The following is a 54,958-nucleotide window of genomic DNA, read 5'->3' on the forward strand; positions in this document are numbered from 1 at the left end:
GTGTCGAACCGGACGCGGTGGTCGGTCATTCGCAGGGGGAGATCGCCGCGGCCTGTGTGGCGGGGGCGCTGTCCCTGCGCGACGCCGCGAAGGTGGTCTGCGTGCGCAGCGGGCTGATCGCCGAGGAACTGGCCGGACACGGCGGGATGGCGTCCGTGGCACTGCCCGCCGACGAGGTCACCGCCCTGCTGCCCGCCGGCGGCGAGGTGACCGTCGCCGCGGTCAACGGCTCCGCCTCCACGGTCGTCTCCGGCGACCCCACGGCACTGGACCGGCTGCTGGCCGACTGCGAGGGGCGCGGGATACGGGCCCGCCGGATCGCGGTGGACTACGCCTCGCACTCCCCGCACGTGGAGCGCATCGAGACGCGCCTGGCCGAGGCCCTCACCGGGATACGGCCGCAGGCCGGGAACGTACCGATGTTCTCCACCGTCACCGCCGACTGGGCCTCCCCGGCCGCACTGGACCCCGGCTACTGGTACCGCAACCTGCGCCGGACCGTCCGCTTCGAGGACGCCGTGCGGGCGCTGGCCGAGCGGGGCCACCGGTGGTTCGTCGAGGTGAGCCCGCACCCCGTGCTGGTGCCCGGGATCGACGAGACGCTGGAGGAGGCGACCGTCGTAGGGTCGCTGCGCCGCGACGAGGGCGGCCTCGACCGGTTCCTGCTCTCCGTCGCCGAGGCACAGGTGGCCGGGCTGCCGGTGCGGCCCGCCGCCGCCTTCGAAGGTCTGCGCCCCGCCCCCGTGGACCTGCCCACCTACGCCTTCCAACGCCGGCGCTACTGGCTGGCCGCCCCCGAACACACCGGCGCCGAGGCGGCGGACGGCGCGTTCTGGGCGGCCGTCGACGGCGCCGACCCGGGTGACCCGAAGGCGCTCGCCGACCTGCTCGGCGTCCCGACCGAACCGCTCGCCGAGGTGCTGCCCGGACTGGCGGCCTGGCGCGCCGCCCGGGAGGCGTCCGCCGCCGGAGACGGCCGGCGCTACACCGTGGGCTGGCGACCGGCCGAGGCTCCGGAGGCGGCACTGACCGGCACCTGGCTGGTCGTCAGCCCGGGCGGACTGGCGCTGGCCGAGGACTGCGCCGCCGCGCTCACCCGCGCCGGGGCCGAGGTCCGCGTGCTGGGCCCGGACGCCGTGGCGGCCGAGGCGGACACGGCGTCCGGGGTGGTCTCCCTGCTCGGCCTGGCCGACGGACCGCACCCGGAGCAGCCCGCCGTACCCGCCGGACTGGCCGCCACCCTGGACCTGGTGCGCGCCCTGGCCGGCACCGGCACCACGCTGTGGCTGGTGACCACCGGGGCCGTCGCCGCCACCCCGGCCGACCGGGTGCCGCACCCCGAACAGGCCATGCTCTGGGGCCTGGGCCGCACCCTCGCGCTGGAACACCCGAAACTGTTCGGCGGCATCGTCGACCTGCCCGACCACCCGGGCCGGGGACTCGACCGGCTGGCCGCGCTGCTGGCCGGCACCGAGGACCAGGCCGCCGTGCGCGACACCGGGCTGCTGGTGCCGCGCCTCGCGCGCGCGCCGCTGGGCGGGCGCACCCCGGCCCGGCCGTGGCAGCCCACCGGCACCGTGCTGGTCACCGACGGTCTCGGCCCGATGGGCCTGCCGGTGGCCCGCTGGCTGGCCGGCAACGGCGCGCAGGCGCTGGTGCTGACCACCGACGACCCGGCCGCCGGAGCGCCGGACGACCTCGGCGTCCCGGTCACCGTCAGCACCTGCGACCCGGCCGACGCGACCGCGCTCGCCGAACTGCTCGCCGCCCTACCGGCGGACACCCCGCTGACCGCGGTGGTGCACACCGCGGGCACCCTGCGCTCCGGCCCGCTGACAGGCACCGACCTCGCCGAGGTCGCCGCCACCCTCGACGCCAAGGTGCGCGGCGCGGCCAACCTGCACCGGCTCACCGGTGAGCTGGACGCGTTCGTGCTGTTCTCCTCCGTCGCGGCCACCTGGGGCGGCAGCGAACAGGGCGCGTTCGCCGCCGCCAACGCCTACCTCGACGCGCTGGCGCAGCACCGGCGTGCCCGGGGGCTGCCCGCCACCGCCATCGCCTGGGGCCCGTGGGAGGGCGCCGGCCTCGGCGCGGCGGACGCCGACACCGAGGCCCGGCGCCGCGAGCAGCTGCGCCGCCGCGGCGTACTGGCGCTGCCCCCGCAGGCGGCGCTCGCGGCGCTGGCCGACGCGGTGCGCCACGCGGACACCGCGGTGACCGTGGCCGACGTCGACTGGGCCGGCTTCGCGCCCGCGTTCACCGCCGCCCGGCCCAGCCCGCTGCTGGGCGAACTGCCAGAGGTGCGCGACGCGCTCGCCGCCGACACCGGTGAACCGGCCGTGGCGGAGCCGGGACCGGCCGCCCGCCTCGGCTCGCTCCCCGAGGCCGACCAGCAGCGCGAACTCGTCGAGCTGGTGCGCCGGGAGGCCGCCGTCGTACTCGGCCACGACGACCCGGACGCGCTGCCCACCGGGCGGCCGTTCACCGACCTCGGATTCGACTCGCTGGCCGCGGTCAACCTGCGCAACCGGATCGGCGCGGCCACCGGCGTACGTCTGTCGGCCAGCGCGGTGTTCGACCACCCGACCCCCGTCGGACTCGCCGAGCACCTGCGCAGGCAACTGGTGCTGCCCGCCGCTGCGGCCGTCGGCTCGCTGGACGAGGAACTCGACCGGCTGGCCGGAGTCCTGGCCGGGGTGTCCGGCGAGGACGACCGGCGGCGCGCGCTGACCCGGCTGCAGGGCCTGGTCAGCCGGCTCACCCCGCGCTCGGACGGCGAACGACCGTCGGCCGAGTCGGTCTCCGAGCAGCTCGGGGCCGCCAGCGACGAAGAGATCTTCCGGTTCATCGACTCGGAGTTGAGCTGATCATGAGTGACGTCGACCGTCTCCGCGACTATCTGCGCAAGGTCACCGTCGACCTGCACGAGACCCGGCAGCGGTTGCGCGCGTACGAGCAGCGCGACGCCGAGCCGGTGGCCATCGTCGGCATGGCCTGCCGCCTCCCCGGCGGCATCGCCTCGCCCGAGGACCTGTGGGAGGTGGTGGCCGCCGGGCGCGACGTGATGTCGGCCTTCCCCACCGACCGGGGCTGGCCGCTGGACCGGCTCTTCGACGCCGACCCGGACCGGCCCGGCACCACCTACGTCAAGGAGGGAGGGTTCCTGCACGACGTGGCCGACTTCGACGCCACGTTCTTCGGCATCTCGCCCCGCGAGGCGCTGGCGATGGACCCGCAGCAGCGGCTGCTGCTGGAGACCTCCTGGGAGGCGCTGGAGCGCGCCGGCATCGACCCGCTGTCGCTGCGCGGCAGCCGGACCGGCGTGTTCGTCGGCAGTGGCGCGCAGGACTACGGGATGCTCGCCGCGCAGGCCGCCGAGGACCTGGAGGGCTACCTGCTGACCGGCAACGCGATCAGCGTGCTGTCCGGGCGGCTCTCCTACACCCTGGGCCTGGAGGGCCCCGCACTGTCCGTGGACACCGCCTGCTCGGCCTCGCTGGTCGCTCTGCACCTGGCCCGCCAGTCGCTGGCCCGCGGCGAGTGCACGCTGGCGCTGGCCGGGGGAGCCTCGGTGCTGTCCACCCCGGCCGGGTTCGTGGAGCTGTCCCGGCAGCGCGGCCTCGCCCCCGACGGCCGCGCCAAGGCGTTCGCCGAGGCCGCCGACGGCACCGCCTGGGCCGAGGGCGCCGGGGTGCTGGTGGTGGAGCGGCTGTCCGACGCACGCCGCAACGGCCACCGGGTGCTGGCCGTGGTGCGCGGCTCCGCGGTCAACCAGGACGGCACGTCCAACGGGCTGACCGCCCCCAACGGGCCCTCCCAGGAACGGGTCATCCGCGCCGCGCTGGCCGACGCGGGACTCACCGCCGCCGACGTCGACGCGGTCGAGGCACACGGCACCGGCACCGCGCTGGGCGACCCGATCGAGGCGGGCGCGCTGCTCGCCACCTACGGCCGCAACCGGCCCGCCGACCGCCCGCTGTGGCTGGGCTCACTGAAGTCCAACCTGGGCCACGCCGGCGCGGCCGCCGGGGTGGCCGGCGTGATCAAGACGGTGATGGCGCTGCGCGGCGACCACCTGCCGCGCACCCTGCACGTGGACGCGCCCACCTCCGAGGTGGACTTCTCCTCCGGCGCGGTGGCGCTGCTGACCGAGCCGCAGCCGTGGCCGCGGACCGGCCGCCCGCGCCGCGCCGGCGTGTCGGCGTTCGGCATCAGCGGCACCAACGCGCACGTACTGCTGGAACAGGCCGAGGAGTTCGCGACGCCGGAGCCGGACCAGGACGGTCGCGCCGACGGCCCGGCCACCCGCTCCGGCGTGACCGCCCCGGTGCCCTTGGCGGTCTCGGCCCGCAGCCGCGAGGCACTGCGCGCCCAGGCCGAACGCCTGCTGCCTCTGGTACGGCGCGGCACCCCCCTGCCCGATCTCGCCGCGGCCCTGCTGCACTCCCGCGCCGCCCTCGAACACCGCGCCGTGGTCGTCGCCGCCGACGCCGAGACCGCCGCCGAGGGGCTGGACGCCCTGGCCGCGGGCCGCCCGCACGACGCCGTGGTCAGCGCCACCGCCGCCCCGGCCGACCGGGTGGTGTTCGTGTTCCCGGGCCAGGGCTCGCAGTGGGCGGGCATGGCCGCCGAACTCCTCGACTCCGCCCCCGTGTTCGCCGCCCACCTCGCCGAGTGCGACAGCGCGGCCCGCGCCTTCGTGGACTGGTCCCTCACCGACGTGCTGCGCGGCGCACCCGGCGCGCCCGACATGGAGCGCATCGAGGTCCTGCAACCGGTGCTGTTCGCGGTGATGGTGTCACTCGCCGAGCTGTGGCGCTCCTACGGCCTCACCCCGGCCGCGGTCGTCGGCAGCAGCCAGGGCGAGATCGCCGCCGCCTACACCGCGGGGGCGCTGTCCCTGCACGACGCGCTGAAGATCGTGGTGCTGCGCAGCCGGCTGTTCGCGGACGAACTGCGCGGCAGGGGCGCGGTGGTGTCGGTGGCCGCGCCCGAGGAGCAGGTCCGCGCCCGGCTGGCAGCCCAGGGCGACGCGCTGCACATCGGCGGCGTCAACGGACCCAACGCGGTCACCGTGGTCGGCGAGTCGGCCGGACTGGAGCGGTTCGTCGCAGAGGCCACCGCCGACGGGCTGCGCGCCCGGCTGGTCGGCTCCACCGTCGCCTCGCACTGCGACCAGGTCGACCCGCTGCGCGAGCGCATCCTGGACATGTTCGCCGACGTGCGGCCCACCGCCGCCGAGGTGCCGTTCTGCTCCACCGTCACCGGCGCCTTCACCGACACCACCACCCTGGGCGCGCAGTACTGGTTCGACAACGCCCGCCGGCCGGTGGCCTTCGACCCGGCCGTGCGCACCCTGCTGGCCGCCGGGCTGCGGTTCTTCGTCGAGGTCAGCCCGCACCCGGTGCTGGTCACCGCGGTCCAGGAGATCGCCGAGGACACCGGCACCGACGCCGCCGTGGTCGGCTCCCTGCGCCGCGACCAGGGTGGCCTCGACCGGTTCCTGCGCTCGGTGGCCGACGCGCACACCCGCGGCGCCCCCGTCGACCTCGGGGAGGCGTTGGCCGGCCGGGACACCGCCTGGGTCGACCTGCCCACCTACCCCTTCCAACGGCAGCGCTACTGGCCCGAGCCCGACCCCACCGCCGTACCCGCCACGGCGGACCCGGTGGAGTCCGCCTTCTGGGACGCGGTGGAGAACGCCGACCTGGCCGGCCTGACCGGCGCCCTGGAACTGGACGCCGAACCCCTGGCCGCGGTGCTGCCCGCCCTGTCGGCCTGGCGGCGGCGTCGTCGCGAGCAGTCCGTCGTGGACTCCTGGCGCTACGCACTGGAGTGGCGGCCGGTGCTCGACCCGGCGAGCGCCCGGCTGTCCGGTGACTGGCTGGTCGCCGTGCCCCCCGGACACACCGGACCGGAACCCGACGCGGCGGCCCGGCACGGCGCCCGGGTGATCCGGGTCGAGGTGGCCTCCGGCCCGCCGGATCCGGAAGCCCTGCGGACCGCGCTGGCGGGCGTACGACCCACCGGCGTGCTCGCCCTGCTCGGCTGGCCGGCCGCCGTGTCCCTGGTCCGCGCCCTGATCGAACTGGGTGTGGAGGCCCCCCTGTGGTTCACCACCACGGACGCGGTCGCCCTGGACGCCGAGCCGGACGGCGACCCGGACCGGGCCGCCCTGTGGGGCCTGGCCCCCACCGTGTCCCTGGAACACCCCGGCCTCACCGGCGGCGTCGTCGACCTGCCCGCCCGGCCCGACGAACGGGCGCTGAGCCGCTGGTGCGCGGCGCTGTCCGGGCGTACCGGCGAGGAACAGCTCGCCGTCCGCTCCGCCGGGCTGTTCGCCCGCCGCCTCGTGCGCAGCCCGCTGACCGCCCCGGCCGGCGCCGCCTGGCGGCCCGCCGGCACCACCCTGGTCACCGGCGCGGACACCGCGGTGGGCGCGGCCGTGGCCCGCTACCTGGCCGCCGCCGGCGCCCCCGCGCTGCTGCTGACCGTCGACCCCGGCGGCACCGTGGCCGAGGACCTCACCGTCGCTCTACGGGACCTGGGGACCGAAGTTCGCACCGCCGCCTGCGATCCGGCCGACCGTGAAGCGGTGGCGGAACTGCTCGCCGGGCAGCCGATCACCGCCGTGGTGCACACCGCCGTACCCCTGACCGAGGCGCCGCTGGCCACCCTCGACGGCGCCGACGAGCCGAACCCCGGGGTCACCGCCGCATGGCATCTGCACGAGCTCACCCGGGACGCCCCGCTCACCGCGTTCGTGCTGTTCTCCTCCATATCGGGCACCCTTGGAGGCGTCGGCCAGGCAGGCTACGCCGCGGCCACCGCCGCACTGGACGCGCTGGCCGAGCACCGTGCCGCGGCCGGCCTGCCCGCCCTGTCGGTGGCCTGGGCGCCCTGGGACGACCCGGACGACACCACGGGTGTGGCGGCCACCCGCCGGGAACGGCTGGCGAGCCGTGGCATCGCCGTGCTGGACGAGCACCGCGCCCTCGCCGCGCTCGGTGCCGCGCTCACCGCCGGGGACACCCGCCTGCTGCTGGCCGACGTGGACTGGCCGCGGTTCCGGGCCGCGTACACCTTCACCGGCCCGCGCCCGCTGATCGCCGACTTCACCCCCGACCGCGGCCGCCGCGAGGCCACCGGCCCGGCCACCCCGGACGCCCGCGAACTGGCCGCGCTGCCCGCCGCCGAGCGGTACGGAGCGCTGCTGGCCGCGATCACCGGGCAGGCCGCGGCCGTGCTCGGCTTCCCGGACGGCTCCGCGATCGACCCGGCCCGCCGGTTCCTGGAGCACGGCTTCGACTCGCTGACCACCCTGGAGCTGCGCAACCGGCTCTCGGCGGCCACCGGAGTACGGCTGACCGCAGCCACCCTCTTCGAGCACGACACCCCCGAGGCGCTGGCGCGCCACCTGCAGGACGAACTCGGCCCGGAGCCGGCCGCCGGCCCGGCCGAAGCCGGGGTCTTCGCGGGCCTCGGCAGCGCGGCGGCCGAGGCCGGGAAGACCGGCGAGTTCATCGAACTGCTCGGCGCAGCCGCCGCGTTGCGCACCGCCTTCGGCTCCGCCGAGGAGGCCGGCGCGCTGCCCGAACCGGTGGAGCTGGCCGCGCACGACGAGGGCCCGGTCCTGGTCTGCCTGCCCACCGTGCTGGCCACCTCGGGACCGCACCAGTACGCCCGGTTCGCCGCCGCGCTGCGCGACCGGCGCGCGGTCTCGGCCCTCGCCCTGCCCGGCTACCTCGACGGCGAACCGCTCCCCGCCGACCGGTCCGCCGCGATCGAGGCCGCGACCCGCCAGGTGGAGGCGGCGGCGGGGGAGCGGCCGGTGGTGCTGGTCGGCTATTCCTCGGGCGGACTGCTCGCCGACGGCGTCGCCGCCCGGCTGGCCGCGCTGGGGCGCCCGGCCGCCGCACTGGTGCTCATCGACACCTTCGTCTACGGGCCAGAACTGACCACCGTCGGCGCCGAGTTGTTCGAGCGGATGTTCGCGCGACTGGCCGACAGCGGCGCGGTCACCGACGCCCGGCTCACCGCGATGGGCGGGTATCTGAGGCTGCTCACCGACTGGGAACCCCTCGACTCCGGCACGCCCGTCCTGCTGGCCCGCGCCACCGAGCCACTCGCCGGGTTCGGCCGCCCGCCGGCCGACTGGGCACACCCGCACGACGAAGTGGAGCTGACCGGCGACCACTTCACCGTCCTCGAAGAGCACGCCGAGCGTACGGCCCAGGCGGTGCACGAGTGGTTGGAGAAGCGATGACGCAACGACGCACCACCGTCCTGGTCGTCGGCGCGGGCCCGTGCGGCCTCGCCATGGCCGCGCAGCTGAGCCGGCTCGGCGTCGAGGTCACCGTGGTGGACGCCGCGGACCGGCCGCACACCGGCTCCCGGGCGATCCTGCTGTGGCCGCCGGTGCGGGAAGTGCTCGGCGAACTCGGCCTGGCCGAACACGCCGCCCGCGACAGCGTCCGACCCGCCGCGCTCCACTACCACCTGGGCTCCGGCGGCAGTGTGCGGGTGCCGCTGAGCGACACCGACGCCCCGCTGGTGCTGCCCCAGGAGCGCACCGGGCAGCTGCTGGCCCAGGCACTGGCCGACCGCGGCGTCGACGTCGAGTGGGGCACCCGGGTCACCAAGGTCGTCCCGGACGAGCACGCGGTGAACGTCACCGTGACCCGCGCGGACGGCGGCACCACAGACATCGAGGCCGACTGGGTGGTGGGCGCGGACGGGCTGCACAGCCAGGTCCGCGCACAGCTGGGCATCGACTTCTCCGGGGCCCGTTTCCCGGCCACCTTCCTGCTCGCCGAGGGCCGCCTCGACGGGGACCGCGGAACCGGCGGGATCAGCACCGAGGAGATCCACTACTTCCTCGCCGACACCGGCGTCGCGCTCCTAGCCCCGCTGCCCGGCGGCGAGTTCCGCATCTCCGGCGCCGTCCCGGAGGGCACCGAGGCCACCGCCGAGCACGCCCAGGCCCTGCTGGACGAGCGCGGCCCCGGCGGGCTCCGCTTCACCGGGGTGCGCACCGTGACGCTGTTCTCCAGCGATGAGCGGGTGGCCGGCGCGCTGCGCTCCGGCCGCTGCTTCCTCGTCGGCGACGCCGCGCACGTGCACAGCCCGATCGGCGGCCAGGGCCTCAACCTGGGCATCCCCGACACCCGCAATCTGGCCTGGAAGCTCGCCGGCGTGGTGCACGGCCGGCTGCACGAGTCGATCCTGGACAGCTACGACCCGGAGCGGCGCGCCGCGATCGCCCAGACCCTCCAGGCCACCGGCCGGATGGCCCGGCAGGCCGTGGTCGGCCCGGTGGCCCGCCGGGTCCGCGACCTCACCTGGCGGCTGCTCGACGTCTCCGGCGTGCTGGCCCGCGGGTACGCGCCGATGCTGGCCGGCTGGCGCAGCCGCTACCCGGACGTGCTCTTCGGCACCCCGGCCGACGGCACCGACCGCTCCCGGCCGCGCCCCGGAACCCGGGACCCCCGGTGGATCCCGAAACCCTCCGACGAGTTCGCCGGCCGGTTCCAGCTGATCACCTACGGCGGCCGGGGCACCCCACTCGCCGGCGCCGCCGCCGAGTTCGCCGACCGGCTGCCCGGACTGGTCGCACACTTCCCGCTGGACGGCCGTACCCAGCGGTTCGTCCTGCTGCGCCCCGACGGCTATGTGGCCGCATCCGGCGCCGCCGACCGGTTCTCCGGCGTCGCCGCGAAGCTCGCCGCGCTGGCCCCCACCCCGCCGTCCCCGACCGCGACCGCACGGTGACGACCGAGCAACGATGAGAGGACACGACATGCCGAACCCCGACGGTGAAGTGGCCGCCGGCTGTCCCGTGCACGCCGGCGCCGCCGCGGGCCCCCGCCCGTGGACGCCCGGACTGCCCGAGCCCCGCCCGGTGGAGCAGTTGCTGCTGCCCGACGGCAACCCGGTCTGGATGATCACCCGGTACGACGACGCGCTCGCCGCGCTGAACAACCGCAAGCTGAGCAAGCACTTCGACAACGCGCTGCCCGAGCTGTGGCCCTCGCTCGGCTACGACGGCCGCAAGTCCATCCTCAACCAGCACATGAACCTCGCCGACCCGCCCGAGCACACCCGGCTGCGCAGACTGGTGTCCAAGGCGTTCACCCCGCGCCGGGTGGCCGACCTCGGCGAGCGGATCCAGCAGATCACCGACGAACTGCTCGACGCGGTCGCCGAGGCGGGCACCGCCGACCTGAAGGACGCGTTCATCTCGCCGCTGGTCTCGACCGTGCTGTACGAGATGCTGGGCGTGCCGCTGGCCGACCGCGACGAGTTCGAGCGCAACACCTACATCTTCGTCGGCCTGGGCAACTCCTCCAGCCCGGAGGAGGTCGTCGCCTCGGTCGGCTGGTTCGAGGAGTACCTGACCAACCTGACCGCGCAGCGCCGCGCCGACCCCGGCCCGGACCTCATCTCCGGCCTGGTGCAGGCCAACGAGGACGGCGACGCCCTCGCCGACCTGGAGATCCGCTCCACCGTCATGCTGCTGCTCCTCGCCGGCGCGGAGACCACCATCAACCTGCTGTCCAACGGCATCCTCGCGCTGCTGCGCAACCCCGAGCAGCTGGCCGAGGTCAAGCACGACCCCGAGGCGCTCGGCCCGGCCATCGAGGAGCTGCTACGGCTGACCAGCCCGGTGTTCACCGTGGTGTACCGCTTCGCCACGGAGGACATGGTGCTGGGCGGCGCGCAGGTCAAGAGGGGCGAGCACGTGATGATCTCGCTGGCCGCGGCCAACCACGACGCCGGCCAGTTCAGCGACCCGGAGACGCTGGACATCCACCGCGACGCCTCCAGGCACCTGGCGCTGGGCCACGGCACGCACTTCTGCATCGGCGCCCCCCTGGCCAGGCTCAAGGCCCGCATCGCGCTGCGCACCCTGTTCGACCGGTTCGACGACCTCCGGCTCGCGCTGCCCGAGGAGAAGTTGACCTGGACGCCCAGCCTCGTGGCCAACAGCCTGGACCACCTGCCGGTGACCTTCACCGCGGCCACGCCGGTCACGGCGGGCTGACACCCCGCTCAGTACGCCGCACACCCTCGGCGCCCGCGGCGCCACCCCGAACCGAGCCGAGAACGTCCCCGCGCGGCGACGGCCGTCCCGCGCGGAGTTGGGAACGCCAGCCATGACCGAAGCACCCATGCTCGACCCGGGCTTCATCGCCCAGCTGCTGCCCTTCGATCCGTTCGACCCGGCCTTCCTGGCCGACCCCTACCCGATCTACGCGCAGGTCCGCGAGAAGGGCCCGGTGACCCGCACCCCGCTGGGGCTGTGGGCGGTGACCGGGCACGAGGCCTGCTCGGCCGTGCTGCGCGACCAGCGCTTCGGCTGGGGCGACGGCGCCACCGTCGCCGACCACTTCCGCACCGAGCCCGACGGCTCGGTGGTCAAGCCGTTCATCTTCGCCGACCCGCCCGAGCACACCCGGATCCGTGCCCTCGTCGGCAAGGCGTTCGCCGCCCGCCAGGTGGAGCGGATGCGCGCCACCGCCGACCAGGTCGTCGGCGAGCTGATCGAGACCGCCCGCGCCGAGGCCGGCGACGGACCCGTCGACCTGATGAGCGCGGTGGCGCACCCGCTGCCCGGCCGGATGCAGAACGCGCTGCTGGACGTCCCGGCCGAGCACGCCGCCCGGTTCGACGAACTGTCCGCCGACATCGCCCGCGGCCTGGACCCGAGCTTCCTGCTCACTCCCGAGGAGGTCGCCAAACGGGACAACGCCCGTGCCGAGCTGTACCGGTACATCGGCGAACTGGCCGAGCGGCGCCGGGCCGAGCCGGGCACCGACCTGATCAGCGAACTGGTCGCCGTCGAGGCGGGCGGCGACACACTCACCCCGCACGAGCTGGAGGTCACCTGCACCCTGCTGCTCTCGGCCGGGTACGCCACCACGGTCAACCTGATCGGCAACGGCATGTTCGCGCTGCTCCGCCGCCCCGACCAGCGGGACTGGCTGCGCGCCCACCCGGACCGGGTGCCCGCGGCGGTGGAGGAGATGCTGCGCTTCGACCCGCCGGTGCAGATGATCTCCCGGGTCGCGCTGGCCGAGGCCGACATCGCCGGGCACACCGTCCAGCCGGGCGAGCAGGTCATGCTGATGATCGGCGCGGCCAGCCACGACCCGGCGGTCCACGACGACCCCGACGAGCTCAGACTGGACCGCCCGGCCGGCCGCAACCTGGGCTTCGGCCTGGGTATCCACTTCTGCGTCGGCGCCCCGCTGGCCCGGCTCACCGCGCAGGCCGCGGTGTCCGCCCTGGCCGCGCTGGACCTGGAACCGGTGACCGAGGCACCGGCCCGGGTGCCCAACATCATCATGCGCGGCCTGGCCGAACTGCCCGTCCGGATCACCGGCTGAAAGCGCCCCACGTCGAGCGGACTCGGCGCTGTGTGACCACCGGACGCCTCCGGTGGTCACACGCCCTTCGCCTCCCGCCCCCGCTCTCGTGCCGCACCTCGTTGCCGGCGGCGACCGCCACCGTCCCCGCGGGAACCAGGACCGACTGCCGGCGCATCCGGCGCATCCGGTGAACCGGCGCGTCCGGCGGGCCGGCTGGTCACCGACGCGCCGCGCCGGCACCGCTCACCGCGCGGCCGGCCCTCCGCACGCCCGAGGTGGGCCCCCTCGCTGACGGGCGGAAAATCACGTGCGCCGGTCGCCTCCCCTCTCGTACCGTCGTGCCGTACCGAGCGCCGCGACGATCGTACGGCGGCGCCTGTCGACCGACACGAGGGGAGCCCGGCCGTGCGCGCACGCACCGCTGTCGTCGCTCCCCGTGCCCGGTACGAGGTGATCCTCGTGTCCCGGTGGCGCCGGTGCCCGCTGCGCGGCCGGCACCGGACGCCCGTGACGCCCCGCTGACCCTCCCGCCGAACCGGCCCACGCCGACGGCCGGGATGTCGGCCCTTCCGACGGACGCACGGGCCATCGCGCTGCCCTCTACCGATCCGGACCCGACGCCTGGTCCGATCCCCAGAAAGGCCCTGGGCCGTGCGCACCGACCTCACCACCCTCGCCGCCGTCCGCAACCTCGGCATCCTCGCCCACGTCGACGCGGGCAAGACCACCGTCACCGAGCGGATCCTGTACGCGACGGGGACCACCCACAAGCGGGGCGAAGTCCACGACGGCACCACCGTCACCGACTTCGACCCGCAGGAACGCGACCGCGGCATCACCATCTTCGCCGCCGCCGTCAGCTGCGTCTGGGACGGTCACCGCATCAACCTCGTCGACACCCCCGGCCACGTCGACTTCGCCGACGAGGTCGAGCGCTCGCTGCGGGTCCTCGACGGAGCGGTCGCCGTGTTCGACGCCGTCGCCGGGGTCGAGCCGCAGAGCGAGTCGGTGTGGCGGCAGGCCGACCGGCACGGCGTGCCGAGAATCGCGTTCGTCAACAAGATGGACCGCATGGGCGCCGACCTCGACCGGGCCGTCGACTCGATCCGCGAGCGGCTCCATCCCGCCCCGCTCGTCGTCCAGTTGCCGATCGGCGCCGAGGACGGCTTCGCCGGCGTCGTGGACCTCGTCCGGATGCGCGCCCTGACCTGGGCCGACGGTGAGGACACGGTGGTGGAGGGTGCGGTGCCCGAGGAACTGACGGCCACGGCGGCACGGCGCCGCCGGGCGCTGGAGGAGACGGTGGCGGAACTGCACCCGGCCGCCCTGGAGGAGTTCTGCGAGCGTGAGACCCTGTCCGCCGACACCCTCGCCACCACCCTGCGCGACCTCACCCGCACCGGGGACGGCGTGGTCGTCCTGTGCGGCTCCGCCTACCGCAACCGCGGTGTCGAACCGCTGCTCGACGCGGTCGTGGCCTATCTGCCCTCGCCGCTGGACGTCCCCGCCGTGCGCGGCGTCCACGACGGCACCGGGCAGGAGCGGCCCGCCGACCCCGAAGCGCCGTTCGCGGGGCTCGTGTTCAAGGTGAACGCGACCGCCACCGGACGGCTGGCCCACGTCCGCGTGTACGCGGGCACCGTCGAGAAGGGAGACACGGTGCGGGAACCGGGCGCCGGGCGCACCGAGCGCGTGGCGCGCGTTCTGCGGGTCATGGCGGACCGGCACGTCCAGCTCGACCGGGCGGTCGCCGGCGACATCGTCGCGCTGGCCGGTGTGAACTCGGCACGGCCCGGTTCCACCCTGTGCGACCCCGGCGCCCCGCTGCTGCTGGAGCCGCCCGTGGCCACCGAGCCGGTGGTGTCCGTGGCGGTCGAGGCAAGGCGGGGCACGGACACCGGGCGGCTGGCGACGGCGCTGGCGCGGCTGGCCGAGGAGGACCCCTCGCTGGTGGTGCGCACGGACACCGAGACCGGGCAGACCGTGCTGTCCGGGATGGGCGAACTGCACCTGGAGGTGGCGGTGGAGAAGATCCGCAGGGAGGGCGGACCGGAGGTCGCCGTGGGGCGGCCACGGGTCGCCCACCGCGAGACGGTCGTCGACGGCGTGACGGGGTTCGTCTACCGGCACGTCAAACAGGACGGCGGGGCCGGGCAGTTCGCCCATGTCGTGCTCGACGTGGAACCCCTGGGACCCGAAGCCGGCGACAGCGGCTTCGCGTTCCGCTCCGCCGTGGTCGGCGGGCGGGTGCCGCAGGAGTACGTGCGCGCGGTGGAGGCCGGGTGCCGGGACGCGCTCGCCGAGGGCCCGCTGGACGGGTACCCGGTGACCGGGCTGCGGGTCACGCTCACCGACGGCTCCACCCACGTGAAGGACTCCTCGGACACGGCCTTCCGCACCGCCGGCCGGCTCGGGCTCCGCGCGGCCCTGCGCGCCTGCACGCTCGCCGTGCTGGAGCCGGTCGCCGAGGTCACGGTCACCGTGCCGGAGGACGCCGTCGGCTCGGTCCTCGGCGACCTGGCGGCCCGCCGCGGACGCGTCGGCCGTTCCGAGACCCGGGGCGGCGCGGCCGTACTGACCGCGATCGTGCCGCTGGCCGAACTGTTCGGCTACGCCACCCGGCTGCGCAGCCGCACCCAGGGCCGGGGCACCTTCACGACCCGACCCGCCGGCTACGCCGCGGCACCACGACCGGCGCCGGTCCACTAGCGAGCGGGGCCTCGCGCCACCGGCCGACACGCTGGCACGGCGCGAGGCCCGGCGAGTCCCGAACTCATCGACGTCCGTCACGGGAGGGCGGAGCCAGAGCACTGCCGAGGTGCGGCGCCGGCGGACGGCGCCGCACCGGAAGGTCCAGCGCGAGCGGTCGAGCGTGACTCGTGTGCCGTTGCCTCAGCTGAGGGTGAGGGCGGTGTCGTCGAGGGCGAACGAAGTCTGCAGGGACGTGTCCTCGGTGCCGGTGAAGGTGATGGTGACGGTCTGGCCGGCGAGGGAGGAGAGGTCGAAGGTCTTCTGGCTGTAGCCGGTGGCGGCGTTGAGGTTGGAGTAGGTGGCCAGTGTGGTGCCGCCCGCCTTGACGGTGAGCTTGTCGTACGCGGTGGAGGTCGTCGTCTCGGCGGTGTCGACGTGCAGGTACAGGCTGAGGGTGGCCTTGCAGCCGGACGGGATCGTCACGGACTGCGAGAGGGTGTCGGTGTGGGAGCTGCCGTAGCCGTCCAGCCATGCGTCCCATGTACCGCCGTGCGGGGGCTCGCCCTGTGAGCCGTACTGCCCGATGACGCCCGAGCCGGCGGACCACACGGTGTTGCCGGACTCGAAGCCCGGGTTGCCGAACTTCTGACCGGTGCTGGTGCACGTTCCGCCGCCGGCCGGGTCGACCGTCCAGGTGAAGGCGGTGGAACCGGAGGCGCCCGTGTCATCGGTGGCGGTGGCGGTGACGTGGTAGGTGCCGGCGGTGGTGGGTGTGCCCGAGATCAGGCCGGTGCCGGCGGCGATGGTCAGGCCGGGAGGCAGGCCGGTCGCGCTGTAGGTGAGCTTGGCGGACGACGAGGAGTCGGTCGCCTTGGTCTGCAGACTCGCCGCGGCGCCCACGGTGCCGGTCTGGTCGCCCGGGTTGGTGACGGTGACGGTGTTGCCGCCCGGCTGGCCGCCGCCGATCGGCAGGCCGCCGGTGGGTGCGTACATCGCCACGTCGAAGGTGCTGCCGCTGGGGGCGTGGGCGACGGGGATCACGGCGACGGCGTTGCCGCCGGACAGGACGGACGTCGAAATGTAGTCGCCGAACATCCGGCCCTGCGTGGTGTTCGGCAGCCAGGCCAGTGTCATGGGGCCGGCGAGCTGGGTCGGTGCCGTCCACGTGGCGCCGCCGTCGGTGGAGGAGACGTAGCCCGCGTCGAGCTGGCAGGTGGTGTCCGTGCAGGAGGCGTTCGGGTAGTAGTAGTACGTCAGCCCGATGCGGGCGGTGTTGCCGGAGCTGCTGGGGTCCACGCCGATACCGGGCACGAAGTGGTCGGCGGAGCTGGTGGCCGCGTCGATCGGCACGCGGGCCGGTGAGCTCCACGAGGTGCCGTTCGTCGAGGTGGACATGATGATGTCGTTGCTGGTGCAGTTGGTGCGGAAGCGGCAGTCGGACCAGACCGCGTAGACCCGGCCGGAGGCGTCGATCTCCGCGGACGGCAGGGGCCCCTCGCGCAGGGTGTCCAGCCGCGACATGTCGGCGGCGTCGTCCTCCAGCCCCGCGACCGGATGGTGCGAGACAGTGGCGATCTGCACGCTCGAGCCCCAACTGCTGCCGCCGTTGGCCGAGATGAACGCCCGCTCGCTGTCCTCACTGCCGGAGGAGAACGGGACGACCACGGTGCCGTTGGGCTGCACGACCGGCTGCCCGCCGAGCCCGCTCGGGCTGTCGGCCGGGCTCGCCTGCGCGCCCCAGGTCGCGCCACCGTCGGTGGAGGTCTTCATGTGCTCGGCGTCGCCGGCGTTGGCGTCGTCGTACTCGGTGTAGCAGCGGCCGTAGTACGGACTGGACGGGTGGTTGTCGCAGACCGTCCAGTTCTTGTCGTCGAAGGTGCCGGTGGAGACCGTGACCGGGGCGCCCCAGGTGCGGCCGCCGTCCGTGGAGCGGCTGACGTCGACATCGACGCTGTTGCCGGAGCGGATGCCCAGCCATGAGACCATCCACACGCCGTCCTTGGCGTCGTAGGCCACGGAGGCGTCGCTGGCCGCGGAGTACGGGCCGCCGGTGTTCGTGGTGGAGCTGGGCAGGAAGCCGTGTGTCCAGGTCTGTCCGCTGTCGGTGGAGGTCGCCCAGCCGATGTTGGACGCCCCGCCGCCGGAGACCCGGCCGACCTGGAAGGCGGCGACGACGGTGCTGCCGAAGCTGTAGGTGTCCGGCTCGACCTCTGTGGCGTGCTGGGCCTGCGAGTCGGCGTACGGGTCACTGCTGACCTGCGTGAGAGAGGGAGCGGTGGCATGGCGGGCCACTGAGGCCGTCGTGGAGTTCGAGGGGCTGGCGGAGCCGGGGCTGGCGAAGGCGGGGGTGGCGAACGCCGTCGCCGCGGCCAAGGCAGCGATGAGCAGGGGGGTTCTTCTTCCTCTTGCCGGTCTGGACATGTCTCTCCTGACGTATGTGTGGGTGCCGGCGGCCGCTGACAGATGCGGCGAAGGCGCCGGGAACGCGACACGGCGGGGTCGAGTCAGGTGGTGCGGGGGCCTTCGCGCGGCCGATCCACGCTGGTGCATGCACGTCGTGCTCGGGTCTGGCTTGCGACGCGGCCCCGCCGGCATCGATCAGCGTGGAGGCGGGCTCCAAGCGGCGGCAGGGCTCGACGTGTTGGTCGTCCCGATCGTGCGCATGGCCGGCGTCGCCCACTCGGCTCTTGCTTTCCCGCCGCGCCGAGTTGCTGGACCGACCGTGGCCGCACGCGTGGTGAATGCGGTGATGAGGCGTCTTCGGCCTGGTGTGGAGCGTGACACTGAACATCCCTTCAGGCAGCCGGTGGTCGACCGGCGGTGGGGGGTGAAGGACGTTCGCGCAAGGTGCACGCGTGCTCGCAAGCCGGAGTCTGGACCCGTACATGACACCACGCAAGAGGGTGGCGACAAGTCCTCCGGCGCCCGAGCCCCCTGCCGCTACGGTGGTCTCCGACGGCGGTGCGAGCCCCGTGCCCGGCGCTGTAGCCCGGGACTTCGTGGAGCGGGTGCAGCGCCGGCATGCGGGCCACGGCCGGTGGGCCTGAGCGAGCGTCCCGTCGCTGCCGGGACGGGACTCGTGAGCAGTCCGATTCCGGCGGCCGCACAAGGTGCCTCCCCAGGCGCGAGCATCTGCTGCCCCCCCCCGGCGCGCCGGCGGCCCGCGGGCCGAACGCAGTGCCGCACCCGTCCGCCCGCGCACCCGGCCGCTGGCGCACCTGCCGCTTGCGTGCCGCGCCGCCGCTCATCCGTCACGCGTCCGTGTCCGGCTGCCGCGCGTCCGTGTCCGGCCGCCGTGCCCTCTCTGTCCGCCGGTCATGCGTCCGTGTCCGTCCGCCGCGCCCCCTGTGTCCGCCCACCACCCGCCCTGTGTCCATCCGTCACGCGTCCGTGTCCGCCCACCACCCGCCCCGCGTCCGCCCGTCACGCGTCCGTGTCCGCCCGCCATGCCCCCTGTATCCGCCCCCCAACGCGCCCGTACCCACTCACCCCTCCCCGGACGATCGGTCCTCCCTCCCCGGTCGATCAGCCCCCCTCCCCGGTCGATCGGTCCCCCCTCCCCGGACGTCGGCCCCTCCCCCCCAGGCCACCCTCACTCGCCCGCGAGCAACCTCCTCACCGCTCACATCAGCCTCCCCTCCACCGCCGCACGCCAGGCCGGTGCCGGGGTCTTCTGTGGTGCGGGGCGTGGGCGGTGGCCGCCGGCGGCGAAGAACGCGGCGAGGGGGAGGACCGCCGCGCCCACGGTCACCGCGTCCGGGCCGAGCCGGCCCAGCTCGATGCGGACCCGGCCCGCGGGATGGCGCAGTGCCCGCGCCAGGGCATGGGCGCGCACCTCGTCCAGGAAGGCGCCGCCGAGCTGAAGACCGGCCCAGCCGCCGATCAGGAGGCGTTCGGGTTGGAAGAGGTTGATGAGGTCGGACAGACCGGCGCCGAGGTACTCGGCGGTCTCCGCGAGCACGGCCGCGGCCACCGGGTCGGGTTCCCGGCCGCCGTCGGGGCGGGCCGCGGCCAGCAGTTCGGTGAGTGCCCGCTCCTCGCCGGCTCCGGCCGACGGCCGCCCGCCCGCCTCCCGCCAGCGTGCCACCAGTGCCGACGCCCCCGCGTACGCCTCCAGACAGCCGAGCGCCCCGCACCGGCAGCGGCGCCCCGCGACCCGTACCGTCAGGTGCCCCCACTCCACCGCCCGCCCCCGCGCGGCCTCCTCGGTGACGACGCACGCGCCGACGCCCGAACCGAAGAGCACCACCACGGCGTTGCGGGCGCCGCGCCCCGCGCCGTACCACATCTCTGCCTGCCCCAGCGCCTTGGCGCCGTTGTCGATGAAGTACGGGACGTGTTCCGGGAGTTGGACGGTCATGCGCAGCTGCCGCTCCAGCGGTACGGCGGTCCAGCCGACCGTCTGTCCGTGCACGACCGCACCCTGTTGCCCGGCGTTCTCGACGATGCCGGGCACGCCGATGCCGACGCCGAGCAGCTCGCCGGCCGTCAGTCCGGCCGTCCGCAGCACGTCCGCGATCCCGTCGGCGACATGGCCGACGACCGCGTCGACGTCGTACCCGCGCGGCCCCAACGGGCGTTCCGCCCAGGCGAGTTCGGCAAGGCCGAGGTCGAACAGCTCCACCCGGACCCGGGTCTCGCCGACGTCCACCCCGATCAGCCGCCCGCTGTCCGGCCGTACCCGCAGCAGCCGGCTCGGCCGGCCTGCGTCCGCGCCGACCACACCCGCCTCCTCCACCAGGCCGTCGGCGAGCAGTCCGGTCACGACGTTGCTGACGGAACCCGAACTCAGTCCGGTCGCCGGGCCGAGCGCCTGCCGGCTCATCGGCCCATCGACATACAACCGTTGCAGAACGGCGCCCCGGCTCTCCCGCCGCAGGTCACGCACCGTACGGCCGCCCAGCGCTGCCACCTGGCCTCCCCATTCATCCCGGATTTGCTGCCCACCGGACCGTTTGCCCTTGCCGGATCCCTTGACGAGCGTTTCTCTTGAGGTTTAACTCACGTCCTAAATTAAGCCATGAGGAGCTTCGGGGATCGAACGGGTGTCGGCCCCCGTGAGCAGCCTCGGGTTCTCGACTCCCGGAAAGGGACACCAGGAGCCATGCGCAGCATCCGAGCCGCGGCCACAGGCGCCGTCACCCTCTCTCTCGTCCTCGCGGCCACGGCCTGCGGAGGCGGCTCGTCCAGCGGCGGCGGGTCGAGCGACTCGCCGAAGACGCTGACGTACTGGGCCTCCAACCAGGGCGCCAGCATCGCCGTCGACCAGCAGGTCCTCCAGCCCGAACTCGACAAGTTCCAGAAGCAGACCGGGATCAAGGTGAAGCTGGAGGTCGTGCCCTGGTCCGACCTGCTCAACCGGATCCTCACGGCGACCACCTCCGGTCAGGGCCCGGACGTGCTGAACATCGGCAACACCTGGAGCGCGTCCCTGCAGGCGACCGGCGCGCTGCTGCCGTGGGACGCGAAGAACTTCGCCAAGATCGGCGGCAAGGACCGGTTCGTCGACTCCGCGCTCGGCTCGACCGGCTCGGCGGGCAAGGACCCGGCCGCGGTCCCGCTGTACTCGATGGCGTACGCCCTCTACTACAACAAGAAGATCTTCGCCGACGCCGGTATCTCCAAGCCCCCGGCCACCTGGGACGAGCTGGTCGCCGACGGCAAGAAGATCCAGGCGAAGGGCAAGTCCGCGCTCGGCGCCGAGGGCTCGAACCTGTCGGAGAACATCCACCACGTCTTCGTCTTCGCCAAGCAGCACGGAGCGGACTTCTTCACCTCCGACGGCAAGCCCGACTTCACCAACCCCAAGATCGTGGACGCGGTGAAGAGCTACGTCGACCTGATGGCCAAGGACAAGGTCATCCCGACCGGTGACGCCGAGTACGCGCAGAACCAGTCCGTCAGCGACTTCGCCAAGGGCAAGCAGGCGATGCTGCTGTGGCAGTCCGCAGCCGCCAACCTCAAGTCCCAGGGCATGAGCGAGGACGCCTACGGCATCGCGCCCGTACCGGTGATCTCAGGCACCCCCGGCACCGGCACCCAGGTCGACTCGATGGTCGCCGGCATCAACCTCGCCGTCTTCAAGAACACCCACAACCTCGACGGCGCCACGAAGTTCGTGAAGTTCATGACCTCCGACGACGAGCAGAAGATCCTCAACAAGGCCTACAGCTCCATCCCGCCGGTCAAGGCCGCGCAGGAGGACGCCGCGTTCAGCGCCCCCGCCACCGCGGTGCTGAAGAACACCCTCGCCACCAGCGCGGCCGCCCTGCCGCAGGTCGCGTCCGAGTCGCAGTTCGAGACGACCGTCGGTACGGCCGTCAAGGACCTGTTCGCCGACGCCGCCGCCGGGCGCGCGGTGACCGCCGACACGGTCAAGGCCGCGCTGCAGAAGGCCCAGCAGCAGATGCCGGCGGCGTGAGCGAGAAGATGACGACCACCGCCTTCAAGGAGCCGGTGCGGCAGACCTCACCCGGTGCGGCGGCGCGCGAACAGCGCCGCCGCACCGGGCGGCTGCGCCGCGCCTCCCTGCCGTACCTGCTGCTTCTGCCCGCCCTGCTGCTCGAACTCCTCGTCCATCTGGTGCCGATGGTCATCGGCATCGTGATGAGCTTCAAGGAACTCACCCAGTTCTACATCCGCGACTGGAGCACCGCCCCCTGGTCCGGCCTCGGCAACTACAAGGTGTCGGTGAACTTCGACGCACCCGTCGGGGACGCGCTCCTGCACTCCTTCTTCGTCACCGTCGGCTTCACCCTGCTGTCGGTCGGCCTGTGCTGGCTGATCGGCACCGCCGCCGCGATCTTCATGCAGGACACCTTCCGCGGCCGCGGCCTGCTCCGGGCGCTGTTCCTGGTGCCGTACGCGCTGCCCGTCTACGCGGCCGTCATCACCTGGGTGTTCATGTTCCAGCACGACAACGGCCTGGTGAACCACGTCCTGCACGACCAGCTGCACCTCACCGACAAGCCCTCCTTCTGGCTGATCGGCGACAACAGCTTCTACGCGCTGCTCACCGTGTCCGTGTGGAAGGGCTGGCCGTTCGCCTTCCTGATCGTGATGGCCGGCCTGCAGAACATCCCGCGGGAGCTGTACGAGGCGGCCGCGCTGGACGGCGCCGGGATGTGGCAGCAGATCCGCCGCATCACCCTGCCCTCGCTGCGCCCGGTCAACCAGGTCCTGGTCCTCGTGCTGTTCCTGTGGACGTTCAACGACTTCAACACGCCGTACGTGCTGTTCGGCAAGTCCGCCCCCGAGGCCGCCGACCTCATCTCGGTCCACATCTACCAGGCCTCCTTCGTCACCTGGAACTTCGGAACCGGTTCCGCGATGTCCGTCCTGCTGCTGCTCTTCCTGCTCGTCGTGACGGGCGTGTACCTGCTGTTCACCTCGCGCGGACGGAGGGCCGCCGATGTCTAGCCCGCCCCTCGCCTCCCCGACGCGCAACTCGCCGATGGCACCCCCGCGTTCGTTCCTGTGGTCGAGGCGGATCTTCCTCACCCTGCTCACCGGTTTCGTGCTGATCCCGGTGTACGTGATGGTCTCCAGCTCGCTGAAACCGCTCGCGGACGTCACCGGCAAGTTCCGCTGGCTGCCGAGCGGACTGACCATCCGCCCGTACATCGACATCTGGTCGACGGTCCCGCTCGCGAAGTACTTCACGAACTCGCTGATCGTGGCGGGCTCGGCGACGGTCTGTTCCGTGGTGATCGCGGTGTTCGCCGCCTATGCCGTAAGCCGTTACGACTTCCGCGGCAAACGCGTCTTCACGGTGACCGTGCTGTCGACGCAGATGTTCCCGGGCATCCTCTTCCTCCTCCCGCTGTTCCTGATCTACGTCAACATCGGCAACGCCACCGGCATCGCCCTGTTCGGCTCCCGCGGCGGTCTGATCCTGACGTACCTCACCTTCTCGCTGCCGTTCTCCATCTGGATGCTGATCGGGTACTTCGACTCGGTGCCGCGCGACCTGGACGAGGCGGCGCTGGTGGACGGCTGCGGGCCGCTCGGCGCGCTGCTCAGGATCGTCGTGCCGGCCGCGATCCCCGGGATCGTCGCCGTCGCCGTCTACGCCTTCATGACCGCGTGGGGCGAGGTGCTCTTCGCATCCGTCATGACCAACGACGCCACCCGCACCCTCGCCGTCGGCCTCCAGGGCTACTCCACCCTCAACGACGTCTACTGGAACCAGATCATGGCCGCCTCGCTGGTCGTCAGCGTGCCCGTGGTGGCCGGCTTCCTGCTGCTGCAGCGCTATCTCGTCGCCGGTCTGACGGCAGGTGCCGTCAAGTGACCGACACCTCGCATCCCGAAGGGACTTCCGTGTCCGAACGCATCGACCTGGCCGCCCTCCCGCACGACTTCCTGTGGGGCACGGCCACCGCGGCGTACCAGATCGAGGGGGCCGTCGCGGAGGACGGCCGTACGCCCTCGATCTGGGACACCTTCTCGCACACCCCGGGGAAGGTCGCGAACGGCGACACCGGCGACGTCGCCTGCGACCACTATCACCGCTGGCGCGAGGACATCGGCCTGATGCGGCAACTCGGCGTCAACGCCTACCGGTTGTCCGTCGCGTGGCCCCGCGTGCTGCCCGGCGGCACCGGACCGGTGAACCCCGAGGGCCTGGCGTTCTACGACGAGCTGGTGGACGCCCTGCTGGAGGCCGGGATCACCCCGTCCGTCACCCTCTACCACTGGGACCTGCCGCAGGTGCTCCAGGACCGCGGCGGTTGGCCCGAGCGGGACACGGCCTTCGCGCTCGCCGAGTACGCCTCGGCCGTCGCCGCCCGCCTCGGCGACCGCGTCAAGCTCTGGGCGACCCTGAACGAGCCGAGCTGCTCGGCGTGGATCGGCCATCTGGAGGGCACGATGGCCCCCGGCTGGACGGACCTCACCGCCGCCGTACGCGCCTCCTGCCACCTGCTCCTCGGCCACGGCCTGGCCACCCAGGCCATCCGGGCCGCCGCCCCCGACGCGCAGGTCGGCATCGTCAACAACCTCTCCACCGTGTACGCGGCCACCGACCGCCCCGAGGACGTCGCGGCCGCCGGCCGGCACGACGGCCATGTCAACCGCTGGTGGCTCGACCCGGTGCACGGCCGCGGCTTCCCGGCCGACATGGTCGACACCTACGGAGTGGAACTGCCGCTGCACCCGGGGGACTTGGAGACGATCGCCACGCCGCTGGACTGGCTCGGCCTGAACTACTACTTCCCGGCGTACGTCGCCGACGCGCCGGGGGGCCCGGCGCCGTACGTCCGTAACGTGCGCCGCGAAGGCGTTCCGCGCACCGGCATGGACTGGGAGATCGACGCGAGCGGCATCGAGACGCTGCTGCTGCGGCTCACCGAGGAGTACGGCGCCCGGAAGATCTACGTCACCGAAAACGGTTCCGCCTTCCCGGACGTGGTCCGCCCGGACGGCAGTGTCGACGACCCCGAGCGCCAGGACTACCTGGAAGCCCACCTCGCCGCCTGCGCCTCGGCCGCCCGCAAGGGAGCCCCGCTGGCCGGCTACTTCGCCTGGTCCCTGCTGGACAACTTCGAGTGGGCCTACGGCTACGACAAGCGCTTCGGCCTGGTCCACGTGGACTACCGCACCCAGGTGCGCACGATCAAGGGCAGCGGACACCGGTACGGGGACATCGTCCGCGTACACCGCGGCCAGGCACGCCGGGCCGCCTGAGCCGGGCCCGGCCGGCCGGTGGGCACGGGAAGGGAGCCCGTGCCCGCCGGGCCCGCACGACCCGCAAGTGTGTCATGTACGTGACATAGATCCGCGAGTGCACCTCCACCCCACAAGGAGATTCACATGCCATCCCGTCGCGTCCCCCGCACCCTCCTGGCCGCCCTGGCCGCCACGGCCCTGCTGGGCGGCGGCCCCATCCTGGCCACCCCCGCCTCCGCGGCCTCCGCCGCCGTCAGCTGGGACACCGACCGCGCGGCCACCGCCTACGCGGCGAACCCGGCCGCCGCCACCGCCTCCGGCAGCGAGAACGCCGGCACCACCCCGGGCCTCGCCTTCGACGGAAACGGCTCCACCCGCTGGTCCAGCAACTTCGCCGACGACGCCTGGATCGAGCTCGACCTCGGCTCCACGATCCGCATCGACCGGGTCGTCCTGGACTGGGAGGCCGCGTACGGCAAGCGCTACGTCCTGGAGGCCTCGAACAACGGCACCGACTGGACGCCGTTCTACACCGAGACGGCGGGCACCGGCGGCTCGGTCACCGCGCACACGTACCCGCAGGAGGTGGTGGGCCGCTACGTCCGGATGCGCGGCATCCAGCGCGCCACGCCGTACGGCTACTCGCTCTACTCGTTCAAGGTCTACGGCGGCGAACCGGCGCCCGCGTCCAGCACCCGTACGAACCTCGCCCTGAACCACCCGGCCTACTCCAACTACTACCAGGACGCCGGCACTTCACCGTCCTACGTCACCGACGGCGGCTGGCCCGCCAACCTCAAGGACGACGCCACCCGCTGGGCGAGCGACTGGAACGCCGACCGCTGGATCACCGTCGACCTCGGCGCGAACGCGACGATCGACACCGTCGACCTGTACTGGCAGGCGGCGTACGCCGTCGACTACCAGCTCCAGGTCTCCGACGACAATCGCACCTGGCGCACCGTCTACGAGCCGTCGGCCCCCGACATCGCCGCCCGCCGCGCGAACGTCCAGTCCCCGTCCGACGCGACCGGCCTGCACGACAGCATCACCCTGCCCTCGCCCGTGACCGGCCGCTACGTCCGCATGCTCGGCAAGGAACGCCGCTCCTTCTACAACCCGGCGCCGGCCACCGCCCAGTTCGGCTACTCCCTCTACGAGTTCCAGGTCTGGGGCACCGGCGGCAGCGCCTCCGCCGCCTACCCGGCCCTGCCGGCCGACCAGTCCGGCACCTACCGCACCACCTTCTTCGACGACTTCACCGGCACCGCACTCGACCGCTCGAAATGGCGGGTGGTCCGCACCGGCACGGAGATGGGCCCGGTCAACGGCGAGTCGCAGGCGTACGTCGACTCGGCCGACAACGTCCGCGTCGAGAACGGCGAACTGATCCTGCACGCCAAGTACTGCAAGGGCTGCACCCAGGCGGGCGGCGGCACCTACGACTTCACCTCGGGCCGCATCGACACCCACACCCACGTCGACTTCACGTACGGCAGGGTCAGCGCCCGCATGAAGTTGCTGGTCGGCGACGGCTTCTGGCCCGCCTTCTGGCTGCTGGGGTCCAACGTGGACGACCCGTCCGTCTCCTGGCCGGCCTCCGGAGAGACCGACATCATGGAGAACATCGGCTACCCGGACTGGACCAGCACCTCCCTGCACGGCCCCGGCTACTCGGCGGACGGCAACATCGGCGAACGCCAGACCTACCCGAACGGCGGCACCGCCGACCAGTGGCACACCTACGCCGTCGAATGGACCCCGACGGCGATGCGCTTCTACGTCGACGACCGCCTGGTCCAGGAGACGACCCGCAATGTGCTGGAGTCGACGCGGGGGCAGTGGGTGTACGACCACAACCAGTACGTGATCCTCAACCTCGCGCTGGGCGGCGCGTATCCGGCGGGCTGGAACAAGGTCACCAGTCCCTACTGGGGACTGCCGCAGCCGAGCGTGGACAAGATCGCGGGCGGGGGAGTACAGGCGGAGGTGGACTGGGTGCGGGTGGAGCAGAAGGGGTGAGGTCCGACAAGGCTCCTCCGGCTGAGAGCACCTCCCTTCTCCGGTGCCGACGACCGGTCGTCCGGGGCAGCGTGTTCTGAGATTGCCTGGTCGTCGAACCGGTCCCTTGTCCTGGCTCGTCGACGCCCTCGCCGTGGTCCTCCTTGGTGGAGGAAAGCCAAGTGCAAGGGTTACGACCGACGTTGCCGGACGGACAGTTGATCCCGGGTATTCGGCTCACCCGTGGACGGCACCTGCGGCCGGAAGCCGAATACCTCATCTCGGACGAGGACGAGGAGGAGGGCGACGAGGAGGGGAGCCGACGCGAGGACGCGCGAGGTGTGAGCAGCGTCGAAACGGTCGTGATCGCGATCGAGGAGTGGGACCCCCGCGCTGTCCGACTGGCGCTCGCCATGGCGTCGGACGACGGGAAAGTGGAACCGCACGCCGTACTGAAGAGCCTCGACCGCCCTCGGCTGGTCGAGGTCGGCGGCTGGTCGCTGTTCGACGGGGTGCCAATCGACGACTGGTGGACCGCAGCGGACGCCGAAGGCGCTTCGCACTCCGCTTCGGCCACGGCACGCGCCGACCACCGGTGGGCGCGGGCGGAGGCGCGCGCTGTACGCCGTCCGTGCCGTGACGGCGACAGACGGGAAGTATGCGTCACCGTATCCCTTCACGGATGCTGGCTTCTGCGGCCGCTGGCGGCCGTCGTCCTCGGCGTGGCCGGCCGTTGGATACGCCGATCCGTGGTCCGCCCGCTGGACGACGCGGCCCACACCTGGAACGCCGGCGTGCCGGGCCTGACGGGCGATGGACAGGGACGGCTTGAGAGCCGCGCTGACAGTCCGCCCGTCAAGTGGATGATCTGCGGGTGGACGGCGCTTAACCCGGTTCCGGCGGACGTGCGACGGTCGTGCTCCGCAGCCACGCCCACCGCCGGTGCCGGGGGAGGTGCCCACTTCGGCGGCGTGGGAGTCTCGGGGGTGCGGTACATCGCCTGGACGTCCAGTTCCAGTTGCACGGTCGGTCCGACGACCGCGATGCCGGTGCCAGCATCGAGCGCCAGCTGAGGGTCAAGTCTTCGCGGTGCGGCTCGGTGTTCGTCAGTGCCGCTCGACGTCCAGGAAGTCCGCGGAACGCAGGTGGTTGTCACGGGACGTGTTGCCGGTGGCGATGCTGGAGGCGTCGATGCGTACCGAGACCTGGGAGTCGGGCATGTCCGGTGCGATGCGGATGCCGCCGTCGCAACGGGTGAAACGGCCGTGGACGCGGGCCACGCCCACGTGCTTGGCGATGAACCGGATCGCGGTGTGCGGAAAGTCGAACAACCAGGTGCTGGCCGACGGGAGTTCCAGCTGACGGGCAGGCAGCAGGGCGCTGCGCGCCGGTGGGAGGACGACTCCGGCGGCTGCGACGACGCGATGGCCGTCCAACGCCGTCACCGTGATCTCGGCGCCGCCCGTGGGCTGACCCATGGGATCCACGACCTCGCAGCCGTAGGCGCCCGCGCCGGTCGGCAGGGGTATCGAGAGGCGCGGCATCGGCAGCGCTGCGGGAACGCCGGCGTCGGAGCAGTCCGAGGGCCATGCTGTTCGCCCTTCTTCACATGTGTCACTACAGCGCGGCGCACGGTTATCGGCGTGCGGGGTCGCCAAGACCTATCCGAGACTGGTTGCAGACGCGATGAGATCAACTATTCAACGCTGCATAGAGCAGGGTATGAGGAGCCTTCTTCGGTCGGGAGAATGCGCGCCAAGCTCATGCAACGCGCACGACCACCATGAGACGCCCTGATTGCGGACCGCGTCGCGACTTTTCGGATCCGATGCTTTGCAGAACTGCTGTGGCGAAGAACATGTGAAGTGCCACTTCCTTGACGTGCGACCCCGTGTTCCATCACGCCCCTCACACATTCGGCGCCGCGGCAGAGGCGCGCAGGCGCCTGGAGCAGAGGCCAAGACTGAGGGGATCGGCTTCAATCCGGGCGGATGAGAGAGGGCCAGGCGCGGTCTTCGCGCACTGGGGCCACGGCAGCTGACCGCCTGGCACTTCCCAACTTGTTATTGGTGCAGACTTATTGACGCTGCATACCGGCGATGATTCACTCCGTGGCTGAGAGCGCTCTCTCGCGGTTGGGGACCAGCCGCGGTCCCGTTTGCCCACCACCTTCAGGGAGAGCCGTGTCCGTGATTCCCTCTCGTCGTGCCGTGCTCCGTGGGGCGGCGGCCGCTGCCGCAGCGGTGCCGCTGGCCGACGCTACCGCAGGATCCGCCTTCGCGTCGTCCGCCTTCGCGTCGTCCGCCGCCTCCGTCGGCGGCGCGGGCGGGCACGGCGCCGCCGGCCACGGGACGGCCGGTCTGGGGCCGAACGTCCTGGTCTTCGACACGTCCATGGGCGACGCGGCGATCCAGGCGCAGATCGACGCAGTGTTCGCAGTCCAGCAGTCCAACCAGTTCGGCACCGAGCGGTACGCCCTCGCCTTCAAGCCGGGCACGTACAACGTCGAGATCAACGTCGGCTTCTACACCCACGTACTGGGCCTCGGCGCCAGCCCGGAGGACGTCGTCATCAACGGTCATGTGACCGTCGACGCCCAGTGGTTCGACGGCAACGGCACCCAGGACTTCTGGCGGGCCGCCGAGAACCTGACCATCGTGCCGCCGGACGGGCTGGATCGCTGGGCCGTCGCCCAGGCCGGGCCGATGCGCCGCGTCCACGTAAAGGGCGACATGATCCTCATGCCGAGCCCGCCCGGCAACGGGTGGTCCAGCGGCGGCTTCCTGGCCGACAGCGTGGTGGACGGCCAGATCAACTCCGGCTCGCAGCAGCAGTGGCTGTCGCGCAACGACACCATCGGCAGCTGGACCGGCGCCAACTGGAACATGGTCTTCGTCGGCGTCCAGGGCGCACCCGCCACGTCCTTCCCGACCCCGCCCTACACGACCGTCGACCGCACCCCGGTGGTCCGGGAGAAGCCGTTCCTGACCGTGGACCGCCGCGGGGCCTACCATGTCTTCGTGCCCGCGCTGCGCCGCGACAGCACCGGCACCTCCTGGGCCGGCGGGCGGGCCGCCGGCGACAGCATCCCGCTGACCGAGTTCCACGTCGCACAGCCGGGCGACTCCGCCACGAGCATCAACGCGGCGCTCGCTCGCGGCAAGCACCTCCTGCTCACCCCGGGCATCTACCCGCTGTCCGCGCCGCTGCGGATCTCCCGGCCCGGCACCGTCGTGCTCGGCCTCGGCCTGGCCACCCTCCAGGCCGTCAAGGGCAACTCGCTCGTCGAGGTCGCCGACATCGGCGACGTCTCCGTGGCCGGCGTGATCCTCGAAGCCGCCTCCGCCAACTGCCCCGTGCTGCTGCGCGTCGGCGACGGCCACACCCGCAAGAACCACGCGCACCAGCCCACGGCGCTCTTCGACGTCTTCCCGCGCATCGGCGGCGCCGTCCCCGGCGGCACCCAGGTCAGCATCCAGATCGACAGCAACGACGTGATCGTCGACCACGTCTGGGCCTGGCGCGCCGACCACGGCCTCGACGGCACGGTCGGCTGGTCGGTCAACCCCGCGGGCGTCGGCTTCCTCGTCAACGGCGACCGGGTCACCACCTATGGCCTGTTCGTCGAGCACCACCAGAACTACGAGGTGCTCTGGAACGGGAACCATGGCCGCACCTACTTCTTCCAGAACGAGCACCCGTACGACGTCCCGACGCAGTCGGCCTGGAGGCACGGCAGCACCAACGGCTTCGCCGCCTACAAGGTCGGCGACCACGTCACCGAGCACCACGCGTGGGGCCTGGGCAGCTACGCCTACTTCGACCTCAACGCGAACATCTACACCGACCGCGCCTACGAGGTCCCCGACACCCCGGGCGTCGTCTTCACCTCGCTGATGACCGTCTGCCTCAACGGCGCGGGCGGCGGCGGCATCCTGCACTGCATCAACAACACGGGTGACCCCGTCGAAAACGGCTTCGGAACCTACAACATGAAGTCGTACTCGAACGGCGCCGGCATCGTGTGATGCGCCCCCAGGCGCTGACGCCTACAGGGCGCACTCCGCCCACACCGTCTTGCCGGGCCCAGCGTCGGCACGGTCGCCCCAGCCCCAGCGGTCGGCCAGGGCCTCGACGAGGAGGAGGCCGCGCCCGCCGTCGCGCGGGTCGGCCTCCGAAGTGTGGGTGGGCAGGCGGGGGAGGCGTTCGCCGAGGATGTGGGTGACTTCGATCCGTACGGTGCCGACGGCCGAGGATGCAGTGAGGAAGGACGCGGAAGTCGCGGCCGGTGACGTGTGTCCGTGGCGCACAGCTCGGCAGCGACGAGGGTGATGGCGTCGTGCGCGTCGCTGTCGTGTCCCAGGTGTCGAGCGGGTTGCCGCACAGGGGCCTGGGGAGGGGGGCGCCGCGCGGGGCGACCTGACGCGCATGGTGAAAGGGACGGGCGTCGTGACCCCGTTCGGAAGGCAGTTGAAGGTGCTGCCAGGCGAGGCTGGAGCGCGGCGGTCGTTCTGGACCGTCTCTGCTTCCGGGAATCTTCTGCAGAGCATTCGGTAGCGGATCACCTGCCGACTCGCCCTCGGGGGCCGATCATGCAGCGGTAGCCGAAGCGGACCGCGGCACGATCCGAGGCCAGGTCATGCCGCGACCGGCGGCCGGATCCTGGACTTGCTCAGCGCGACTCCGGTCGCGTCGCCGTTGATCTCCGCGCAGTCCTCTGACGGCCGGCCCGTGCCGCCCGCACCGCGCTCGCGCGTGGGTGAGCCGGGGCAGGACGACGAGGTGCACACGGTGGTGGTCGACGGTTCCAACCTGGCGTGGATCGGGCACGCGCCCAGCCGCCCGGGTGTGTACGGGGAAGAGGACCGGCCCAGCTTCGCGCAGCTGCTGAGGGCTCGGGACGCGCTCGCGAAGAAGTTTCCGCACGCCGACATCCATGTCGTCGTGGATGCGACCTTCCGGCACAAGGTCGCGCACGAGGAGCGGCCCGCCGTCGACGCGGCGCTGAGCAAGGGGGAGGTCATCCAGCCGCCCGCGGGACGGAGGGCAGGGGCGACGCCCTGGTCGTGGCCATCGCGGACGAATCGGGTGCGGTGGTCGTCACCAACGACAACTACATCGAACTGCAGAGCCGTCACCCTTGGTTGCGCGAGAGCGGCCGTGTGCTGGGAGCGACGCACACCAAGGGCGTCTGGATCTTCACCCCGCGTACGTGCGTCGCGCCGCGGGTGAGGAGCTGAGCTTCCCGGCCCACACCGACGTGAATGAACCGGGCACCGTCGCCCCACGTATCACCCAACCGTGGGAGGATCCCTCACCATGAGCGCGTCCCCGGCGGTGAGAGCCTTGCGTGCCGCGGTGTTCGCCGCGGTGTGCGTGCTGCTCGCTGCCGCCGGGCACGGGCTCGCCATGGGCGCCATGCCGCCGCTGGGGGCCGACGGGGCCGGATTCCTGGCCGTGTTCGCGCTGGGCTGGATCCTCGGTGGCCGGGAACGGTCGCTGCCCGGCATCGGCGCGGTCATGCTGTTCACCCAGGCCGGGCTGCACCTCGGTTTCGACGCCGCCCAATCCGGCCGTACCGGCCTCTGGGCCGCGCACATGGCGGTGATGCCGGGCCCCGCCATGGGCACGATGCCTGCGCACGGCATGGCCCCGATGCAGGCGCACGCGGTCGCCCCGATAGCGCCCGACCACGTCATGGCCCATGCCATGGTCATGTCAAACGCGCACTCGGCGGCTCATCCGCACCTCACCGCCCACGCCACCGCCACCCACCTCCTCGCCGCCCTGGCGGCGTCCTGGTGGCTGCGGCGGGGCGAGGCGGCCCTGTGGTCGTTGCTGCGCCGGGCTGCCGCGCTCGTGCCCGGTCTCACCGCCTGGTGGCGCGACACCCCGTTGCCCGACCCCGCCGGTCCCGCTCCGTGCGTCCCGGCCGCGCCCGAGTTCCTGCGCCTGACCCTGCTGCGGCACGCCGTCAGCAGACGCGGACCCCCGCCCCCGATCCCGTACTCGCTCTGACACCCCTCACACGTCACTCGTACGGAGATCGATTCACCTATGTCCGCAACACGTCTCACCGCGCGCCGCGCCGCGGCCGTCACCGCCCTCGCCGCCACCACCGTCCTGCTCGCCGCCGGTGCCGCCTCCGCGCACGTCACCGTGCATCCCGAGAGCTACGCCAAGGGAGCCACCGACGGTGTGCTGACCTTCCGCGTCCCGAACGAGGAGGACAAGGCCTTCACGACCAAGGTGCAGGTCTTCCTGCCCACCGACCATCCCGTCCTCGGTGTGCTCGTCCACCCGCAGGACGGCTGGACCGCCAAGGTCACCACCACCAAGCTGAAGACGCCGGTCAAGACCGACGACGGCACCATCACCGAGGCCGCCTCCGAGATCACCTTCAGCGGAGGGAAGATCGGCGCCGGGGAGTACGAGGACTTCGACGTCGCCTTCGGACAGCTCCCCGACGACACCGACCAGTTGGCCTTCAAGACCCTGCAGACCTACTCCGACGGCAAGGTCGTGCGCTGGATCGAGGAGCCGACCGGCGGCGACGAGCCGGAGAACCCCGCCCCGGTGCTGAAACTGACGGCCGGTGACGCCGGTGCCGTGCCCGCGCCGGCCAAGACCGCCGCCGCCACGGCCAAGGCCACCGACGCCGGCGACTCGACCGCCCGCGGCCTCGGCATCGCCGGGCTGGTCGTCGGCGTCCTCGGTCTCGCGGCCGCAGCGTTCGCCCTCGTACGGGGCCGGGCCGCACGGTCGTAACGACCGCGTCGCCCCGACACCAAGGGCCCGGACCGGTGACCGGTCCGGGCCCTTCCCGCTGCCACAGACGCCGGCTCAGCGCGCCGCCAGCTCCAGCAGCTCCGTCCCGGCCGCCGCCTCCACGGTGATGCGGGAGGTGCGCCACAGCCACCGCACGTCCCGGCCGAAGGACCACAGCAGCGAGCCCAGGGCAACGAGCACGATCGCGAGGTTCGCCAGGTGCGGGAGGAGCTCGGCGCCGGCCAGGAGCAGGGCGATGCCCTGGACCGCGGCGACGGTCTTGCGGGCGAAGGACGGCGGCAGCGGGGCGTTCAGCCAGGGGGCCATGCGGGCCGCGGCGACGAAGGCGTACCGCATCGCGCCGATCAGCAGCACCCACGGGCCGAGCTGCATGGCCACGTACACGCTCAGCACCAGGATCAGGAACGCGTCGACCTCCATGTCGAAGCGGGCGCCGAGCGCCGTCGAGGTGCCGGTGCGGCGGGCCACCTTGCCGTCGACACCGTCCAGGAGCAGGGCCACCGCGGTCAGGCCGACCAGCAGGGTCACCGGCGGCGAGCTCTCGAAGGAGTCCGCGACCAGCGCCGTCACCCCGCCCACCAGGGTCGCCCGGCCGAGCGTGACCCGGTTCGCCGGACCGAAGGAGCGCAGGCAGGAGCGGTGCAGGGCGCGCGCCAGCACCGCCCAGGTGGCGAACGCGAACGCCAGCCCCGTCAGCCAGCCGGCGGGCCCCATGCCTATCGCCGTGCCGAGCAGGGCCAGCAGCAGGAGCTGTATGCCCGCTCCCACCGCGGTCTCCTGCTGGGGCCTCGCGTCATACGTGTTGTTCAGGGCCACCGCACACCCTCCGGCCGAGTGACAGAGTCGATCACGCCGCGTACTGTGCGCGGCCTGTGCACTTCTCGGTACGTGAACAACTTCCCTACTGTTCAGGAGGATGCCGATGAACCGCTCGGCCCGCGCGTTCTGGCTGCGCTCACCCGGCCACGGCGAGCTGCGCGACCTCACCCTCGCTGAGCCCGCCGAGGACGAGGTCCTGGTGCGTGCCCTGTACTCCGGGGTGAGCCGGGGCACGGAGACGCTGGTGTTCCGCGGCGGAGTCCCGGAGAGCCAACACGCCGCGATGCGGGCGCCGTTCCAGGAGGGCGACTTCCCCGGCCCGGTGAAGTACGGCTACCTCAGCGTCGGCACGGTGGAGGAGGGGCCGGATGCGCTGACCGGGCGTACCGTCTTCTGCCTGTATCCACACCAGAGCCGTTACGTCGTTCCGGTGAACGCCGTGACCGTCGTACCCGAGGGGGTCCCCGCCGCGCGGGCCGTGCTCGCCGGCACCGTGGAGACCGCCGTGAACGCCCTGTGGGACGCGGCGCCGCGGATCGGCGACCGGATCGCGGTGGTCGGCGGCGGCATGGTCGGCTGCTCGGTGGCCGCCCTGCTCGCCCGCTTCCCCGGCGTGCGGCTGCAGCTCGTCGACGCCGACCCCGCCCGCGCCAAGACCGCCGAGGCGCTCGGCGTGGACTTCGCCACGCCCGAGAGCGCCCTCGGCGACCGCGACCTCGTCGTGCACGCCAGCGCCACCGAGGCCGGACTCACCCGGGCCCTGCAACTCCTCGCCCCCGAGGGCACGGTCGTGGAACTGAGCTGGTACGGCGACCGGCGTGTCGCCCTGCCGCTCGGTGAGGCCTTCCACTCCCGCCGGCTCACCGTGCGCAGCAGCCAGGTCGGCACCGTCTCCCCGGGCGCCCGTGCCGGCCGCACGTACGCCGACCGGATGGCGCTCGCCCTCGACCTGCTCGCCGACCCGGCACTGGACGCTCTCATCACCGGGGAGAGCGCTTTCGAGCAACTCCCGGACGTCATGCCGAAGCTCGCCTCCGGGGAGATCCCGGCCCTCTGCCACCGGATCCGGTACACCGAGACGGGCCTGACCTGAGAAAAGAGTGAGAGAGGGCTGAACACGGGGAAGCGAAGAGCCGTAATACACGGCATCCCCCGACGGGTAAGGACTGGGGGGCCAGACGCGTCGTACCTGGAGGGTCGTCCGTTGTTCAGCATCACCGTCCGCGATCACATCATGATCGCCCACAGCTTCCGCGGCGAGGTGTTCGGGCCCGCGCAGCGACTGCACGGCGCCACGTTCCTGGTGGACGCCACCTTCCGCCGCGAGCAGCTGGACGAGGACAACATCGTGGTGGACATCGGCCTGGCCACGCAGGAACTGAGCCTCATCACCGCCGAGCTGAACTACCGCAACCTCGACGACGAACCCGAGTTCGCCGGTGTCAACACCTCCACGGAGTTCCTCGCCAAGGTCATCGCCGACCGGCTCGCCGAACGCGTCCACAAGGGCGCCCTCGGCGAGGGCGCCAAGGGTCTCGCGGGCATCGCCGTCACCCTGCACGAGTCGCACATCGCCTGGGCGAGTTACGAGCGTGGCCTGTGACCGGGACGACCACGCAGCGGACACGGCTGTCCCACGTCCCGGCGCAGCCCACGGCCGTCGCCGTCGAGAAGGCCGGAATCATCACCATGTCCCTGCGCACCGTGCACTTCGTCCTGCCGGGCGGCGTCGACGACCCGGCCGCGCCCAGCGGCGGCAACGCCTACGACCGCCGGGTCTGCCTGGACCTGCCCGGCTTCGGCTGGCACGTCACCCGGCACACCGCGCCCGGCAGTTGGCCGCGCCCGGACCGGGCCGCCCGCGACCACCTCGCCCGCACCCTGCGGGACCTGCCGGACGACGCGGTGGTGCTGCTGGACGGGCTCGTCGCCTGCGGCGTCCCGGAGCTCGTCACCCCGCACGCCGACCGCCTGCGCCTGGCCGTGCTCGTCCATCTGCCGCTCGGCGACGAGACGGGCCTCGCCCCGGCCGTCGCCGCCGACCTCGACGCCCGCGAACGTGCCGTGCTGCGCGCGGCGCCCGCCGTCGTCGCGACCAGTGAGTGGGCGGTGCGCCGCCTCGTCTCCCACCACGGGCTCGCCCCCGAACGGGTGCACGTCGCCGCGCCCGGTGCCGACATCGCGCCCCTCGCCCCCGGCACCGACGGCGTCTCCCGGCTGCTGTGCGTGGCCGCCGTCACCCCGCGCAAGGGACAGCACCGGCTCGTGGAGGCGCTCGCGACCGCACGGGACCTGCCGTGGACCTGTGAGCTGGTCGGCGGACTCGGACACGACCCCGGGTACGTGGCCCACTTGCGGGATCTGATCGCCCGGTACGGCCTCGCCGGCCGGCTGCACCTGACCGGCCCCCGCTCCGGCGCCGACCTCGACGCCACGTACGCCGCCGCCGACCTGATGGTCCTCACCTCCTACGCCGAGACCTACGGCATGGCGGTCACCGAGGCCCTGGCCCGCGGCATCCCGGTGCTCGCCACCGACGTGGGCGGCCTGCCGGAGGCGGTCGGCCGCGCCCCCGACGGCGGGGTGCCCGGCATCCTCGTCCCGCCGGAGGACCCCGCCGCGCTCGCCGCCGAACTGCGCGGCTGGTTCGGTGAACCCGACGTCCGGCGCCGCCTCAAGGCCGCCGCCCGCGGCCGCCGCGCCGCGCTCGACGGCTGGGCCACCACCGCCCGCAGCCTGGCCGGAGTCCTCGCCCGGCTCCCCGAAGCCCCGAGGAGGGCGGCATGACCAGCCCGGAGACCACGACGGACGGCATCGCGTCGATTCCGGCCCAGTGCGGGCCGAGGGACGCGGTGCCGGTGCGGGAGAGCGAGGCCGAGGTGGAGGCTGCGCGCAGGACCGAAGGCGCGGCGGAACCGGCGCGCGAGGCCGGTCGCGGTGCGGCTCGTACCCCGGCCGCTACGGCGGACCGGGAGGCTTCCGGCGCGGGGGAGCGCGGCGGCAGGGCCTCCACGGCGGCGCGGAGCGGTGCGGCCCCGGGCTCCGAGGCCGGAGCGGAAGGCGCTCGCGGGACCCGGGCGGCGGCGGACGACGCCGGCGGCTGCGGGGACGCCCCCGACGACGGTGCACGCGGCGCCGGCGCCTCGGTCGTCGCCGGTGCCGGACCCGTCGGCCGTCCCGGCGAGCGGGACACCGTACGGCTGCGTGACGGCGAACCCGAGGAAACGCCCCGGTACGCCCCCGAATGGCTGCGGCTCAGGGAACCGGCCGACGCGGCCGCCCGCGCCCAGGACCTGCTGGATCCGTTGCGCATCCGGCTGGCGAACCTGACGGGCCGCACCGGCGCACTGGCCGTGCACGACCTGGGCTGCGGCACCGGCTCGATGGGCCGCTGGCTCGCGCCCCGCCTGGACGGGGCCCAGCACTGGGTCCTGCACGACCGCGACCCCTATCTGCTGCACTTCGCCGCCGTGGGCTCCCCGCGTTCCGCCGCCGACGGCAGCGGCGTCACCGTGGAGACCCGGCGCGGCGACGTGGCCCGGCTGACCGGGGACGCGCTGGCGGGGGCCTCGCTGGTCACCGCGTCGGCGCTGCTCGACGTCCTCACCCGCGAGGAGGTCGTCACTCTCGTCGACGCCTGCGCCGGGGCCGGCTGCCCCGCGCTGCTCACCCTCTCCGTCGCCGGACGCGTCGAACTCAGCCCGGCCGACCCGCTGGACGCGGAGATCGCCGACGCCTTCAACGCCCATCAGCGGCGCGCCGGGCTGCTCGGCCCGGACGCGGTCACCGTGGCCTGCGAGGCGTTCGAGGCGCGCGGGGCCGCCGTACGGGTGCACCCGAGCCCCTGGCGGCTCGGCCCCGAGGAGGCGGCGCTGACCGAGCAGTGGCTGCGCGGCTGGGTGGGCGCGGCCGTGGAACAGCGGCCCGAACTGCGCGACCGTGCCGAGCGCTACCTGCGGGACCGGCTGGCGGCCTGCGCGGCCGGGGTGCTCCGGGCCGTGGTCCACCACAGCGACCTGCTGGCCCTGCCCCGGCCGACGGGCGGCACGTCATGAGGACGTGGTCGGCGGCGACGGAACACGGGCGGCGGCTCACCGAAGCCGACGGCCACGCGCGCGTGCACGACACGAACAGGGCCCACACGCCGATGCCGCCCACGGGCACGGTGCACGCGGGCACGCGGGACTCGGAAACGGCTCGCGCACGGGTGCAGGGCCCGGAGCCGGCTGACGCGGCCGTGGAGCGTGCGGAGCCGGCTCGCGCACGCGTGCAGGACGCGGAAACGGGGTACGCGCGCGTACCGGACACGGAGACGACCCGGCCGCGCGTGAGAAGTACGGAAGCGGTGCACGCGCGCGTGGACAACGGCGGCCCCGCCGATGCGTGCGTGCACGGCGCCGGCACGATGCACGCGCGCGTGCCGGACATAGGTGCACCGGGTGCGGGCCCGGCGCAGGCGGTCCGCGCGGCGGGCACCAGGCTCCTGGACCAGCCGTCCGCGCGCGAGGACCAGTCGTCCGCGCTTACGGAGAAGCCGTTCATGCTCCCGAACAGGCCCTCCTCGCTCGCGGACCAGCCCTCCACGCTCACCGGCCGGCCCGCTTCGCTCGCGGACCAGCCCTCCCCACTCACCGGCCGGCCCGCCTCGCTCGCGGACCTGCCTTCCTCGCCGCCGGAATCGCCCGCCTCGCTCGCGGAAGCGTCCCCGTCGGAGACGGTACCCGAGCCCGCGCGGCCCCCCGCCGCCCGGCGTCCCCGGCTCCGGGCGTTGCGCACGCACTTCGGCACCGTGGCCGGGGTGGTCATCCTCGCCGCCCTGCTGTGGCGGCTGGGCACCGGTGTGCTCCTCGACGGGCTGCGGCGGATCGACACCGTGACGGTGCTGGCGGCGCTGGGCATCGGCGGGGTCTCCACCGTACTCAGCGCCTGGCGCTGGCAGTTGGTGGCCCGTGGCCTGCGCATCCGGCTGCCGCTCGGCCCCGCCGTCGCGGACTACTACCGGGCGCTGTTCCTGAACGCGGCCCTGCCCGGCGGGATCCTGGGCGATGTGCACCGGGCGGTCCGGCACGGACAGAGCGCCGGCGACCTGCGAGGAGGGGTGAAGGCCGTCGTCCTGGAACGCGTCGCCGGGCAGATCGCACTGGCCGTGTTCGCCGCCGCCACGTTGCCGACGCTGCCGTCCCCGGTCCGCGCCGCGGCCCGCGACGCCGCCCCACCCGTGGCCCTCGCCGTGGCCGGCGTGCTCGCCGTCGGCCTCGCGGTACGCATGAACCGGGCGCTCTCCCGCCGCGCCCGGGGTCTCGGCACCGCCCTCGGCGCGGCACGGGCGGGCCTGTTCTCCCGCCGGGGCGGCCCGGCCGTCGCGCTGTCCTCCGCCGTGATCCTGGCCGGGCACCTGGCGACGTTCGTCGTGGCGGCCCGGGTCGCCGGCTCCGCCGCCCCGGTCGCGGTGCTCGTCCCGCTCGCCGTCCTCGCCCTGGTCGCCATGGGACTGCCGCTGAACGTCGGCGGCTTCGGCCCCCGCGAGGGCGTGACCGCCTGGGCGTTCGGCGCCGCGGGACTGGGCGCGAGCACGGGGGTCGCCGTCGCCGTCGTCTACGGCGTGCTGAGCTTCGTGGCGAGCCTGCCCGGCGCCGTCGTCCTGGTCGTGCGCTGGTACGCCGGGCTGCGTGGCGCGACCGGCCCGGCGGGCCGGGCTCCGGCCGCCGCGACCGGCGGCCCCGCGTCGGACTATCCGCGCTCCCGCGCGGAGGTGAGCAACGCGAAATACGGCTCGAACGATTCCGCCAGGCTCGCCAGCAGTTCCTTGCCCTTTTCCGCCGACCCCAGGGAAGGACGGCCGATGACGCCTGATTCGGTATAGGCGGACATTCCCACGGTGAGCAGATGACGACGGTCGTCGGCGGTGAAATCGGCGGACTCGTAACCAGGGCGGACGAATTCGGGGTGAGCGTGCAGCAGAATCGAGGTCTCGATTTCCCCCGCGTGCATGTCGGTGAGCAGCGAGGTGTGCACCCCCGCCCGCTCCCGCGCCGTCTCCCAGTCCTCGGCGGCCGGGAACAGCGCCATACGCGCACCGCGCGCGGAGGCTTCCTGGACGACATTGCCCAGGACGTAGTTGCCGCCGTGGCCGTTCACCACGACGAGCGCGTCGACGCCCGAGCGGCGCAGCGACGCCGCGATGTCCGAGACCACCGCGTGCAGGGTCACCGCGGAGATGCTGACGGTCCCCGGCCAGTGGGCGTGCTCGTGCGAGCAGGAGACCGTCACCGGAGGAAGGAGGTGCACCGGGTACGCGGCGGCGATCTCACGTGCCACGGCACAGGCGACGAGCGTGTCGGTCGCCAGCGGAAGGAACGGACCGTGCTGCTCGAAACTGCCGACGGGAAGGACGGCGACCTGTGCTGAAACGCCCGCCCCCCGCGCCCGCACGTCGTCCGTGGTGTCCGTCGGCACCATGCCGTACGCCACGATGTCCGATCCTCCATGTGCCGCCGCCCGCGCGCCCGAACCACTCATCTTTTCACGGCCTTTCGTCTCTGCTTAGGAATCAGATCATGACAGAAAACTCCGGCGTCAACATGGGCGTACTCGGCAAGAAGTCCCCGCGGCGTTCGGGCGCGGAACGCGTCGTGAATGCGCCGCTGCCCACCGTGTACGGGAAATTCCAGGCGATCGGCTACCTGGACCACGACCGCGATGACGAGCAAGTGGCCCTGGTGTACGGCGAGATCGGCACCGAGAACGTGCTGACCCGGCTGCACTCCGAGTGCCTGACCGGGGACGCGTTCGGCTCCCGGCACTGCGAGTGCGGTGACCAACTGGCGTCCGCGCTGCGTGCCGTCGTCGCCGAAGGCAGTGGCATCGTCGTCTACTTGAGGGGCCACGAGGGCCGCGGCATCGGACTGCTCGCCAAGCTGCGCGCGATGGCCCTGCAGGCGGAGGGCCTGGACACGGTGGAGGCGAACCTCGCGCTCGGCCTGCCCGTCGACGCCCGCGACTACGGCGTCGCGGCCGAGATCCTGCGCGACCTCGGGGTGCGCTCGGTACGCCTGATGTCCAACAACCCGCGCAAACGGGAGGCGCTGGTCCGGCACGGCATCCACGTCGCCGAGCAGGTGCCGCTGCTGATCGAGCCGTGCGAGAGCAACATCACGTATCTGCGCACCAAGCGGGAGCGGATGGACCACATCCTGCCCCATCTGGACGCCGTCGCCCACGGCTCCTGAAGCCGGCCGTCCCGGCGCCCGCCGCCTCCCCCCACGGGCGGCGGGCGCCGGGACGGTCAGTCCGTCAGCGCCTCGTGCACCAGCCGGCGCAGCTCCGGGAAGATCTTCAGGGTCTTCGGGCGCACCTGCGTCATGAACTGCGCCGTCAGCTCCCGTGCCGGATCGACCCAGAACGCCGTCGTGGCCACGCCGGTCCAGCCGTACGTGCCGAGGCCGGCGGGGGCCAGGGTGCGGGAGGGGTCGGTCACCACCGACACGTTGAAACCGAAGCCCAGCCCGTCGTTGCCGGGCTCCTGGTGGACGGGGGCGCCGAAGGACCGCAGGTCCGCGCCGCCGGGCAGCTGGTTGCGGGTCATCTCCGCGACGGTGGCGGCCGACAGCAGCCGGACGCCGTCCAGTTCGCCGCCCCGGCGCAGCATCTCCATGAACCGGTGGAAGTCGTACGCGGAGGAGACCAGGCCACCGCTGCCGGACAGGAACCGCGGCCGGCCGTGCACCGGCAGTCCCGGCACCGGCGCGATCCCGCCCTCGTCCGTCTCCCCGTACAACTCGGCCAGCCTGCCCGCCCGTCCGGGCTCGACGTGGAAGCCGGTGTCGGCCATGCCGAGCGGACGCAGGATCCGCTCGGCGAAGAACGTGTCCAGCGGCTGCCCCGAGACCACCTCGATCACCCGGCCCAGTACGTTCGAGGCGACCGAGTAGTTCCACCGCGTCCCCGGTTCGAACTGCAACGGCATCCGGGCGTAGACCTCCACGGTCTCGGCCAGATCGGCGCCCGGCGGCACCGAGTACTCCAGGCCGGAGGCGCGGTAGAGGGCGTCGACCGGGTGCCGGTGGTAGAAGCCGAACGTCAGGCCCGCGGTGTGGGTGAGCAGATGCCGGATCAGGATCGGGCCGGCGGCCGGGCGGGTGCGCAGCTCCGCGTCCGCACCGCCCTCGTACACCACGGGGTCGGCGAACGCCGGCAGATGGAGGTCGAGCGGATCGTCCAGCGCCAGTCTGCCGTCCTCCACCAGCAGCAGCACGGCGACCGCGGTGACCGGCTTGGTCATCGAGTAGATCCGCCACAGGGTGTCCGCCTCGACCGGCAGTCCCGCCGCGACGTCGCGCATGCCGTGCGTGGTGAGGTGGGCGACCCGGCCGCCGCGGGACAGGGCCACCAGGAAGCCGGGCAGCCGCCCCTCGTCCACGTAGTGGGCGACGTGCCGGTCCAGGCGGTCCAGTGCCCCGACGTCCAGCCCCGCCTCGTCGGGGTCGACTTCCTGCCGCAGCTGTGCCATCGCTCTCCTCCGGTCGCCTGGTCCGCGATGCCTCCCGACTGCCCGCCGGGGACGCACCCGTTCCTCATCGTCCCGCAGGAGCACCGCCGTCGACCCGCTCATCAGCGGTGTGTGTGATCGACGCGACGCCGTCCGCGCCCGGCGCGGTCTGCTCGCGGAAGGCCCGGGAGACGGCACGCTCGCCCTCGGCCCCGGGGCGCGGGTCCTCGCCGTCGGCAGCGGGCAGCGCACGCGCCAGGGGCACGGCGAGCGCCGCGACGGCCGCCAGCACGAGCAACGCGGCCCCGGTCCCGGCCGCCATCAGCGTGCTCGCGGCGGCCACCCCCACGGCCGGGCCGACGTTCAGCGCCGTCTGCTGCAGCCCGCCCGCGACTCCCGCCACGGCCACCTCCGCCCGCCGTACGACCACCTGGGTGGCCGCCACCATCACCGTCCCGAACCCCGCGCCCAGCAGGGCGAACGCGCAGCCGAGCGCCGGCGCGGCCGACGCCCCGGACAGCATGAGGACACCCAGCGCGAGCAGCGACGTCGCCGCCGTCGCCGTACCGCGGGCCCCGAGGCGGCGCAGCAGGACCGGGCACAGCGCGGCGGACGCCACCATCGTCACCGCCAGCGGCAGACTGCGCAGCGCGCTGTGCAACGGGTCCAGTCCGAGGCGGCGTTGCAGGACGTACGTGGCCACGAAGAGCGCGCCGAACAGGGCCGCGGAGACGACGACCAGGACGCCGAGCGCCGCCCCGACCGCTCGGGAGCCGACGACCGCCGGCGACAGCAGAGGGCTCGGCGTGCGCCGTTCGTGCCGTACGAGGACGGCGGCGGCGACAGCGGCGACGGCGAGCCCGGCTCCGGAGACCGGCCGCACGGTCACGGAGTGCACCAGGCAGGACAGCGTCACCGCGAGCAGGAGGGCGCCGGGCACGTCCAGCGGCGTCCGGGAAGCCGCGGGGGTCCGCCGCGGCCGCGGGCACGGGCGGTGAAGGGCGTCGCGGTCCGCCGGCGCCCCGGCGGGGTGGGCTGCCGGGGCAGATCGCCCGCCGCCGCGCGGGCGCGACCAGCCACGACGGCGCCGCGCACGAGCGACGACATACCGCGGTGGTTCCGGCGGAGCGCTCGGCAGGGCGGGCAGGCCGAAGACGAGCGCGGGCAGCACGTTGACGAAGAACACCGCCCGCCAGCCCAGCGTCGTCACCAGCGCCCCTCCCACCAGCGGACCCGCGGCCGCCGCCAGCCCGATCGCGGCGGTCCGCACGGCGAGGGGCCCGGCCAGCCGGTCCGGCGGGTACGCCGCCCGCAGCATGCCCAGCGTGGCCGGCTGCAACAGCGCCCCGAACACCCCTTGGAGGGCCCGCAGCCCGATCACCCAGCCCACGCCGGGCGCGACACCGATCGCCGCCGACGCCGCCCCGAAACCCAGCATGCCGAGCGCGAACACCCGCCGCTGCCCGTACCGGTCACCGAGCCGTCCCGCGAACACCAGCAGGCTCGCCACCACGACCAGATACGCCGTACTGGTCCACTGCACCTCGGCGAGTGAGGCGTCGAATTCCCCTTGCAGACGCGGCTGCGTGACCGTGAGGACGGTACCGTCCAGCGCGACGGCCACCGCGCCGGCGACACTGCCGGCCAGCACCCAGCGCCGGTTCACCGGCCGTCCTCCGCGCCCAGGTGCGCCACCAGCACCGCCTCGAGCAGCGCGCCGACGTCGTCTTCGCCGAGCGCGAGTTGGAGGCTGCGCCAGCGCCACAGCTGGGCGAGTCCGTGCAGATTCGCCCACAACGCGCCCGCCACCCGCCGCGCGTCGGCCTCGGGTCGCGCCTCGCCGACCAGCCCCGCGAGCACCCCGAACAACGGAAGGCTCGTCTCCCGCAACCCCAGCCGCCCGCTCTCCAGCAGGTCGTGACGGAACATCAGCTCGTACATGCCGGGGTGGTCGAGGGCGAACTCCAGATACGTCCGGGCCAACGCCGCCACCCGCGCCCGGGGACCGGCCGGGGCGTGCGTGAGCGTCGTACGCGCCCGCTCGGCCAGGTCGGTGAAGCCGCGCAGCGCGATGGCCGACAGCAGCTCCAGATGCGTGGGGAAGTAGCGGCGCGGCGCGCCGTGCGAGACGCCCGCGCGCCGGGCGATCTCCCGCAGGGTCAGCGCCCGCAGCCCCTCGGCGGCCAGCAGTTCCACGCCCACGTCGACCAGGCGTTCGCGCAACCCGATGTCGGACTCGGTCATAGACAGTGTCTACCAGACCCCGTAGACAGTGTCTATCGAGGGCCCGGTGCGGGAATGCCCGGGGCGGTGCCGCCAGTTGACCCGGTTATGACTCAGGACTCCACGCAGGACGCGTTGCTCGAACTGCTCTCCGAAGGCCACTGCGGCGTACTGGTCGCCCTCAAGCGCGACGGCCGCCCCCAGCTGTCCAACGTCAGCCACGCCTACTACCCCGACGAGCGGATCATCCGCGTCTCCGTCACCGACGACCGCGCCAAGACCCGCAACCTCCGCCGCGACCCGCGCGCCTCGTACCACGTCACCAGCGCCGACCGCTGGGCGTACGCGGTCGCCGAGGGAACGGCGGAACTGTCGCCGGTGGCCCAGGACCCGCACGACGACACCGTCGAGGAACTGGTCCGCCTCTACCGGGACGTCCTCGGCGAACACCCCGACTGGGACGACTACCGGGCGGCGATGGTCCGCGACCGCCGGCTGGTGGTGCGGCTGCACGTCGACCGGGTGTACGGCATTCCGAAGCGCTGAGGCTCGGTCGGTCCCCGCTACACCGCCCCGGCGGTCCGCGTCTCGATCGCGCGCAGCACGGCGACCATGTCCTCGCCGCCGTGTCCCTGTGTCACGGTCTCCTCGAACAGGGCGTGGCACACGTCGAGGAGTGGTGAGGCCAGCTGCGCCTTGCGGGCCGCCTCGGCGATCAGCCGGTTGTTCTTCAGTACGTCCAGCGCGGCCGCCTGCACCGCGAAGTCCCGCTCGCGCAGCTTCGGCGCCTTCATCCGGGAGACACCGCTGGCCATGGGGCCCGCGTCCAGGACCTCCAGGAACAGCCGCCGGTCCAGGCCCTGTCGCTCGGCGAAGTGGAACGCCTCGGCCAGGCCGGTCACCAGGGTGATCAGGAAGAGGTTCACGGACAGTTTCATCAGCAGCGCCCCGGGTGCCGGCCCGCACACGAACGTCTCCCGGCACAGCGGCGCGAGCAGCGGCCGTACGGCGTCCACGGCGGCGTCCTCGCCCGCGAGCATCGCCACCAGCTGCCCCTCCTCCGCCGGGACTCGTGATCCGGAGACGGGCGCCTCGACGTACCGGCCGCCGGCGGCGCGGACGTCGGTCTCCAGGGCGTGCGAGTACTGGGGGGACGTGGTGCCCATGTGGACGACGGTGCGCCCGGCGACCCGTGCGGCGAACGCCGGTGTGCCGCGGCCCAGCACGGAGTCGACCGCGGCTTCGTCGGCGAGCATCAGCAGCACCACCTCCGCCCGCGTGAACACCTCGTCGGCGTCCGCGGCGACCGTGGCCCCGGCCGCCCGCAGGGGTGCGGCGCGTTCCGCGGTCCGGTTCCAGACCACCAGGGGAGTGCCGGCGGACACCAGGCGCCGCGCCATGGGCCGGCCCATCACTCCGAGACCGATGAACCCGACGTTCACGGGGGCCGCCCTTCGCTCCGGGAACCACTATGACCGCTGTCATAGTAGCCGCCGTTATGACGATGGTCATAGAGTGGGGGCGTCGAGGAACGGAGGTCGGCGATGGGCGAGGTGCGACGGGGCCCGCGGGAGCGGATGGTCTTCAGCGCGGCCCAGCTCATCCGGCGCGACGGAGTCGCCGCCACCGGCATGCGGGAGGTCGCCGCCCACGCCGGCGCACCGCGCGGCTCGCTCCAGCACTACTTCCCGGGTGGGAAGGAGCAGCTGGTCAACGAGGCCGTCGGCTGGGCCGGACGGTACGCGGGCAAGCGGATCGCGCGCTTTCTCGCGGGGCTCCGGGAACCGACGCCGAGCGGCCTGTTCGCGGCTATGGTCGGGCAGTGGACCGACGAGTACGCGGCGGAGGGCTTCGCGGCGGGCTGCCCGGTCGCCGCCGCCACCGCCGAGTGCGTCTCCGCCGGCGGCTCCACCCGCGAGGCCGCGGCGGCCGCGTTCACGGCCTGGCGGACGCCGCTCGCCGAGGCCCTGTCCGGCATGGGCGTCCCCGCCGCCCGGACCGAATCCCTGGCCACGCTGATGATCAGCACCCTGGAGGGCGCGATCCTGATGGCCCGCGCCGAACAGGACGTACGCCCCCTGACCACGGCCGTAGGGGAGCTGGGCCCCCTGCTCGACGCGGCGGTGTCCCCGGCCCCTTGACGCGGGCGCACGGGAAGTCGGCCGGTCCACCTCACTCCTCGTCCCGCATTCGCCGCCAGGCGCGGGTGCGGTGCAGCACGTAGAAGGCGGCGACCAGGACGATCACCTGAAGTCCCACGGCGAGCAGCCAGAAGACCGCCCTGCTCTCCAACTCGTCGGTCAGAAAAGTGAAGTTCATGCCGAAGAAGCCGGTGAGGAACGACAGCGGCAGGAAGATCACCGACACGATGGTCAACCGGTTGATCACGCCGTTCTGTTCGCCCGCGACGAGGGACCCATAGCTGGCGAAGGCCCGGCGGGTGGCCTCCTGCAGGGACTCGGTGTCCGCGAGGACCAGCCGGGCCGCGCGCTGGAACTCCTGGGCGAGCCGCTGCCGTTCCACCGGAAAGTCGCGGCTCATCATCCTGCGCGTGATCATCTCCTCGACCACCTGCAGGTAGGGCAGCAGGGCGTGGTGCAGGAGGGCGGCCCGGCGGCGCAGCTGGGACAGACGGTAGATCTGCGCGGGCCGCCGCTCCTCGAACATGCCGTCCTCCAGCTCCTCCACCTGGAGCAGCGCCTGCACGGCAGCCCGGCGAAACGTCGCCAGCGCCTCCTGGAGCAGCAGGAACAGCGTGGCGACGGCGTCGTGGGGCCGCTCTCGCCGCAGGTGATTCGTGATGTCCGAGGCCAGGACGGTCCGGCCCCGGTGGGCGATCACCACGAAGCGCTCGCCGGCCAGGGCGTGCACATGGGCGACCCGCGCGTCCTGGGCCACCGGCACGACGAAGCCGGCGAGGTCGCCCAGGAATTCGGCCCGCGCGGACTCGCCCCGGCTGCCGAACCAGGCCAGCTCCTCGGCGTCCAGCCCGAGCCGGCGGGCCAGTGGCTCGTCCTCCGGGCCCTCCTCCTCCGGCAGCTCGACATCGAGGAGCAGAAAGCGGTCCGTGGCGAGCCGCTGACGCGCCTCCGACAGGGAGACGCAGGTCGTCGCCCCGTCCGGCATCGACACCATCGTTACGATCATCACCCTCACCGTTGATCCCGTCGCCCACGCCCCAGCGTGCGTGCGGTGCGGTGTCCGCGCACTCGGATGCGCTCATGTGCCGGTGGGGCGGCCCCGAACGGGTGAGGACCGCGGCGACACGCGGCCCGACGCACTCCCCGGTCGACCAGGCCGGTCGCCCGTCGTCGTCCGGCGATTCGTCCGGCGATTCGTCTGGCGATGGATGGGGCTGCGGAGTGGTTGGCGGTCGGCGTCAGGCCTGCGCGCTCATGTCTCGTCCTCCGTTCGGAGTGTTGGCCTGACAGCCGTCGCGTACGGCTCTCAGCGGGCGCGGGGCGGGAGCTCGGCCCTCGCCCGGTGCGGGCGAACCGCCGGATACCGCCGGTGTCACGCGATCAGCGGATCCGTTCACGGACGGTCGCCGAGGGCCGTGTGCGGGGATCACGCCGGGCCCGTCTCCGGCAGGCCGGACGCCGTGGGTGTCACCCGTGGTGATCCGTACGCCGGGCGGCGACGATGAGGTGGGTACGGAGGGCCGGCGGCCGGCCTGCGGCGGAACGGACGAAGAGGCACGAGATGACCGATCCAGGGGCTGCCGGGAAGCAGCCGACCCCGCCGAAGGGGGTGCGCTCTTCCGGCGGGCCGGGGCCCAGGGCCTCGGCCGTGTCCGTCGCGCGTTCGGTCGGCCTCGCGGCCGGTCTCGTCACCGCTTACTACCTGTTGCCGCTGGACTGGCACGGCGGCGGCGTCACCGCGCTGATTCTCGCCGGCGGCCTCCTGGCGGCCGGCCTGTTCTTCTGGTGGGAGGTGCGGCTCATCATGCGCTCGGCCTCGCCGCGGCTGAAGGCCGTCGAGGCCCTGGCGGCGACGGTCGCCTTGTACCTGGTCCTGTTCGCGAGCGGTTACTACCTGCTCGAACACGCCGTGCCCGGCTCCTTCAGCGAGCACCTGAGGAGGACGGACGCGCTGTACTTCACGCTCACCACGTTCACCACCGTCGGCTTCGGCGACATCACCGCGGTCTCCGAGCCGGCCAGGGTGCTCGTGATGTGCCAGATGGCGTGCAGTCTGTTGCTCGTCGGCCTCGCCGCGCGGGTGCTCTCGGCCGCGGTCCGCGTCGGTCTGCGCCGCCAGGGGCGGGGCACTCCGGAGTGAGGCTCGGGCGCCCGGCGCCGCGCACTCGGTGACCGGTGCGGCGGACGGTGCTTGTCCGCCACCGTCCGCCGCACTAGTCTCCCCGCGTGATCAACGGTGCGCATGTGGTGCTCTACAGCCGGGACGCGGAGGCGGACCGGGCCTTCCTGCGCGACACTCTCGGATGGGCGCACGTCGACGCCGGCCACGGATGGCTGATCTTCCAGGCGCCGCCCGCCGAGGTGGCCTGTCACCCCACCGATGGCGAGCCGGCGCACGAGCTGATGCTGATGTGCGACGACCTCGATGCGACGCGGCGCCAACTCACCGATGACGGCGTGGAGTTCACCCGACCGGTGGAGGAGGCCCGCTGGGGCCGGACCACCGCCCTCCGCCTGCCGGGCGGCGGCGAACTCGCCCTGTACGAGCCGCGCCACCCGAGACCGTAGCCGCGCGGGCCGCACCCCCGGCCCTGGGCGCCCGGTACGGGCCCGCTCTCAGGCCGTGGCCCGCTCCGCACGCTTTGCCGGCCTGCCCGACCGCTTCCCGAGCGGTTCCGTCGGCACCGTGTGCGTCTCGCGGGCGGTGAGTGCGGCCAGGCGGGCGGGAGGCACGGCGCGGCCGTGAACAGTGCCACCGCCGGCCAGTCGTTGCCGCCAGGCTCCTTCGGGGTCGCCAGTCGAGTAACCCACTGGATGGTTAGTTGCGGCGGGTGGGGCGTCGCGCCCGTGTCACTCCCGTGTCAAGAGATGCTGCGACAGCTCCCGGAGCGGTGTCAGCCGGCCGCCCGCTCCGCCGTCAGGTAGGCGATCACCATGTCGCCGAGCATGGTCCGGTAGTGCTCCCGCTGGGCCGGGTCCACCAGGTCCCGGCCGAACAGGGCGCCGAAGGCGTGCCGGTTGGCGACCCGGAAGAAACAGAAAGAGCTGATCATCGCGTGCAGGTCGACCGCGTCCACGTCGGCCGTGAACAGCCCCGATTCCTGCCCCGCGACGAGGATCCGGCGGATCGCCTCCAGGGCCGGGGAGCCGATCCTGCCGAGCTTCTCGGAGGCCGCGATGTGCTCCGCGCCATGGATGTTCTCGATGCTGACCAGGCGGATGAGGTCGGGGTGCCGCTCGTGGTGGTCGAACGTCAGCTCGGCCAGCCGCCGGATCGCGGCCACCGGGTCCAGATGCTCGACGTCCAGCTGCCGCCCGGCCTCGCGGATCGCCCCGTACGCCCGCTCCAGCACGGCCGTGAACAGCTGTTCCTTGCCGCCGAAGTAGTAGTAGATCATCCGCTTGGTGGTGCGGGTGCGGGCCGCTATCTCGTCCACGCGGGCGCCGTCGTAGCCGGCCCGGGCGAACTCCTGCGTGGCCACGTCGAGGATCTCGGCCTTCGTGCGGGCGGCGTCGCGCAGCCGCCCCCCGGGTCGTACCGGTTCTTCGACGCTGGTCATCGCTTTCCTCCGGGCCGGGGACGCCTGGGCGGCGCACGCGTGCGCGTGCCGGTGATTGTAGAAGCAGGGCCCCGGAAAACCCCGGGGTCTTCCTCGCGATCCGCGCGACCGGCACGGCTGACGTACTGGTTCGTACATTAGCGCCGCATCGGGGAGCCGCAGTGCCGCATCGGGGGGCCGCGTGGCCAATGACAGCTCCCCGGCATCGACGTCCTCGGGCGGCCGCCTGCTGCCGGTGCCGGCCAACTGCCACGACGACCTCGCCGCACGGTACGACTTCGCCGACGGCGAGCTGGACACGTACCGGGACATCGGCATCCTCTGCGACCGGGACGCGGGAGGCGCCTTCCGAACGCGCCGGTGCGGCTCGCCGCCCCGCACGCCGGGCGGCGGTGAAAGAGGAGGGAAGGGACCGGGCGCCGTCAGCGCCGGCGCCCGGTCGCTTCGCTGTGAAAGAGCCGGTGAAGGAGCCGGTGAGCCCGCGGTGAGACCTCGGTGAGACCCGGCCGCGCGACGTGCCGCCCGTCATCCGGGCGGCCGATACTCGCACGGTTCGGGACAGACCCGGTGTCCCGGACCCGAGAGTCCCCGGACCGGGTGCCTGGAAGTCCCATGCCGATACCCGCCGGCCGGCCGCTGCTGCGTTCCGACCTGCCGCCGACCGCGACCGTCCCGCCCGCGGCCGCCCCGACCGACGAGGCCCGCACCGACCGCTACGAGCTCCCGATGCTCGCCGCCCTCGCCGTGCTCGCCGCCGTTCTGTGCCTGTGGGGCCTCGGACACAGCACCTACCACGCCTTCTACGCGAGCGCGGTGCGCAGCATGACCGACAGTCCGGCCGACTTCTTCTACGGCTCCTTCGACCCCAGGGGCTCCATCACCCTGGACAAGCTGCCCGGATTCCTGTGGCCACAGGCCCTCTCGGCGCTGGTGTTCGGCTTCCACCCGTGGGCGCTGGTGCTGCCCCAGGCCCTGGAGATCGTGGGCTGTGTGGTCCTGCTGCACGTGCTGGTGCGCCGCTGGGCCGGGGTGCCCGCCGGGCTGCTGGCCGCCGCGTTCCTGACGCTGACCCCGGTGACGGTGGGCCTCGGCCGCTCGATCACCGAGGACGCCCCGTTCGTGCTGCTCCTGCTGCTGGCCGCCGAGGCCACCTGGCGGGCCACCGAGCACGGCCGCCGGCGCACCCTGCTGCTCGCGGGCGTCTGGGTGGGCCTCGCCTTCCAGTGCAAGATGCTGGAGGCCTGGGCGGTGCTGCCCGCGCTGGCCGCGACCTATCTCGTCGCCGCGCCCGCCGAACGGCGCCGCCGTATCGGTCATGTGGCCCTGGCCGGAGCGGTGACCGTGGCGGTGTCGGCGTCGTGGATGCTGGTGGCCGCCCTCACCCCGGCGGGCGCCCGCCCCTACCTCGACGGCACCACCGACGACTCCCCGTTCGCGCTGGTCGTCGGCTACAACTTCCTGACCCGTTTCCACGCCGTCGGCATCGACGCGGCCGGCACCGGCAGCATCGTGGCGAGCCGTGCCGCCCGGGCCGGCGGACACCTGGGCCCGGGCATGGGCGACGGCCTGGGCAAGATGTTCAGCCCGGGCCTGGCCACCCAGACCGGCTGGCTCTACCCGCTGGCCGCGCTCGGCCTCGTCGGCGGACTGCTGGCACTGCGGCGGCACCGCCCTCCGCGCACCGACCGGCTGCTCGCCGGGTATGTGCTGTGGGGCGTGTGGGGCGTGACCTTCTTCGCCGTGTTCAGCTTCGGCAGCGTCACCGGTCACACGTACTACATGGGCGTCGTCGCGGTGGCCGTGGCCGCGCTCGCCGCCGTGGGCGTCGTCCGGGCCCACCGCGGCCGGCTGCTCGCGGCCGTCCTCGCCGTCGACGTCGTCTGGTGCGCGGCCCTGACGCTGTGGTACCCGCGTTTCCAGCCCTGGTCGGCGCCCTGCGCGGTCGCCCTCGGCCTGCTCGCCCTGCTGCTCGCGCTCGCCCGCCGGCCGGGCGCGCTCGCCGCCGGTCTCGCCGCCGTCCTGCTGGTCCCGGCCGTCTGGACGGCGTCCGCGCTGTCCGTGCGCTACAACCAGCCCGGCAGCTTCGGCCGGGTCGGTCCCACCAGCACCCGCACCGGCACCGCACTGTCCACCCTCGGTCCCCAGCACCAGCGGCTGCTCGCCTACTTGACCGGACACCGCGGCGGGGCCCGCTACCTGGCCGCCGTACCCGCCTGGCAGAGCGCCGCGCCGTACGTCATCGCCGCCGACGCCCCCGTCCTGCCGATGGGCGGCTTCACCGGCCGCGTCCCCTATCCGGCGCCGGACGCGTTCCGCAGGCTGGTGGGCACCGGGCGACTGCGCTACGTCCTGCTCCCGCGCGCCGATCTGCGCCCCGGCGCCCCCGTGGGCGACACCCCGGCCGGTGTGCTGCTGCGCTGGACCGCCGCCCACTGCGCGCTCGTCCCGCCGGCCGCCTACGACCCCGCCGACCGGACCCGGCTGCTGTACGACTGCGGCCCGGCCCACCAGAGGTGAACCGGGCCGCGGAGCGGGCCGTCAGGGCCGTCTGTTCCACTCGGCGATCACGGGCCGGCCGTGCTCGGTCGACAGCCGGCTGACCGTACCGGTGGCCAGCTGGAACAGCCGGCCCTCGGTGGGCGGCAGACCCAGCCGGCGGGCGGTGAGCACGCGCAGGAAGTGGGCGTGGGCGACGAGGACCACGTCCCCGGCGTCCGTGGCGAGCGCCGCCGCGACGCGGGCCAGCACCCGGTCGGCGCGGGCCCCGATCTGCTCCGGTGACTCGCCCGGGTGGCCCGCCGGACCGGGCGGCACGCCGTCGGTCCACAGGTCCCAGTCGGGGCGCGTCCGGTGGATGTCGACCGTGGTGACACCCTCGTAGCCGCCGTAGTCCCACTCGTGCAGGTCGGGATCGGGCACGATCCCGGTCAGGCCCGCCAGTTCGGCGGTGCGTACCGCGCGGCCCAGCGGGCTGGCCAGCGCGAGGGCGTAGGTCCGGCCGGTGAGGAGCGGGGCGAGGGACTTGGCCTGTTCCTCACCGTGCCCGGTCAGGGGCAGGTCGGTCCAGCTGGTGTGCTGTCCCGACAGGCTCCACTCCGTCTCACCGTGGCGGACCAGCAGGAGGTCCCCCACGGCGGGTCAGTCCTTCTTCTCGACCGCGTGGCCGCCGAACTGGTTGCGCAGCGCGGCGATCATCTTCATCTGCGGCGAGTCGTCCTGCCGGGAGGCGAACCGGGCGAAGAGCGAGGCCGTGATCGCCGGGAGCGGAACGGCGTTGTCGATCGCCGCCTCCACCGTCCAGCGGCCCTCGCCGGAGTCCTCCGCGTAGCCGCGCAGCTTCTGCAGGTGCTCGTCCTCGTCCAGGGCGTTGACGGCGAGGTCGAGCAGCCAGGAGCGGATGACGGTGCCCTCCTGCCAGGAGCGGAACACCTCGCGGACGTTCTCCACCGAGTGGACCTTCTCCAGCAGCTCCCAGCCCTCGGCGTAGGCCTGCATCATGGCGTACTCGATGCCGTTGTGGACCATCTTGGAGAAGTGCCCGGCACCGACCCGGCCCGCGTGGACGTAGCCGTACGGGCCCTCCGGCTTGAGCGCCTCGAAGATCGGCTTCAGCGGCTCCACGTGCTCCTTGTCGCCGCCGACCATGAGCGCGTAGCCGTTCTGCAGGCCCCACACACCGCCGGAGACGCCGGCGTCGACGAATCCGATGCCCTTGATGCCGAGGGCGGCGGCGTGCTTCTCGTCGTCCGTCCAGCGGGAGTTGCCGCCGTCGATCACCGTGTCGCCGGGCTCGAGCAGGTCGCCGAGTTCGTCGACGACGGTCTGCGTGGCGGTGCCGGCCGGGACCATCACCCACACGTTGCGCGGCGCGTCCAGCTTCTCGACCAGTTCGGCGAGGGACTTGACGTCGGAGACCTCGGGGTTGCGGTCGTAGCCGATGACGGTGTGGCCGGCGCGGCGGATCCGCTCGCGCATGTTGCCGCCCATCTTGCCGAGACCGATGAGACCGAGCTGCATGTCAGTTCACTTCCTGAGGGTGCGGTAGGCGGCGACGAGGGCCGTGGTGGACGGGTCGAGACCGGGTACGTCGGCGCCCTGGGTGAGGGCGGGTTCGACCCGCTTGGCGAGGACCTTGCCGAGTTCGACGCCCCACTGGTCGAAGGAGTCGATGTTCCAGACCGCGCCCTGCACGAACACCTTGTGTTC

38 protein-coding genes and 4 pseudogenes are annotated in these 54,958 nt (G+C 73.3%); 26 read left to right on the forward strand and 16 right to left on the reverse strand.

Annotated features, from left to right (window positions below; all coding sequences use genetic code 11):
* The 6 genes from AB0L59_RS40030 to fusA all read left to right on the forward strand — a co-directional run.
* A partial coding sequence (locus AB0L59_RS40030; protein WP_365592516.1) for an acyltransferase domain-containing protein occupies positions 1-2,867 on the forward strand: 2,867 nt, incomplete at its 5' end.
* A 2-nt stretch (positions 2,868-2,869) separates the two neighbouring features.
* Complete coding sequence (locus tag AB0L59_RS40035; protein WP_365592519.1) at positions 2,870-8,266, forward strand: type I polyketide synthase; 5,397 nt, start codon at positions 2,870-2,872, stop codon at positions 8,264-8,266.
* Complete coding sequence (locus AB0L59_RS40040) at positions 8,263-9,771, forward strand: FAD-dependent monooxygenase (protein ID WP_365592521.1); 1,509 nt, start codon at positions 8,263-8,265, stop codon at positions 9,769-9,771. The genes AB0L59_RS40035 and AB0L59_RS40040 overlap by 4 nt, the downstream gene beginning before the upstream one ends.
* A 28-nt stretch (positions 9,772-9,799) precedes the next feature.
* Positions 9,800-11,044: a cytochrome P450 gene (locus AB0L59_RS40045; protein WP_365592523.1), complete on the forward strand. Its 1,245-nt coding sequence runs from the start codon at positions 9,800-9,802 to the stop codon at positions 11,042-11,044.
* Between the two features lie 112 nt (positions 11,045-11,156).
* Positions 11,157-12,389 (forward strand): cytochrome P450, encoded by a 1,233-nt coding sequence (locus AB0L59_RS40050; RefSeq protein ID WP_365592525.1) that lies wholly within the window; start codon positions 11,157-11,159, stop codon positions 12,387-12,389.
* Between the two features lie 633 nt (positions 12,390-13,022).
* Positions 13,023-15,080 carry an elongation factor G gene (gene fusA, locus AB0L59_RS40055; protein WP_365592527.1) on the forward strand — a complete coding sequence of 686 codons (2,058 nt, stop codon included), beginning with the start codon at positions 13,023-13,025 and terminating at the stop codon, positions 15,078-15,080.
* 183 nt (positions 15,081-15,263) lie between these two features.
* On the opposite strand, the gene AB0L59_RS40060 is transcribed toward fusA, so the two are convergent.
* Together AB0L59_RS40060 and AB0L59_RS40065 are read right to left on the reverse strand one after the other, a co-directional pair.
* Complete coding sequence (locus AB0L59_RS40060) at positions 15,264-17,483, reverse strand: putative Ig domain-containing protein (protein WP_365592529.1); 2,220 nt, start codon at positions 17,481-17,483, stop codon at positions 15,264-15,266.
* Between the two features lie 1,201 nt (positions 17,484-18,684).
* The gene (locus AB0L59_RS40065) at positions 18,685-19,974 is read right to left on the reverse strand and encodes an ROK family transcriptional regulator (RefSeq protein WP_365592532.1); all 1,290 of its coding nucleotides are present in this window, start codon (positions 19,972-19,974) and stop codon (positions 18,685-18,687) included.
* Positions 19,975-20,166: 192 nt separating this feature from the next.
* Between AB0L59_RS40065 and AB0L59_RS40070 the strand changes: the two genes are divergently transcribed.
* From AB0L59_RS40070 to AB0L59_RS40090, 5 genes are all read left to right on the forward strand, one after another.
* Positions 20,167-21,483 (forward strand): sugar ABC transporter substrate-binding protein, encoded by a 1,317-nt coding sequence (locus tag AB0L59_RS40070; protein WP_365592535.1) that lies wholly within the window; start codon positions 20,167-20,169, stop codon positions 21,481-21,483.
* Positions 21,484-21,491: 8 nt separating this feature from the next.
* A complete protein-coding gene (locus tag AB0L59_RS40075) occupies positions 21,492-22,481 on the forward strand; it encodes a sugar ABC transporter permease (RefSeq protein WP_365592601.1) in 990 nt (329 codons plus the stop codon).
* A gap of 34 nt (positions 22,482-22,515) precedes the next feature.
* Positions 22,516-23,355 carry a carbohydrate ABC transporter permease gene (locus tag AB0L59_RS40080; protein WP_365592603.1) on the forward strand — a complete coding sequence of 280 codons (840 nt, stop codon included), beginning with the start codon at positions 22,516-22,518 and terminating at the stop codon, positions 23,353-23,355.
* Positions 23,356-23,384: 29 nt separating this feature from the next.
* Entirely contained in the window at positions 23,385-24,749 is a 1,365-nt protein-coding gene (locus tag AB0L59_RS40085; RefSeq protein ID WP_365592538.1) for a GH1 family beta-glucosidase, read from the forward strand.
* A 126-nt stretch (positions 24,750-24,875) separates the two neighbouring features.
* A complete protein-coding gene (locus AB0L59_RS40090) occupies positions 24,876-26,753 on the forward strand; it encodes a discoidin domain-containing protein (RefSeq protein ID WP_365592540.1) in 1,878 nt (625 codons plus the stop codon).
* 940 nt (positions 26,754-27,693) lie between these two features.
* Here the strand turns inward: AB0L59_RS40090 and AB0L59_RS40095 are convergent.
* Positions 27,694-28,322: pseudogene (locus AB0L59_RS40095) on the reverse strand (YceI family protein); the annotation flags it as partial.
* Between the two features lie 599 nt (positions 28,323-28,921).
* Between AB0L59_RS40095 and AB0L59_RS40100 the strand changes: the two are divergent.
* The gene (locus AB0L59_RS40100) at positions 28,922-30,760 is read left to right on the forward strand and encodes an adenylyl cyclase (RefSeq protein ID WP_365592542.1); all 1,839 of its coding nucleotides are present in this window, start codon (positions 28,922-28,924) and stop codon (positions 30,758-30,760) included.
* 21 nt (positions 30,761-30,781) lie between these two features.
* Here the strand turns inward: AB0L59_RS40100 and AB0L59_RS40105 are convergent, their stop codons facing one another.
* The gene (locus AB0L59_RS40105) at positions 30,782-31,042 is read right to left on the reverse strand and encodes an ATP-binding protein (RefSeq protein ID WP_365592544.1); all 261 of its coding nucleotides are present in this window, start codon (positions 31,040-31,042) and stop codon (positions 30,782-30,784) included.
* 756 nt (positions 31,043-31,798) lie between these two features.
* Between AB0L59_RS40105 and AB0L59_RS40110 the strand changes: the two genes are divergently transcribed.
* From AB0L59_RS40110 to AB0L59_RS40120, 3 genes are all read left to right on the forward strand, one after another.
* On the forward strand, positions 31,799-31,972 hold the full coding sequence (locus AB0L59_RS40110) for a hypothetical protein (protein ID WP_365592547.1): 174 nt from the start codon (positions 31,799-31,801) through the stop codon (positions 31,970-31,972).
* Between the two features lie 79 nt (positions 31,973-32,051).
* The gene (locus AB0L59_RS40115) at positions 32,052-32,750 is read left to right on the forward strand and encodes a hypothetical protein (protein ID WP_365592549.1); all 699 of its coding nucleotides are present in this window, start codon (positions 32,052-32,054) and stop codon (positions 32,748-32,750) included.
* Positions 32,751-32,789: 39 nt separating this feature from the next.
* Positions 32,790-33,500 carry a YcnI family protein gene (locus tag AB0L59_RS40120; RefSeq protein ID WP_365592552.1) on the forward strand — a complete coding sequence of 237 codons (711 nt, stop codon included), beginning with the start codon at positions 32,790-32,792 and terminating at the stop codon, positions 33,498-33,500.
* Between the two features lie 75 nt (positions 33,501-33,575).
* Here the strand turns inward: AB0L59_RS40120 and AB0L59_RS40125 are convergent, their stop codons facing one another.
* A complete protein-coding gene (locus AB0L59_RS40125; RefSeq protein ID WP_365592554.1) occupies positions 33,576-34,337 on the reverse strand; it encodes a CDP-alcohol phosphatidyltransferase family protein in 762 nt (253 codons plus the stop codon).
* A 106-nt stretch (positions 34,338-34,443) separates the two neighbouring features.
* On the opposite strand from AB0L59_RS40125, the gene AB0L59_RS40130 reads away from it, so the two are divergent.
* The 5 genes and pseudogenes from AB0L59_RS40130 to AB0L59_RS40150 all read left to right on the forward strand — a co-directional run.
* Positions 34,444-35,433 carry a dehydrogenase gene (locus AB0L59_RS40130; RefSeq protein ID WP_365592557.1) on the forward strand — a complete coding sequence of 330 codons (990 nt, stop codon included), beginning with the start codon at positions 34,444-34,446 and terminating at the stop codon, positions 35,431-35,433.
* A 111-nt stretch (positions 35,434-35,544) separates the two neighbouring features.
* Positions 35,545-35,943, forward strand: a complete 399-nt coding sequence (locus tag AB0L59_RS40135) for a 6-carboxytetrahydropterin synthase (RefSeq protein ID WP_365592560.1) — start codon at positions 35,545-35,547, stop codon at positions 35,941-35,943.
* The gene (locus AB0L59_RS40140; protein WP_365592563.1) at positions 35,940-37,127 is read left to right on the forward strand and encodes a glycosyltransferase family 4 protein; all 1,188 of its coding nucleotides are present in this window, start codon (positions 35,940-35,942) and stop codon (positions 37,125-37,127) included. The genes AB0L59_RS40135 and AB0L59_RS40140 overlap by 4 nt, the downstream gene beginning before the upstream one ends.
* 71 nt (positions 37,128-37,198) lie before the next feature.
* Complete coding sequence (locus AB0L59_RS40145) at positions 37,199-38,395, forward strand: trans-aconitate methyltransferase (RefSeq protein ID WP_365592606.1); 1,197 nt, start codon at positions 37,199-37,201, stop codon at positions 38,393-38,395.
* Between the two features lie 485 nt (positions 38,396-38,880).
* Positions 38,881-39,912, forward strand: a pseudogene (locus AB0L59_RS40150) (lysylphosphatidylglycerol synthase transmembrane domain-containing protein); the annotation flags it as partial.
* 158 nt (positions 39,913-40,070) lie between these two features.
* Here the strand turns inward: AB0L59_RS40150 and AB0L59_RS40155 are convergent.
* The gene (locus AB0L59_RS40155; protein ID WP_365592565.1) at positions 40,071-40,859 is read right to left on the reverse strand and encodes a creatininase family protein; all 789 of its coding nucleotides are present in this window, start codon (positions 40,857-40,859) and stop codon (positions 40,071-40,073) included.
* Between the two features lie 38 nt (positions 40,860-40,897).
* Here AB0L59_RS40155 and ribA point away from each other — a divergent pair, with 38 nt between their 5' ends.
* Entirely contained in the window at positions 40,898-41,569 is a 672-nt protein-coding gene (gene ribA / locus AB0L59_RS40160) for a GTP cyclohydrolase II (RefSeq protein WP_365592568.1), read from the forward strand.
* A gap of 56 nt (positions 41,570-41,625) precedes the next feature.
* On the opposite strand, the gene AB0L59_RS40165 is transcribed toward ribA, so the two are convergent.
* The 3 genes from AB0L59_RS40165 to AB0L59_RS40175 form a co-directional block, all read right to left on the reverse strand.
* Positions 41,626-42,849 carry a serine hydrolase domain-containing protein gene (locus tag AB0L59_RS40165; RefSeq protein ID WP_365592570.1) on the reverse strand — a complete coding sequence of 408 codons (1,224 nt, stop codon included), beginning with the start codon at positions 42,847-42,849 and terminating at the stop codon, positions 41,626-41,628.
* Positions 42,850-42,913: 64 nt separating this feature from the next.
* Positions 42,914-44,494, reverse strand: coding sequence for an MFS transporter (locus AB0L59_RS40170; protein ID WP_365592573.1), 1,581 nt, complete (start codon positions 44,492-44,494; stop codon positions 42,914-42,916).
* Positions 44,491-45,072, reverse strand: coding sequence for a TetR/AcrR family transcriptional regulator (locus tag AB0L59_RS40175; protein ID WP_365592576.1), 582 nt, complete (start codon positions 45,070-45,072; stop codon positions 44,491-44,493). Before AB0L59_RS40175 ends, AB0L59_RS40170 begins: the two co-directional genes overlap by 4 nt.
* Positions 45,073-45,159: 87 nt before the next feature.
* Between AB0L59_RS40175 and AB0L59_RS40180 the strand changes: the two genes are divergently transcribed.
* Positions 45,160-45,597 carry a PPOX class F420-dependent oxidoreductase gene (locus AB0L59_RS40180; RefSeq protein WP_365592579.1) on the forward strand — a complete coding sequence of 146 codons (438 nt, stop codon included), beginning with the start codon at positions 45,160-45,162 and terminating at the stop codon, positions 45,595-45,597.
* A 17-nt stretch (positions 45,598-45,614) separates the two neighbouring features.
* On the opposite strand, the gene AB0L59_RS40185 is transcribed toward AB0L59_RS40180, so the two are convergent.
* Entirely contained in the window at positions 45,615-46,493 is an 879-nt protein-coding gene (locus AB0L59_RS40185; protein WP_365592582.1) for an NAD(P)-dependent oxidoreductase, read from the reverse strand.
* 102 nt (positions 46,494-46,595) lie between these two features.
* Here AB0L59_RS40185 and AB0L59_RS40190 point away from each other — a divergent pair, with 102 nt between their 5' ends.
* Positions 46,596-47,192 (forward strand): TetR/AcrR family transcriptional regulator, encoded by a 597-nt coding sequence (locus AB0L59_RS40190; protein WP_365592584.1) that lies wholly within the window; start codon positions 46,596-46,598, stop codon positions 47,190-47,192.
* 31 nt (positions 47,193-47,223) lie between these two features.
* Here the strand turns inward: AB0L59_RS40190 and AB0L59_RS40195 are convergent, their stop codons facing one another.
* Positions 47,224-48,198: a CorA family divalent cation transporter gene (locus tag AB0L59_RS40195; RefSeq protein ID WP_365592587.1), complete on the reverse strand. Its 975-nt coding sequence runs from the start codon at positions 48,196-48,198 to the stop codon at positions 47,224-47,226.
* A gap of 642 nt (positions 48,199-48,840) precedes the next feature.
* Between AB0L59_RS40195 and AB0L59_RS40200 the strand changes: the two genes are divergently transcribed.
* Together AB0L59_RS40200 and AB0L59_RS40205 are read left to right on the forward strand one after the other, a co-directional pair.
* Entirely contained in the window at positions 48,841-49,332 is a 492-nt protein-coding gene (locus AB0L59_RS40200; protein WP_365592589.1) for an ion channel, read from the forward strand.
* Positions 49,333-49,418: 86 nt separating this feature from the next.
* Complete coding sequence (locus AB0L59_RS40205) at positions 49,419-49,760, forward strand: VOC family protein (RefSeq protein ID WP_365592591.1); 342 nt, start codon at positions 49,419-49,421, stop codon at positions 49,758-49,760.
* A gap of 48 nt (positions 49,761-49,808) precedes the next feature.
* Here the strand turns inward: AB0L59_RS40205 and AB0L59_RS40210 are convergent.
* Together AB0L59_RS40210 and AB0L59_RS40215 are read right to left on the reverse strand one after the other, a co-directional pair.
* Positions 49,809-49,972: pseudogene (locus AB0L59_RS40210) on the reverse strand (MFS transporter); the annotation flags it as partial.
* 114 nt (positions 49,973-50,086) lie between these two features.
* Entirely contained in the window at positions 50,087-50,752 is a 666-nt protein-coding gene (locus tag AB0L59_RS40215; RefSeq protein ID WP_365592593.1) for a TetR/AcrR family transcriptional regulator, read from the reverse strand.
* A gap of 612 nt (positions 50,753-51,364) precedes the next feature.
* Between AB0L59_RS40215 and AB0L59_RS40220 the strand changes: the two genes are divergently transcribed.
* Positions 51,365-53,269, forward strand: coding sequence for a glycosyltransferase family 39 protein (locus AB0L59_RS40220; protein WP_365592595.1), 1,905 nt, complete (start codon positions 51,365-51,367; stop codon positions 53,267-53,269).
* A gap of 21 nt (positions 53,270-53,290) precedes the next feature.
* On the opposite strand, the gene AB0L59_RS40225 is transcribed toward AB0L59_RS40220, so the two are convergent.
* The 3 genes and pseudogenes from AB0L59_RS40225 to AB0L59_RS40235 all read right to left on the reverse strand — a co-directional run.
* On the reverse strand, positions 53,291-53,884 hold the full coding sequence (locus AB0L59_RS40225) for a histidine phosphatase family protein (protein ID WP_365592598.1): 594 nt from the start codon (positions 53,882-53,884) through the stop codon (positions 53,291-53,293).
* Between the two features lie 6 nt (positions 53,885-53,890).
* Positions 53,891-54,769 (reverse strand): phosphogluconate dehydrogenase (NAD(+)-dependent, decarboxylating), encoded by an 879-nt coding sequence (gnd, locus tag AB0L59_RS40230; protein ID WP_365592600.1) that lies wholly within the window; start codon positions 54,767-54,769, stop codon positions 53,891-53,893.
* A gap of 6 nt (positions 54,770-54,775) precedes the next feature.
* Positions 54,776-54,958, reverse strand: a pseudogene (locus AB0L59_RS40235) (glucose-6-phosphate isomerase); the annotation flags it as partial.

The sequence above is a fragment of the Streptomyces sp. NPDC052109 genome, assembly GCF_040680195.1.
Taxonomy (GTDB): Bacteria; Actinomycetota; Actinomycetes; order Streptomycetales; family Streptomycetaceae; genus Streptomyces.

Coding starts and splice junctions, on each gene's coding strand:
- AB0L59_RS40035 (WP_365592519.1), top strand. CDS start 2,870: ATGAGTGACGTCGACCGTCTCCGCGACTATCTGCGCAAGGTCACCGTC.
- AB0L59_RS40040 (WP_365592521.1), top strand. CDS start 8,263: ATGACGCAACGACGCACCACCGTCCTGGTCGTCGGCGCGGGCCCGTGC.
- AB0L59_RS40045 (WP_365592523.1), top strand. CDS start 9,800: ATGCCGAACCCCGACGGTGAAGTGGCCGCCGGCTGTCCCGTGCACGCC.
- AB0L59_RS40050 (WP_365592525.1), top strand. CDS start 11,157: ATGACCGAAGCACCCATGCTCGACCCGGGCTTCATCGCCCAGCTGCTG.
- AB0L59_RS40060 (WP_365592529.1), bottom strand. CDS start 17,483: ATGTCCAGACCGGCAAGAGGAAGAAGAACCCCCCTGCTCATCGCTGCC.
- AB0L59_RS40070 (WP_365592535.1), top strand. CDS start 20,167: ATGCGCAGCATCCGAGCCGCGGCCACAGGCGCCGTCACCCTCTCTCTC.
- AB0L59_RS40075 (WP_365592601.1), top strand. CDS start 21,492: ATGACGACCACCGCCTTCAAGGAGCCGGTGCGGCAGACCTCACCCGGT.
- AB0L59_RS40080 (WP_365592603.1), top strand. CDS start 22,516: ATGGCACCCCCGCGTTCGTTCCTGTGGTCGAGGCGGATCTTCCTCACC.
- AB0L59_RS40090 (WP_365592540.1), top strand. CDS start 24,876: ATGCCATCCCGTCGCGTCCCCCGCACCCTCCTGGCCGCCCTGGCCGCC.
- AB0L59_RS40115 (WP_365592549.1), top strand. CDS start 32,052: ATGAGCGCGTCCCCGGCGGTGAGAGCCTTGCGTGCCGCGGTGTTCGCC.
- AB0L59_RS40120 (WP_365592552.1), top strand. CDS start 32,790: ATGTCCGCAACACGTCTCACCGCGCGCCGCGCCGCGGCCGTCACCGCC.
- AB0L59_RS40130 (WP_365592557.1), top strand. CDS start 34,444: ATGAACCGCTCGGCCCGCGCGTTCTGGCTGCGCTCACCCGGCCACGGC.
- AB0L59_RS40155 (WP_365592565.1), bottom strand. CDS start 40,859: ATGAGTGGTTCGGGCGCGCGGGCGGCGGCACATGGAGGATCGGACATC.
- ribA (WP_365592568.1), top strand. CDS start 40,898: ATGACAGAAAACTCCGGCGTCAACATGGGCGTACTCGGCAAGAAGTCC.
- AB0L59_RS40165 (WP_365592570.1), bottom strand. CDS start 42,849: ATGGCACAGCTGCGGCAGGAAGTCGACCCCGACGAGGCGGGGCTGGAC.
- AB0L59_RS40175 (WP_365592576.1), bottom strand. CDS start 45,072: ATGACCGAGTCCGACATCGGGTTGCGCGAACGCCTGGTCGACGTGGGC.
- AB0L59_RS40180 (WP_365592579.1), top strand. CDS start 45,160: ATGACTCAGGACTCCACGCAGGACGCGTTGCTCGAACTGCTCTCCGAA.
- AB0L59_RS40190 (WP_365592584.1), top strand. CDS start 46,596: ATGGGCGAGGTGCGACGGGGCCCGCGGGAGCGGATGGTCTTCAGCGCG.
- AB0L59_RS40195 (WP_365592587.1), bottom strand. CDS start 48,198: ATGATCGTAACGATGGTGTCGATGCCGGACGGGGCGACGACCTGCGTC.
- AB0L59_RS40215 (WP_365592593.1), bottom strand. CDS start 50,752: ATGACCAGCGTCGAAGAACCGGTACGACCCGGGGGGCGGCTGCGCGAC.
- AB0L59_RS40220 (WP_365592595.1), top strand. CDS start 51,365: ATGCCGATACCCGCCGGCCGGCCGCTGCTGCGTTCCGACCTGCCGCCG.
- gnd (WP_365592600.1), bottom strand. CDS start 54,769: ATGCAGCTCGGTCTCATCGGTCTCGGCAAGATGGGCGGCAACATGCGC.